Origin of the sequence: Streptomyces sp. NRRL F-6676, assembly GCF_000725625.1 — a bacterium.
GTDB lineage: Bacteria > Actinomycetota > Actinomycetes > Streptomycetales > Streptomycetaceae > Streptomyces.
This window is the reverse complement of sequence record NZ_JOHS01000007.1, coordinates 167,551-224,301: the sequence shown is the minus strand read 5'-3', so window position 1 is coordinate 224,301 and position 56,751 is coordinate 167,551. Positions and strand designations below refer to the sequence as shown.

Genomic DNA, 56,751 nt, shown 5'->3' with positions numbered 1-56,751 from the left:
CATGGGCCGCGAACGCCTCGTGGGCGGCGGCGACGATGCGCTCGTGGTTGCGCCGGGCGTCGGCGCGCAGGGGCCGTCGCGCTGCGGTGTCGGGCACGGTCACTTCCCGCCTTTGCCAAGTGGGGCACGTCTCCCGGTAGCCTAGCGGACCGGGAGTGGGGTCCCACCCCACTTATGTCCCGTGAGGGCGAGGAGATGCCATGCGTGCGGTGCGGTACGACCGGTACGGACCCCCCGAGGTATTACGGATCGTGGAGGTGCCCACGCCCCGGCCCGGACCGGGAGAGGTGCTCGTCGAGGTGCACGCCGCGTGCGTGTGCGCGGCGGAGACGTTCTTGCGCGCGGGCGGACTGCGCCGGGTCGGCCGCGCGTCCTTCCCCCGCGGCACGGGAACCGGCTTCGCCGGCCGCGTCGCGCAGGTGGGCGACGGGGTGGACGGCCGGCGGGCGGGCGACGCGGTGTGGGGGCTCATGCCGCACATGACGTTCGGGGCCGTCGCCGAGTACGTCGTCGTGCCCGAGCGGCGCCTCGCCGGCGCACCGGAGAACCTGGACCTGACGCAGGCGGCCGCGCTGCCGGTGTCGGGCACCACGGCCGTCACCGCGCTGACGGACAAGGCCGCCCTCGCCGCCGGCGAACGGCTGCTGGTGCGCGGAGCCGCCGGGGGCGTCGGCAGCGTCGCCGTCCAGCTCGGCAAGGCGCTCGGTGCCGAGGTCACCGGCCTCGCCGGGGCCCGCAACCTCGACCTGGTCAAGGAGCTCGGCGCCGACACCGTCCTTGACTACCGCACGACCCGCCCGGCGGACCTCGGCCGCTTCGACGTCGTCCTCGACGTGGTGGGTACGGACCTCGGCGCCTACCGGGCGCTGCTGACTCCGCGGGGCCGCATGGTCGCCCTCGCCTTCGACGCGGAGCACCTCATCGGCTCCATGCTCGGCCTCGTCCTGCGGGCCGCCGTCTCGCCCCGACGCCTCAAGTGCTTCAGCAACAACCCGTCCGCCGAACGGATCGCCGAACTCACGCGGCTCGTCGAGGCGGGCAGCATCCGCCCGGTCGTCGACACGGTCCTCCCGCTCGCCGACATCGCGGAGGCCCACCGCAGGCTCGAGGCGGGCGGTGTGCGCGGCAAGTACGTGATCGACCTGCGGCAGTCGTGACCGGGGCGGAGACGTGACACACGCCGAGGCGTGACCCGCCCGGGGACGTGACTCCGGCGATGTGACCGGCATCACTCGGGAGGGAAAACCTGTCGCCGCCGCCCCGCGTCTAGAAGGCGTGAGATCAGGAAGGAAGACACCGGGCGAGCTGGACGAGGAGGGGCTTGTCCGGCTCGTGGCCAGGGGTGACCGGGGCGCGTTCGAGGAGCTGTACCGGCGGACCGCGCCGTCGCTGGCGGTGCGGTTGCGCCGGCGGTGTGCGGACGAGCAGATCGTCGCCGAGGTGATGCAGGAGACGTATCTCGCGGTCTGGCGCGCGGCGGGCGCGTTCACCGGGAGCGCGGCAGGAGGCACGGCCGTCGGCTGGCTGTGGACGATCGCCGCGCGCCGCCTCGTCGACGCCTTCCGGCGCCGCGCCCATCACGCGGAGCCGCCGCCCGCCGCCGCCCCGCGCACCGCGGCGCCCGCCGCCGAGGAGGAGGCGCTCGCGGCGACCGTCGGCGGCGACGTCGGGGACGCGCTGCGGTGCCTCGCGCCGGAGCTCCGGCAGGTGTTGCAGGCCCTGGTGCTCGACGGCATGTCCGTCCGCGAGACCGCGGTCCTGCTCGGGCTGCCCGAGGGAACCGTCAAGACCCGCGCCCGCCGGGCCCGGCTCGCGATGCGGAAGGCACTGACATGAGTGGGGAACACGCGTCGGAACGGAGCATCGACGCCTACGCGCGCGGTGTCACGGACGCCCTCGCCGACGACGAGGTGTGGGCCCTGGAGGCCCATCTGGAAGGGTGCCGGGTCTGCCGCGACCGGCTGTCGGACGCCGTGGCCGCACGGTCCCCGGCCGTGACGGCACTGGTCGACACCGTGTGGTCGGGGCTCGAACCCCGGCTGGCCGCCACGCCCGTGATGCCGTACCGGCGGCGGTGGTCCGCCCTGCTGTCACGGTGGATGACACCGGTGATGGTGCCGTGGCTGGCCATGGTGGTGAGCGTGACCCTGCTCGCGCTGCTGCTCGACCGGATCGGCACCGGCACCGGCGAGGCGCCGCTCGTCCTGCTGCTGGCGCCGGTCCTGCCCGTACTCGGCGTCGCCGCGTCGTGGTCGCGCGGCCTGGACCCGGCGTACGAGCTGACGGCCTCCGTGCCGAGGGCGGGACTGCGGCTCGTGCTGCGGCGCACCGCGTCCGTGCTCGCCGTGGTCGTCCCCGCGCTGCTCGTGGGCGGAGGGGCGACGGGGGTGACGGCCGGACAGTGGCTGCTGCCCTGTCTGGCGTTCACCACGGCGACCCTGGCGCTCGGCGGCGTCATCGGCGTGACCCGTGCCGCGGTGTCCCTGGTGGCCGTGTGGGCCGCCGTGATCGCGGCGCCGACCCTGGCCGCCGGCCGTACCACCGCCGCCCTGGGGACGGACGCGCTGCCCGTGTGGGCACTGCTCCTCGCCCTCGGCACCGCAGTCGTACTCGCCCGCAGAAGCGCGTACGCCGAACTGGCGGCCCACCGATGACGACGACAGCGATCACGACCACATCGACGACGACGGCAACAAGGAGGAACCCCCGTATGACGCCCGCAGTGAGCGCGGCCGATCTCGCCCCCACGGCGTACGCCTGGCAGATCCGGGCCGCCGGACTGAAGGTCAGGGCCGGCCGGAAACGCATGGCGGTCGACGGGCTCGACCTGTCCCTCGGCACCGGCGTGCACGGTCTGCTCGGCCCCAACGGCGCGGGCAAGACCACCCTCATCCGGGCGCTGGCCACCGTGCTGCGCCCCGCCGACGGCACCCTGGAACTGCTCGGCGAGTCCGTGGGCGGCAGGGGCGAACACCGTGCGCTGCGCCGGCGGATCGGCTATCTGCCGCAGGAGTTCGGCTACTACAAGCGCTTCACGGTGCGCGAGTTCGTCGAGTACATGGCCTGGCTGAAGGAGGTCCCCAAGGCGGACATCCCCGCCGCTGTGCAGCGCGCGGTGGAGCGCGTGGGTCTCGCCGACCGCGCGGACGCCCGGATGAGGACGCTGTCCGGCGGCATGGTGCGCCGGGTCGGCATCGCCCAGGCCCTCGTCAACGACCCGGCGGTCCTGCTCCTCGACGAACCGACGGTCGGCCTGGACCCGGCGCAGCGGCTGCGGTTCCGCGAACTGCTCCAGGAACTGGGCGCCGACACGTGCGTCGTCGTCTCGACCCACCTGGTCGAGGACGTGGGTGCCGCCTGCACCCACGTGGTGCTCCTCGCGGAGGGACGGCTGGTCTTCCAGGGCACCCCGGACGGACTGGCCGCGGCCGGCGGCCCCGAACACGTGGGCGACAGCCCGCTGGAACGCGGCTACTCGGCGCTGCTGCTGGACTCCGGCCGGGGAAGGTCCGGAAAGTCCGGCCGGGAAGGAGGCTCCTGGTGAACGCCCGTGTCCTGCGCACCGAGTTGAGGCGCTCCGTCGCACCCTGGGCCGGCGCCGTCGTCCTCACGGGCGCGCTCGCGTTCCTGTACCTGATCGACGGCTCCTGGTGGCGGGGGAGCACGGCGTGGACGGCCCAGTGGACGTCGCTGGCCCTGTGGAGCCGCGCCCTCCTCTTCTACCTCTGGCCGCTCACCGTGGGCCTCGGCGCGTTGCAGGGGCTGCGCGACCACCGCGCGGGGATGCCCGAGCTGCTGACCAGCACCCCCAGGCCCGCCCGGCACCGCGCGGCCGTGCTGACCGGCGCGACGGCGCTCACCCTCGTCTGCGCCTCCGCCGTCCTCGTCCTCGTCGGCGGCGTCCAGGTGCTCGGCCACAGCGACTACACGCACCTGCGGTGGCTGCCGATCTCGCTGGTGGGTGTGCTGTTCCTCGTCGCGGGCGCCGTCCTGGGCATGGGCGTCGCACGCACCCTGCCCTCCGTCATCACGCCGCCCGCACTGGCCATGGCGGCCTTCGCGTTCACCGTCCTGATGAACGCCTCCCTGGGGCGTACGCAGACGACCACCTCGGCCGGCGTCACGGGCTCGGAGCCGAAACGGGTCTCCCTGCTGTCACCGACGGTGGACGAGGTGCACAGCGTCTTCGTCACGCTCTCCGCCGCCGTGCACGTCGGCCAGACGCTCTGGCTGCTCGGCCTCGCCGCGACCGGCTTCGCCCTGCTGGTCGCCACGACCGCGCGCACCCGGTTGCTCGCCGTGACACCCGCACTGGCGGGCGCGGTGCTCGCCCTGCTCGTCCTGCCCTCCGACCCGCACCGGATGTACGTCGTCGACACGAGTGCCGCGGCACCGGTGTGCGACGGACCGGTGTGCGTGGCCAGGGCGCACCGCACGCGGCTGGACGACCTCGCGGGCCCCGGCAAGGAGGCGCTGCGCCTGCTGCACCGCTCCCTGGGCGACCGCGCCCCGGACACCGTCCGGGAGAACACCGCCGTCCCGCCGGACGGCACCACCCCGCGGTGGTCCCGCGAGACCGTGCTGTTCGGCTTCGACGACGACCTCGTCCGCGAGGCGAAGGGCGAGGAACTCACCCGGGCCCTGATCGCGCAGGGCATGGCACCGGGGTGCACCCCCGTCGGCTGGAGCAGCGTCGGCGGAGACCTGTACGCGCAGGCGGTCGCGGTGGGGTGGGTCCTCGGGGACCTGAAACCGTTCCCCGCCGGGGAGTCGGAGAACCTGCGCCGCCAGGTCGACGCCCAGGCCCGCCCGGTGTGGAAGAAGCTCGAGGCACTGCCCCGGGCCGAACAGCTCACCCGCGTCAACGCCATGCGCACCGCCGCGCTCTCCTGCCACGGCGACGCGTTCGACGCGCTCAAGGGGGGCGGGTCCCGGTGAGATGGCTGACGCTGTACGCACGCTCGCGCCGGGTGCCGGCCTCGCTCGCCGTCCTGCTGGTGAGCGCCCTCGCGGTGTCGGCGCTCGACCAGGACCCGGCGGGGGATCCGCGACTGCCTCTGCTCGGCCTCGCCACCGGCGCGATGGCGGCCTCGGTCGGCCTCGGCGGCCAGGACCTCGCACTGGACCGGACGGCCGCGATCCGCTGGGCCCCCCGCCGGGCCGCGCATGTGCTGCTCGCCGCCGCGGCCGTCGGCGCGGTGCCGGCGGCCGGCGACCCGGCCACCACGGCGTTCGTCCTCCGCGACGCCGCGGGCCTGCTGGGACTGGCCGCCCTGGGCGCGGCACTCACGGGCGCGCAGTACGCCTGGGCCCTGCCGTTCACCTGGCTCGCCCTCACCCTCTTCGCCCCGCCCCCGGCCGGCACACCGATGCGGGCCGCCACCTGGCTGCTGCAACCCCCCGACAGCACGGCGGCCACCTGGACGGCGGCGGCCCTCACCCTCACCGGCACGACGGCCTACGCCCTCGCGGGCCCGCGCCGGTAGCCGACGGTCAGCCACCGCCGGAGCGGTGCGCCGCGGCCGCGTCCTCCAGCGCCGCAAGCCCCGCGGCGACCAGCGGATGGCCGGAGCTGCCACGCCGTACGGCGGTCAGCAGCCGCCGTACGGGAACCGGCTCGCCCACCAGGGGCACCCGGACGACCGGGTGCCGGGGCAGCGGCACGATCCGGGGCACCAGACAGACACCGAGCCCCTCCGCGACCAGCGCGGAGACCGCGTACCACTCCTTCACCCGGTGGACGACGCGCGGAGTGAAACCGGCGGCCGCACACGCGGCCGTCACCAGAGGGGATGCGCCTGCTGACCCTCGTCCGCGCCGCTGACCGGGATCGCGGTGGCGGTGCTCTCGGCCGTGGTCCCGTACTCGCTCGAACTGGCGGCGTTGCGGCGGCTGCCGGCGCGGACGGTCGGTGTGCCGGCCGGTCTCGAACCGGCGAGTGCGGGCCTCGCCGGGGTGCTCGTTCTCGACGAGAACCTGGGGGCGGTGCAGTGGGCGGGGCTGGTCTGCGTGGGCGTGGCGGGCGCGGGTGCGGTGGTCCCGCGGGGGAGGGGGCGCGGGGAGGCGGGGATCATCGGACCAGGCCGGCCAGCAGCAGGTCGAGCAGGCGCTCGGCCTGGGCGCGCTGGTGGGGGGCGCCGGTCACCAGGGTGACGCCCGCGAGGGCCATGAGGATGTCGGGGGAGGGCACGTCGTCACGGAGTACTCCCTGGGCGACGCCCGCCAGGCGGAACTCCTCGATGGCGCCGGTCAGTTGCTCGCGCGTGCGGGAGCCCAGGCGCTCGTCGTCCCGCAGGAGGGCGTTGAGGGTGTCGGCCATGCCGTGCTTGGCGACGAGGTAGTCCAGTACGCGGGACATCCAGGTCCGCAGGGCGCGGTCGGCGGGGAGTCCGGCGAGCAGGTCCGGCGCCCCGGCGGCGAGCCGGGCCGTCTCGTAGCGGTAGGTCGCGTCGACGAGCTGCTCGCGGGTCGGGAAGCGCCGGTACAGCGTGCCGATCCCGACGCCCGCGTCCTTGGCGATCGACTTCAGGGTCGCGGCGGCGCCGTCCCGGGCGAAGGCCCTCGCGGCGGCGGCCAGCAGCTTGTCCTCGTTGGCCCGTGCGTCGGCACGGACCGGCCGGCCGGATGACTCGGACATGCGGGTGTTCTCCCTCTGGGCTCTCGTTCGACACGCGGGTGCTCCCCGCTCACGGCTCTCGCTCGACGTCCGGCTTGCTATGCGGAGTCGGCTCCGCTTAGTGTGACGGCTCAAAAGCGGAGCCGACTCCGCTTGGGTGTCACGGTAGCAGCCGGCCATCTGCCACTGCCGTGCCGCCACCGCAGCCACCGGAGGGTCCACGCCATGCAGTACCGCACGCTGGGCAGTACCGGCGTCCAGGTCAGCTCGTTCTGCCTGGGCGCGATGATGTTCGGTCAGTGGGGGAACCCCGACCACGACGACGCGGCCGGCATCATCCGCACGGCGCTCGACGCGGGCGTCAACCTCGTCGACACCGCCGACGTGTACTCCGGCGGCGAGTCCGAGGTCATCGTCGGCAAGGCGATCGCCGGACGGCGCGACGACGTCGTCCTCGCCACCAAGGTGTCCAGCCCCATGGGCCCCGGCCGCAACGAGCGCGGCGCCTCACGGCGCTGGATCGTCAAGGCCTGCGAGGCGAGCCTGCGCCGCCTGGGCACCGACCACATCGACCTCTACCAGGTGCACCGGCCCGACCCCGCGACCGACCTCGACGAGACCCTGGGCGCCCTCTCCGACCTCGTCCGGGCGGGAAAGATCCGCTACGCCGGCTCCTCGACTTTCGCCCCCTCGGCGATCGTCCAGGCGCAGTGGACCGCCGAACGACGGCAGCGCGAGCGCTTCGTCTGCGAGCAGCCGCCGTACTCCCTCCTGGCCCGGGGCATCGAGGCCGACGTCCTGCCCACCTGCGAGACGTACCGGATGGGCGTGCTCACCTGGAGCCCGCTGGCCGGCGGCTGGCTCTCCGGCCGTCCGCGCCGGGACGCGGCCGGCCCGACCAGCCACCGCACCCGCACGATGCCGTTCCGCACCACCCTCTCCCACTACGACCTCGGCATCCCGGGCAACCGGGCCAAGCTCGACGCCGTCACCGCGCTCGACGGCATCGCCGCCGAGGCCGGTCTGACGCTGATCCAGCTCGCCCTCGCCTTCGTCACCACCCACCCCGCGGTCACCGCGGCGATCATCGGCCCGCGCACCGCCGAACAGCTGGACGGCCAGCTGAGCGCCGCCGACATCGTCCTGGAGCCCGCCCTGCTGGACCGCATCGACCGCGTCGTCGCACCGGGCACCGACCTCAACCCCGAGGACACCGGCTACGCGGCCGGGATCCTGGCCGACCCGCAGCGCCGCCGCCGCGCCGCCGTGCGGTGACCCCCGGCGAGCCGGCCCGCCGGCGCACCCCGCCTCATGTACGGCGGCCGTGCTCACCTACGACGCCCGCGCTCACGTGCGGCGCCCGTGCGACGGCCCCACCAGGCGGTCGCCGGAGAGCAGCGTGCCGGCCTGCTTGAGGTGCCGCAGCACGGGGGAGACCTCCATGCTCTGCAACCCGGGCAGGGAGCCGACGCGGTCCGAGGTGAACTCGAAGAGTTCGTCGAGATCCCGGCAGTGCGCCACGGCGTGGACGTTGGACGGCCCGGAGACGGCCGCGGCGAAGGCGATCCCCGGTTCCCGCGCGAGGGCGCGCCCCACCTCCTTCACCGCCGACGGATGCACCCGCAGCCACAGATTGGCCCGCGCGTGATACCCGAGGGCGGCCGCGGCGATCTCCACGTCGATGTGGACGGCCCCGCGCCGCAGCAGGGCGTCCAGGCGGCGGGAGACCCGCCCCGGCGTGGAGTCCGCCGCCGCGGCGAGGTCGACGAGACTGGCCCGGCCGTCCACCGCGAGGGCCACGCAGATCCGTTCGTCCCCGGCCGTCAGCACCACCGGCTCACGGGCGACGACGGGGACCTCGGCGAAGGGAGAGCCGTTACTGCCGAGCAGAGCCTCCTGCTCCGGCGACAGCACACCGTCCAGCGCCGCCCAGTAGTGGCCGCGTCCGCCCAGGAACTGACGGAGCATCGCGAAGGCGTTGATGTCGAGCACCGCCGCCGTGCGCGGCAGCCGCCGGCCGAGCAGCTCCTCGCGCTGCTCGCGGCTCCGTGACTGGATCGCGCAGGTGATCTCGTAACCGGCCGCGCTCAGGGCCACCCAGTTGACGTCCTCGCGCCCGGCGAGCGCCTCGGCGATCGCCGCGACACTGCCCGGCCGGCAGCGCAGCCGCACCAGCCATCTGCTCTGCCCCAGCGCCCCCGGATTGACCACCCCGGCGACCCGCAGGACACCCTCGGCGCGCAGCCGCCGGTACCGGCGGTTGACGGCACTCTCGGTGAGACCGACCGCGCCCGCGATCGCGGCGAAGGACGCCCGCGGAGCGATCTGCAATGCGCGGATGATCCGCACATCCTCGGGCTGTACGGCGAAGGATTCCGACATGGAGGCACCCGGCATGACGGGAATCCTACAGAAGTGCTCCTCCGGCTCGTTCCGGCGACGGGGACGCGCACAGACTGGCCGCATATCACCGGCTGCCGAACGAACAGGACACCTCATGCCGTCGACCACCGAGAACCCCCGGAGCCCCCGGAACCCGCAGAGCCCGGACGCGCCCACCGCACTCGTCGTCGGCGCCTCGCGCGGCCTCGGCCACGCGATCGCCGCCGAACTCCTGGAGCGGGGATGGAACGTCATCGGCACGGTCCGTGACACCACCGCCCGCACACCCCTGCACGACCTCGCCGACCGGTCCGGCGGGCGCGTCACCGTCGAACACCTCGACATCAACGAACCCGCCCACCTGCCACCCCTGCACGCACGCCTCGCCCCACGCCGTCTCGACCTGCTCCTCGTCAACGCGGGCACCACCAACAACGTGGACACCCCGATCGGCGCGGTACCGACGGCCGACTTCGTCGACATCATGGTCACCAACGCCCTCAGCCCGATGCGCGTCATCGAGGCGCTGGAGGATCTCGTGTCCGACACCGGGCTCATCGGGGCGATGTCCTCCGGGCAGGGCAGCATCACCCACAACACCAAGGGCGGCCGCGAGGTCTACCGGGGCAGCAAGGCCGCCCTCAACATGTTCATGCGCGGCTTCGCCGTCCGGCAGTCCGGGACCGACCGCGCCCTCGTCCTCATGGCACCGGGCTGGATCCGCACCGCGCTCGGCGGACCCGACGCGCCGTACACCCTCGAGGAGAGCACCCCCCTGATCGTCGACGTCCTGCTCTCCCGGCTCGGCACCCCCGGCCTGGCCTATCTGGACCGGACGGGCGCGACCGTGCCCTGGTGAGCGGCGCGGCGGCCCCCGGCGCGACAGGGCGCATCCCGGTGCCGGTCACGTCAGCAGGGTGCGTCCGACGAGGAAGACGTTCAGCGCGCTGATCTCCCGCCGCGGCGACGAGGAGCGCCTGGTCGACCTGGACGCCTCCCGGCTGTCGGTCGCCGAGCGGGTGCATGTCGACCCGCACACCGCCGCACGGAACGCCGTCGCCCTCGCGAGCGACTCCGCCGACGCACCGCCCGACCCGGAGATCCCGTCGCTGCTGCGCGAGGAACTGCTGCCCGGCCGGCCCGAGGAGTGGCTGCTGGACGCGCGGGAGCACTTCCACCAGACCCGGCTGCACGCCTAGGAGGCCGTCAGCCGCCGCCACCGTCACCAGGGCCGGATGTGCACGGCCCTGATGTACGCCATGGCGGCCGTCGAGGCGGAACCACTGCAGGAGAGCGCCCATCGCGAGATCACGGCGGTCCACCTCGCCGAGGGCAACACGACCGAAGCGCTGCGGCACTTCGAGGCGTACCGTCGCCGGCTGCGTGGCGAGCTGGGGCTGCCGCCGTCCACCGGCTACCGGAAACTGCTGTCCCCCTGCCTCGGCAGGCCCCTCGACGTCCGCGACTGACCGGCCCGCCACCGGTCACCGGCAACCGGGTGGGCATACGGTGGCGCGGCACAGGTCTGCCTCACCGCGCTCCGTCGGCCGGCCGGCCCACGGCTCCGCGCGCGGTACCGCCGGGTCCGTCGCCGTCCGCCACGAGCGCCGGGCCCCAGCCGTGGCGCACCACCGCGTACCTCTCTCCGTCCGCCGGAGGCCGTGTCCACGAGCGGGTGGTGAAGGTGTGCATCCGGCTGTGCACGAGGGCCCGACGCGGCAGCCGGACGCCGAACTCCTCGCCCACCGCCGCCAACAGCGCCTGCTCCACTGCGGAGTCCACCCCCGGCTGCGCGAAGAACCGGCCCGGCTCCAGGGCCTCCGGTATCGCGCCGCTCGTACGGATCTCCCCGCCCTCGTAGGTGAACGCGTAGTCCTCAATGCCGTCCCGCGCCACCGACAGATGGAAGAATGGCTTCCCGTGCCGCGCCCTCAGCCCGCCCCACACCACCACCGCTCGGGTCCCCTCGCTCGCCGCGCCCGCCGGGGAGACGAAACGCTGCCCGTCGAACGGGGCGGGTTCCGCGTCGAAGGCGAAGCTCCAGCCGGGGCCCGCCCTGCCGACGGCCATGACCGCCTTGTCGTCGTAGGAGGAGAACTCGGTTCTGTTGTCCCGCGCCCGGCAGGCGTCCCACAGGGTCATGGGTTCCTTCAGCGTGGCGCCCTCGTCGCCGAGGCGCCCGGGCAGGTCCTCCGGTCCGACGCCCTCGACCAGTACGAACCGGTAGGCCGTGCGCCGGCTGCCCGGGCCCGGCTCCGCGAGCCACGCCAGGCCGCCCGGGTCCGTCCCGGCCGCCGGTGACGGAGCCGCGCCCTGCTGTCCGCCTCTCGGCGTGGACAGCAGTTCCTCGCCCCGCTCCGGGGTCAGCAGGGGGCCGAGCAGCGGATCTGCCACCCACGCCAGCGGTGCCAGGTGGTCCGGTCCCAGCGGTTCCCACAGGGGCAGGGCGCGCATCAGCGTCCGCCACGCCTCGTCGGTGTCGCCCCACCGCGCCAGCTCCCGCGCCCGCTCGACCGCCTCACCGAACGGCCCGCCCGGCGTGTACCGATACGTGCCGTTCCGCACCTGCTCCAGCGTCGCGTAGGCGCGTGACACCAACTCCTCGTCGCCGCCGCGCAGGTGGTGCTTCAGCGTGGAGTCGTCCCGGTACGAGGTCGCCGCCTGCTCGCCCACCAGCGGCGGCAGCAGTTCGGGCGCGTACCTCGGATCCGTCACGAGGCCGTCGAAGTACACCATGTACGTGCGGCCCAGCAGGCGGCGTATCTGGTCGCCGAGTCCGGTGGCCCGCGGTCTGCCGTACTCCTTGGCCTCGTCGAGCGCCCGCAGGGCCGGCTCCCAGTTCCCGCGCAGTGCGTCGAGCCGGGCCTCCTCCACCGCGGCGTCGAGTTCGCGTGTCGTGTCGTTGACGAACTCCGGCTCGCCGTCCGCCCGGTGCGCCCGGTGCGCCCGGTGCGCCCGCAGACTGTGGAACTCCCGGTGCATGTCGCGCATGTACTCCCAGAAGCCCGCGTGACGTGTGGGCGGGGCGGCGCGCCAGCCGGCCCAGGTGTACACGGCCCACTCGCCGTCCTCGTCCACGTCCTCGGGGGCCATGAGCACGTAGAGCGCGTCCGAGTCGACGTCCAGTTGCAGCCCGCTCCGCCAGATGCCCGCCTCCCGCCGTTCCTGGGGAGTGGCGTCCTCCTCCAAGTACTCCTCGAAGTCGTCGGCGAGTCCGGAGTCGTTGTCGTGCCAGCGGGCCTTGGCCGTGCCCGCGAGCAGGGACACGAAGCCGCCCGCGTGCCGCCAGCCGTCGGTGACGGCGAGGAACTCCCGGTACGACGGAGGCATCCGACGGCCGAGACGCGCCTCCATGGCGGTGATCCGCTCCTCGGAGGCGGGCGGGAACCCCAGCCACCGCGCCTGCCGGGCGGCCTCCTCGTCCTCGTCCTCACTCTCGCCGTCCAGGGAATCCGCCCACTCCCCGCTCCACTTGAGCAGGAAGGGCCGCCAGTCGAAGTGCGTGGTCTCCGTCATGCCCCGGATGCTGCCACCCACCACTGACAACGCCCCGGTGGCCGCCGCGCCCGCGGGCTCTCCCGCTGCCACAGCTTCTGCCGCGTCTCTTGACACGTTGTCATGAACGCCCGGACACTCCGTGCGTGGGAGAGCGCTCTCCCAGCTTCTCCCAGTCTCTCCCGGCCTCTCCCACGCTCCCCAGCCCCCCCGCGACCCCATGACCCATCACGACCCATCACGACCTCCCTCACCCCCACCCAGGAGGTTTCCATGCCACGCAGATCCAAGGTTCTCTCCGGAACGCTGATCGCGGGCGCGCTGCTGTGCGCCACGCTCGGCGCCGGCGGCATCGCCGCGACCGCCGGAGCGGCGGCCCCCGGCACGACGGCCCCCGGCACGACGGCCCCCGCATCGCACACCGCCGCCCACTCCGGCAGCGCGGGCGACTCCGGCCACGCCATGGCCGCGTCCATGAAGTCCACCGCCTCCTCCCCGGACGACCCCGACGGCGACGGCTACATCCCGGCCGACCCGCCGGTCACCGGCGTCACCCCGTCGACGCAGAACCCGCCGCACCGCTACTTCCACGAGTTCCAGGCCAACTGCGGCGTCACCCACACCGCGCCCGACGACCCCATCGTCTTCCCGCAGCAGCCGGGCAAGTCCCACGACCACACGTTCATGGGCAACACCACCACCGACGCCTACAGTTCGACCGCCTCACTGGCCGCGGGCGGCACCACCTGCAAGGCCCCGGGCGACCTCTCCGGCTACTGGATGCCCACCCTGCTGAACGACGGGAAACCGGTGCTCCCGGTCGGCCCCCAGACGATCTACTACAAGGCCGCCGTCACCGACTACACCAGCGTCCGCCCCTTCCCCAAGGGACTGCGGTTCGTGGTCGGCAGCCCGATGCAGAGCGCCGCCGAGTTCCGCGACCACCCCGGCTTCGTCGAGGGCTGGGAGTGCGGTGACAGCTACTTCAACACCGAGTTCCCGGCGAACTGCCCGAACCGTGCCGACGTCCAGCTCAACATCCGCTTCCAGGCTCCCAGTTGCTGGGACGGCAGGTACCTCGACACACCCGACCACAAGAGCCACATGGCCTACCCGGTGGTCAAGCCCGGCACCAACGACAACATCTGCCCCGCCGACCACCCGGTGGCGCTGCCGATGATCGAGTTCAAGATGGCGTTCCCGGTCAACGGCGACATGTCGCGGGTCACGCTGGCCAGCGGCTCCGGGCACAGCTTCCACTACGACTTCTTCAACGCCTGGGACGACGCCACGCTGAAGGCGCTGGTCGACCACTGCCTCGTCGGCGGACTCCAGTGCGACGCGCGCGGCTACGACCAGACGCACCCGGAGGCGGGAGCGGCACTCGACGAGAACTACCGGCTCCCGTAACCACGCCCCCGAGAAGGACACCGTGACCCCACCACGCACCCGTACCCGCCGCCTCCTCGCCCCCCTCACCGTGGGCGCCCTCCTGGCCGGCGCCCTGGCGGCACTCCCCGCGACCGCGGCGCACGCCGCCGGCAGCGTCGTCAAGGTGACCGGCTCCCAGGGACACTGGCAGCTCACCGTCGACGGCAGCCCCTACCAGGTCAAGGGCCTCACCTGGGGCCCGGCCGTCGCCGACGCCGAGAAGTACCTGCCCGATCTGCGGTCCATGGGCGTCAACACCATCCGCACCTGGGGCACCGACGCCTCCAGCAAGCCCCTGTTCGACGCCGCCGCCGCGCACGGCATCAAGGTCGTCGCCGGGTTCTGGCTCCAGCCCGGCGGCGGCCCCGGCTCCGGCGGCTGTGTCGACTACCTCAACGACACCACGTACAAGAACCAGGTGCTCGACGAGTTCCTCCAGTGGGTGCGGACCTACAAGGACAACCCCGGCGTCCTCATGTGGGACGTCGGCAACGAGTCCGTGCTCGGCCTTCAGAACTGCTACAGCGGCGCCGAACTGGAGCGCCAGCGCGACGCCTACACCACCCTCGTCAACGACATCACCAAGAAGATCCACGCCGTCGACCCCGACCACCCGGTCACCTCCACCGACGCCTGGGTCGGCGCCTGGCCGTACTACAAGAAGAACGCGCCCGACCTCGACCTGTACGCCGTCAACTCCTACAACGGTGTCTGCGATGTGAAGGCCGCGTGGGAGCAAGGGGGTTACACCAAGCCCTACATCGTCACCGAGACCGGTCCGGCGGGGGAGTGGGAGGTGCCCGACGACGCCAACGGCGTCCCGCAGGAGCCGGGCGACCAGGCCAAGGCCGACGGCTACACCAAGGCATGGGGCTGCGTCACCGGACACCAGGGCGTCGCGCTCGGCGCCACCATGTTCCACTACGGCACCGAGTACGACTTCGGCGGCATCTGGTTCAACCTGCTGCCCGCCGGCCAGAAACGGCTGTCGTACTACGCGGTGAAGCGGGCCTACGGCCAGGACACCTCGCACGACAACACCCCGCCCGTCATCGGCGACCTGTCCGTCGAGGGCGGCGCGGGCGCGGTGCCGGCCGGACGCGCGGTGACCCTGGACGTCCGGGCGAGCGATCCCGACGGCGACCCGCTCACCTACGAGGTCCTCGACAACAGCAACTACCTGGACGGCGGCAAGCAGTTGAACTCCCTGCCGTTCACCAGCCCGGGCGCGGGACGGCTCACCTTCACCGCGCCCGACCGGCCCGGCGTCTGGAAGGTGTACGTCAAGGCGACCGACGGACACGGCAACGTCGGCGTCGAGACCCGCTCGATCCGGGTCGTCCCGCCCGAGGTCGGGGGCACCAACCTGGCGCTGCGCAGGCCCGCCACCGCCTCCTCCTTCCAGCCGAGCTACGGCGACTGCCCCTGCACGGCCGCCGACGCGGTCGACGGCGACCCCGCCACCCGGTGGGCCAGCGACTGGAGCGACCCGCAGTGGCTCCAGGTCGACCTCGGCACCCGTACCTCGTTCCGGCACGTACAACTGGTGTGGGAGTCCTCCTACGCCAAGGCGTACACCGTCCAGACCTCCGACGACGGGCAGTCGTGGCGGACCGTGCGCACGGTGACGGACGGCAACGGCGGCGTCGACGACTTCGACGTCACCGGCACCGGCCGCTACGTCCGCGTCAACGGCACGGCACGCGGCACCGGTTACGGCTACTCGCTGTACGAGTTCGGCGTCTACGCCTGAGAGGCGGGCCGGGGAGCGCTCTGTGCCAAGTGATCGTCACGCGGTTAAGGTGCGTGACATGAGCAGGAGGGCTCCCACGCTGGAGGATGTCGCCCGGGAGGCAGGGGTCTCCCGGGCGACCGTCTCCCGGGTCGTCAACGGCATCCGCAATGTGGACCCCGCGATCCAGGACGTGGTGCGCCGGGCCATCGCCCGCACCGGCTACGCCCCCAACCGAGCGGCCCGTTCGCTGGTGACGCGGCGCGCCGAGACCGTCGCCCTGGTGGTGTCCGGGGCGGGCGAGCCCCCGGAGGACACCCAGGAGGCGTTCGCCGCCCGCGTGTTCACCGATCCCTTCTTCGGCCGGGTGGTGGCCGGCGTCGTCGGCTATCTGCGGCCGCACTCGATGTACCCGGTGCTGATGTTCGCCGACTCGCCGCAGGACCGGCACGAGGTCCTGACCTATCTGCGGCAGGGCCGCGCCGACGGGGCACTCGTCGTCTCCACCCACGCCGACGATCCGCTGCCCGCGCTCCTGGCCGAACAGGCCCTGCCCGCCGTCCTGTTCGCGCGGCCGGCGCGCCAGGTGCCGCTCAGCCACGTGGACCTGGACCACCGCGCCGGCGGCCGGCTCGCCGCCGCACATCTGCTGGCGCGCGGCTGCCGGCGGCCGGCCACCGTGTCCGGACCGCTGGACGTCGGCGCGAGCCGGGAACGCCTCGCCGGTTTCCGCGAGGCACTCGCCGACGCGGGACACGGAACGGTCCCCGTCGCGGAGGGCGGCTTCACGCACGACAGCGGCGTCGCCGCCATGGCGCGGCTGCTCGCCGAGGTGCCCGAGGTGGACGGTGTCTTCGCGGCCAACGACCTGATGGCGCAGGGCGCCTGCGAGGTGCTGCGCGAGCACGGCAGGCGGGTGCCCGAGGAGGTCGCCGTGGTCGGGTTCGACGACTCCGCCGTGGCCAGGACGTCCCGCCCCGCGCTGACCACGGTCCGGCAGCCCGTGGAGGACATGGCGGCCCGGATGGCCCGCCTCCTCGACGAGCACGTACGCGGCGAGCGCACCGAACCGGCGTCGGTGGTCTTCGCCCCGGAGCTGGTCGTGCGCGACTCCGCGTGAGGACGCGCGGCCGAAGTGGGGCCGCGCTCAGGCGTCCTGCGGATACCAGCGCAGCTCCACCGTGTTGCCGTCCGGGTCCTCGACGTAGAGCGAGAGGGCCGTGCCCCGGGCGCCGAAGCGTTCGCCGGGCCCGTCCAGCACGGTGAAGACCCCCGAGTCGACGACCTCCTGCCAGTCGAGCGGCTCGACCACCAGACAGAGATGGTCGACGTTGGACGGGCCCTTCGGCTGCCCGGCGGGCGCCTCGACGAGGTCGATGATGCTGGTCGCGCTGATCCGCACGGAGGGGAACGGCGCCCGGCCGGCCCGCCACTCCTCCACCCGGACCGGGCTCAGGCCCAGCGGGCCGGTGTAGAAGGCGAGTGAGCGCTCGATGTCGGCGACGTTCAGGACGAGGTGGTCGAAGGCGATCACACGCATGGAAGTCTCCCGGGTGAGAGTGGGACGCCGGAACGGTGACGGCGGAAGTGTGCCGCCGTGGTTCAGCATGGCCGCGCGGCCGTCCATCGGTCCAACACATGCTTGTCATCCGATCCATCGTGTTCCACGATCAGTCGCATGGACCTCCAGCAGATGCGCTACGTCGTGGCGGTCGCCGAGACCGGCGGCTTCACCCGCGCCGCCGAGCGGTGTCACGTCGTGCAGTCCGCACTCAGCCACCAAGTGGCCAAGCTGGAGCGGGAGCTGGGCGCCCGGCTGTTCGAGCGGACCAGCCGCCGGGTGCGGCTCACCCCCGCCGGTGCGGCCTTCCTGCCGGCCGCCCGGCAGGCCCTGGAGGCGGCCGGGCGGGCCCGTGCGGAGGTGGCGGCGGCCACCGGCGAGATACGCGGCACGCTCACCCTCGGCTCCATCCCCACCGTCGCGGCCGTCGACCTCCCGGCGGTGCTCCGTGACTACCGCCTGCGCTGTCCGCACGTCCGGATCAGCCTGCGCACGGGCTCCAGCGAGCGGTTCGTCGAGCAGGTGCGCGAGGGGACGCTCGACGCGGCGCTGCTCGGCGTGCCGTCGGGATTCCGGCCGCAGGGCGTGCGGAACCGGGAGCTCGCCCAGGGCCGGCATGTCGCCGTGGTCGCCCCCGGTCACCCGCTGGCGGCGGAGGACGAGCTGGACCTGCGCCGCCTCGCTGACGAGGTGTTCGTGGACTTCGCGGACGGCAGCGCCGCGCGCGCCCAGTCGGACCGGGCCTTCGCGGCGGCGGGGCTGCGGCGCGAGGTCGCCTTCGAGGTGTCCGGCGTCGAACTGATGGTCCGCATGGTCCGCCACGGCCTCGGCATCGCCCTGCTGCCCGAGCCGTTCACCGCCGAACTGCACGGGGTGCGGTGCGTCGCGCTCACCGACGGCCCGGTCCGCGTCGAACATCTCATCTGGAGCCGCCTGCCGCCGTCACCCGCCGCCGCCGCGTTCCTCGCCCTGCTGGACACCGGGGCACCGTCCGCGCCGCACTGACCGCTCCACCCGCCCACCGCACACCAGCACCCGACCGGAAGGCACGCTCCCGCATGTCCGTCATCCACCGCACCACCCTCAGCCCCACCAAGCTGGAACTGCTCACCTCCTGGCTGCCCTCCCGGCCTTGGTACCAAGGGGGCGCCCCGGAGCCGGAGCCGGCGAAGGCCGGCGGCTTCCGGCTGGACGATCCGGAGGGCGAGGTCGGCATCGAGTTCATGGTGGTCACCGACACCGCCGGTGCGCGTCCCGTCCCCTACCTCGTACCGCTCACCTACCGCGGCGCCCCGCTCGACGGCGTGGAGCACGCGCTCATCGGCACCGCCGAACACGGAGTCCTCGGACGGCGCTGGGTCTACGACGGCTGCCACGACCCCGTATGGGTCCGCCAGTTGACGGCGCTGCTCGAAGGGCGGGCGCGACCGCAGATGCAGAGCGTCAGCGACACCGCCGACCCGGACGTACTCGTCTCCCCCGCCGAGGGGCCCCTCCCCACCGGCTTCACGGTCACCGACGAACCGGAGCGGACCGTACTGACCGCGCCGCAGGGCACGACGCTGCACCTGCACCGGGTACTGCGGCCCACCCCGGCCGAGTCGCCCTCCGCGTTCCCGGAGGCGGCCGGTCACGTCACCGCGAGCTGGCAGCCGCCGTCCGGCGGCTCCGTGCGAGGGGTGTTCGCCGCGCTGTACGGCAGCCCCTCGGCGTAGCCGTCGTCGTCACCGCGCCCGAGCCGTCCCGTCCAGCGTCCGCCGGGCCGCCGCCACGAGGGCCGGATCGGTGACGAAGTGGGTGTCCTCGTCGGCGGAGGTTCCGGCGGCGCCGAGCGGTGTCCAGCCGCCCGCGCGGCGGGGCTCGGCGCGCCTCTTGGCCGACAGATGCACCGCCGCGGCCCCCGCGCCGACCAGCGCGGGGATGTCGTCGACGCGTACGCCGCCGCCCGCCATGACCTGGAGCCCGGGGGCCGCGGCGACCATCCCGGTCAGCGTGGCCAGCCCTTCGGCCGCGGTGGCCGCACCCCCCGAGCTGAGCACCCGGGTGACGCCGAGCGGGAGCAGCAGTGCGGCGGTGGCGACCGGGTCGGCGGACTGGTCGACCGCCCGGTGCAGGGTGACGTCGACGGAGCTTCCCCGGTCGTGGGCGGCGTCCGCGAGGCGGGCGACGGCGTCGGTGTCGAGGGTGCCCTCGGCGGTGAGCGCGCCGACGACCACTCCGGCGGCGCCGGACGCGACGACGGAGCGGACCTCGGCGACCATGAGGGCGATCTCCTCCGCGTCGTACACGAAGTCGCCGGGGCGGCACCGCACCAGGGCCTGCACCGGTGGTCCGACGGCCGCGGCCGCCTCCACCGTGGCCGCCGACGGGGTCAGGCCGCCCAGTTCGAGCCCGGTGCACAGTTCGACCCGGTCGGCGCCGTGCGCACGGGCGGTCCGGGCTCCGGCCGGGGAGGTGACGGCGATCTCCAGGGACACGGGCGCGGTCCCGGCGGCGCGGGGAACACCTGCCGGAGCTCCGAGCGGGGCGCCGGTCACTCGTCCTCCCCGGTGAGCGGCAGGTCGGAGGCCGGGATGATCCGCGCCGTCAGGTCCGGGTCGGGCATGTCGCGGTCGAAGGGGAACAGGGGGCGGCGGACGCGGTGGTGGCCGAGCCGCAGCAGATCCTGGTCGACGCCGCCGGGGGTGAGCGCCATCTTCCAGCCCACGGCCATGGCGAACAGTTCCGGCTCCAGATAGCCGATCTTGACGATGACGAGGTCGGCGGAGCGGGGGTCGAGGTCCAGGTCGGTGAAGTCGTGCTCGTGGTGGTACGGCTTGCGCAGCCGGGTGAGGGTCGCGTACACGCTGCCGACCCGGATCACGACCTCCGTCCCGGCGTCCCGGTCGCCGTGCCGGATCGCGTGCACCACGCCGGTGAGGGTGACGGGCCCGGCGTGCCGGTCGTCCACCTCCGCCCCGGCGGTGACGGTGACCGTGGCACCCACCCCGGCGGCGACGGCGGCGTCCACGGCGGCGGGGCCCGGCACCGAGGCGTAGAGCACCGTCGGACCGTCGTCCTTCCGGAACTCGGGGCGCCGAAGGAGCCGGGTCAGCCCCCAGGTGACGTCGCCGGCGCCGCCCGCGGTCGGATTGTCGCCGGTGTCGCTGATGAAGTACGGCCGGTCCGGCGAGTCCAGGGCCTCGTCGAGAAGGGCGTCGAACGTGCCGGTGGGGGCGACGAAGCCGAAGTCGTGGCGGGCGTCCCAGAAGCCGCGCGCGAGGCGTTCGGCGCCGGCCGCCACGGCGTCCCGGTCGCTTCCGGTGACGACGACGGCCGCGCGGTTGCGGGGCTCGTCGGCCCAGGCGTACCCCACCCAGATCGCCGCGTCGAGGACGCCGTCCAGGGCCTCGACCTCGTCGACCGCCGCGTACACGCTCCGCGCCGGCTCGATGCGGGTGGAGGTCTGCTCCCCGGCCAGCAGCACCGGCACCGGCACCCACGCCTTGACCGGCCGGGGACCGCCGGAGGCGATCAGGCCGACCAGGTTGCGGACAGCGCGCTCCTTGGTCTCCATGTGGTCCTCGTGCGGGGCCTTCCGGTAACACGTGATCAGGTCGCTGCGGTGGACCAGTGCGCGGGAGACGTTGCCGTGCAGGTCCATGGAGGTGGAGACCAGGACGTCGGGGCCCACGGTGGCGCGGACGCGCTCCAGCAGGACGGCCTCGGCGTCGTCCACGCCCTCCACCGTCATCGCGCCGTGGATGTCGTACCAGAGGCCGTCGAGCCGGGGGAGCGCGGCCAGGCGGTCGATGAGCTCGTCGGTGAGCGCGGTCCAGGCGGCGGCGGTGACCGTGCCGCCCGGCAGCGACTTGCCCACCAGCGCCCCGTGCCAGTCGGCCGCCTCGCGCAGCTCCTCGCCCGGGGCGAGGAAGGGGTAGCGGTCGAATATCCCGTCGCCGCGCGAGGGGTGGAAGGCGGCGGCCTCGGTGCGGGCCGGGGAGAAGGTGGACGACTCGATGCCGAGCCCGGCGACGGCGATCACGGGGCGGGCGGAGGTGACGGGGGCGGGGGCGGCGGGGGTTTCCGACATGGTTCTCCGTACGGGGTGTGGGTGGCTCAGGGGGTGCGGGGCGCGAGACGGTCGGGCCGCCCGGCGCCGGAACCGCCGGCGCCGAAGCCGCGCAGGGCGTCGGCCATCGCGCGCTGGAGCGCGAACTGTCCGGCGCCGACGACACCGGCGTCCGCGCCGAGGCGGGCGCGTTCGATGGTGAGGTGCTCGGTGACCAGCGGATGGCAGCTCTCGTAGAGCCGGCTGCGGACGGCGGCGACGAAGGGTTCCAGGGTGGAGAGGATGCCGCCCAGGTAGACGGCGTCCGGGTTGAAGAAATTGACGTTGGCGGCGAGCACCTGCCCGAGGTGTTCCCCCGCCCGGCGCACCGCGCGGGTCGCCTCGGGGTCGGCGTCGGCGGCGAGCCGCACCACGTCCTCCGGGCTGTCGACGTCGGCGCCGCGCTCGCGCAGGATGCGCACCAGCGCGGCCCCGGAGGCCACCGTCTCCAGGCAGCCGGTCTTGCCGCACGAGCAGGGGATGTCGGCGGCGCCGTCGATGCGGATGTGGGTGATGTCGCCGGCGGCACCGGTGGCACCCCGGTAGAGGTGGCCGTCGACGATGACACCGGCGCCGATCGCCGAGCCGATCTTCACCATGATCGACTGGCGGTGCTCGGCGGGCCGCACGGTGTGCTCGCCCATCGCCATGCAGTTGGCGTCGTTCTCCACGGCGGTCGCCACGCCGAAGCGGTCCCGCAGCCAGTCGGCGACGGGGAAGCGGTTCCAGCCCGGCATCCGGGACGGCAGCATGACGGTCTGGGACCGGGCGTCGACCGGTCCCGGCAGCGAGAGCCCGACACCGCACAGCCGGTCGAGGCCCTGCTCCTCCGCCAGCGCCTGAAGGGTGTCCGCGAGCCGCGGCAGCGCCTCCTCGGGGCCGTCGGCGATGACGAACGGCACGGTGGTGACCCGGTCGAGGCGTCCCCCGGGCAGCACCGCGCCGATCCGGGCGTGCCGGCCGCCGAGGTCGGCGGCGACCGCGAACTCGTCGGTTCCGCCGAGGCGCAGCACCTTGCGCGGACGCCCGCCGGTGGACGAGTGGGTGCCCTCCTCCGCGATCAGCCCGCGCTCCACCAACTGCCCCACGGTGAGGGAGATGGTCGAGGGGGCCGCGCCGAGCAGGGCGGCGAGTTCCGCGCGTGAGGAGGCCTGGCCCGAGGCCACCAGCTCCAGGACCCGGGCGGCGAGCGGGGAATTCCCCTTCACGGACTTCCCCTTCACGGGCCGGCGGTTCCGCGCACTTATTTCAGTCATGGACGAAGTAACTTCCGCAACGGTGGGTGTGGCGAAGACAGTACGCCCGCGAGACGCGGACGGGAACCGTCTTCCGGGCAGCGAAACGAGGGTGCGTAGCGGACGAAAGCCCAGCAGAACCGGGTATTTCGCCGCCGGGCGCGGACCCGGCGGAGTTCCGCCGAGCCCGCAGAAACTTAGTTTTTACCGATCCTTGTTTGTTCGTTCGGCATGTGGGACGTTGACTGTCGTGCATGCAGCGCCGGTCCCCGCGGCGCCCGCCCCGGCCGTCGCCGGGGCCCCTCACGGGTCCTTCCACTTCGAGGAGAGTCATGTTCCCTGCTCGCACGGCGACCGGCCGCCGCTGGGCCCTGGTCGCGGGTGCCGCCGTCATCTCCGGCGCTCTGCTCACCGGTTGTTCCGGGGGCGGCGACTCGTCGTCCGGCGGACACTCGGCGGACAGCATCAACTACGCGCTCCCGGCCAACTTCACGCCGAACTGGATCCTGCCGATCGGCACGGCCGCGCACCTCAACACCAACAACTCCTCCATATCCCAGGTCCTCTGGGAGCCGCTCATCGCCTACGACGGCTCCACCGGTGAGGTCGGCTGGAACAAGGACAACTCCCTCGCCACGGCGGCGCGGTTCGCCAAGGACAACCGAAGCGTGACGATCACCCTCGGCAGCCGGCACTGGAGCGACGGCAAGCCGGTCACCTCGCGCGACGTGGAGTTCTGGTTCAACCTGGTCAAGGCGAACAAGGCCGACTGGGCAAGCTACAGCCCGGGCAAGGCACCGGACAACTGGACCTCATTCAAGACCGTCGACGACACGCACTTCACCCTCACCTTCGACAAGGCGTACAACCAACAGTGGATGCTCGCCAACGAGTTGAGCATGATCCGCCCCATGCCGCAGCACGTCTGGGACAGGACGAGCGACTCCGCCACCGTCTCCGACCAGGACCGCACCGCGGCCGGCGCCAAGAAGGTGTGGGCCTACCTCAACAAGGCCGCCAAGAACATCTCCGGCTACGCGAGCGACCCGCTCTGGAAGACGGTCAGCGGCCCGTACACCCTCACCTCCTTCTCCACCGCGGGCAAGGTCCGGCTCACCGCCAACGCCAAGTACGACGGCGGCGGCAAGGCCCACATCAAGACCGTCAACCTCCTGCCGTTCACCACGACCGACGCCGAGGCCAACGCGCTGCGGGCCGGCACGGTCGACTACGGCTACATCAACGCCACCGACCTCGGCCAGGAGGCCTCCTTCAAGGCCCGGGGCTACGGCATCAAGCCGTGGGCGGGCTGGGCGATCACCTACATGCCCTACAACTTCAACAACCCCGCCATGGGCGCCGTCTTCAAGCAGCTCTACGCCCGCCAGGCGATCCAGATGTCGGTGGACCAGAAGAGCCTGTCCAAGGTCATCTTCAACGGCACGGCCGTGCCCACCTTCGGCCCGATCCCGCAAGGGCAGACCTCCGACTTCGTCTCCCCGGTGCAGAAGAACAACCCGTACCCCTTCGACACCGCCAAGGCCAAGCAGTTGCTGACCTCGCACGGCTGGACCGAGCAGGGCGGCACCATGGTGTGCACGGACCCGGGCAGCGGCGACGACCAGTGCGGCGAGGGCGTCGACAAGGGCACCACGTTCCGTATGCAGGTGCTCTCGCAGTCCGGCTCGGCCGTCACCGACAACATGATGAGCGCCTTGCAGTCCTCCTTCGCGAAGACCGGCATCAAGTTCTCCATCAAGACCGCCCCGGTCAACTCCGTGCTCTCGCAGTCCGGCCAGTGCAAGCCCGGCGACTCCGGCTGCAAGTGGCAGCTGTCCTTCTTCGGCACCGCCGGCAGCTGGTACTTCCCGGCCTACCCGAGCGGCGACTCGCTCTTCCAGACCGGCGGCGGCTCCAACTTCGGCAGCTACTCCAACCCCGCGGTGGACAAGCTGATCAGCCGGACCACCACCTCCGAATCCACCGAGGCCGTCCAGGAGTACAGCGCCGCACTGGCCAAGGACCTCCCGGTGATCTGGCTCCCGGAACCCGACTACCAGGTCTCCGTGGTCAAGGACGGCCTCGGCGGCTTCGCCCAGGACTCCCTCGCCAACTTCCACCCCGCCATGTGGAAGTGGACCGGCAAGTGAGCCCGGCCGGTGACCCCGCGCACCCCTGAGCCGAAGCGACCGGAAACCACATGAGCACTTCCACGTTCCTCGTCAGACGCGTCCTCCAGGCACTCGCCGTCGTCGTCATCGTGACGATCGTCGTCTTCGCCCTGCTGCACGCCCTGCCCGGCGGCCCCGCCCGCGGCATCCTCGGACCCCAGGCCACCGCCCAGCAGATCGCCCGCTTCAACCACGAACAGGGCCTCGACAAGCCACTGCCCGTCCAGTACCTCTACTACCTCGATCAGCTGGTGCACGGGGACCTCGGCACCTCGTACACCCTCAACGCGCCGGTCTCCCAGCTCATTGAGGAGCGGCTGCCCAAGACCCTCGTCCTCACCGTGCTGTCCGCCGTCATCGGGCTGCTCCTCGCGATCCCGCTCGGCATGTGGCAGGCCGTGCGGCGCAACCGGCCGGTGGACTACGTCATCACCACGCTGAGCTTCATCGCCTACTCCACGCCCGTCTACTTCCTCGGACTGATCCTCGTCCTGGTGTTCAGTCAGGTACTGCCCTGGTTCCCCTCCCAGGCACCCCAGGGCGACTCCCTCGCCGATGTGTTCTCCGACCCGCGGGCACTCGTCCTGCCGGTGGTCGCCGGCGCCGCCTCCATGATCGCGGTGTTCAGCCGCTACATGCGCGCCGCCACCCTGGAGAACCTCTCCGAGGACTACGTCAGGACCGCGCGGGCCGGCGGCGCCCGCTCCCGCGCCATCCTCCGCAAGCATGTCTTCCGCAACTCCCTGACCCCGGTGGTCGCCATGCTCGGCTACTACGTGCCCGTCCTCTTCGGCGGCGCGCTGGTGGTGGAGCAACTCTTCAACTACCCAGGGATGGGGCTGCTGTTCTGGTCCGCCGCGCAGGCCTCCGACTACCCGGTCCTGCTCGGCTGCGTCCTCGTCATCGCGATCGCCACCGTGGTCGGCACCCTGCTCGCCGACATCGTCCAGCGGATCATCGACCCCCGAGTGAAGGCAGGCAGGGCATGAGCGCCATCCTCCAGCCGGCCGAACTGCCCGGCGCGACCGAGACCCCGGCCGAGGCCGCCTCCGGCGTCCGGCTCGCCGTCCGGCGCTTCCTGCGCAACCGGCTCGCCGTCGCCGGGCTGTGCATCGTCGTCCTCTTCGTCCTGTTCTGCTTCGTGGGCCCGCTGCTGTACTCCACGGACCAGACCCACACCGCGCTCCGACAGGTCAACCTCTCACCCAGCGGCGCGCACTGGCTCGGCACCGACGCCGTCGGCCACGACGAACTGGGCCGGCTCATGTACGGCGGCAAGGTCTCCCTCGTGGTCGGCCTCGCCGCCGGCATCCTGGCCACCGTCATCGGCACCCTGTGGGGCGCCGCCGCGGGGTACGCGGGCGGATGGATCGACGCGGTCATGATGCGGATCGTGGACGCCGGCATCGCCATCCCCGCCCTGTTCATCCTGCTCGTCGTCTCCGCGATCACCACACCCGGCCTGCCGGGGATGATCCTCATCCTCGGCCTGGTGTCGTGGCTCGTGCCCTCCCGGCTCATCCGGGCCGAGACCCTGAGCCTGAAGAACCGCGACTACGTCCTCACCCTGCGCGCCATCGGCGGCACGCACGCCCGCGCCATCCTGCGGCACATCCTGCCCAACTCCGTCTCCACCATCGTCGTCGCCACCACCTTCCAGATCGCCGACGCCATCCTCCTCGTCGCCTACGTCTCCTACCTCGGCCTCGGCGTGCAGCCGCCGGCCACCGACTGGGGCGGAATGCTCTCGGCGGGGCTCAACGCCGCCTACTCCGGCTACTGGTGGCTCATCCTGCCGCCGGGCCTGGCCATCATCCTGGTGGTGTGGGCGTTCAACGCGATCGGGGACGGGCTCCGTGACGCATTCGACGTGAGGGGACGAGGATGACCGCCGCCCACCGCAACGGCGCCGCCGCGGCCGCCGAGCCGATACTCGAACTCGACGACCTCGGCGTCGTCTTCACCACCGAGTCCGGGCAGGTGCCCGCCGTGCGCGGCGTGTCCCTGCGGGTCCGGCCCGGCGAGACCCTCGCCCTGGTCGGCGAATCGGGCTCGGGCAAGTCCACGGTCGCGCTCGCCGCGATGGGGCTGCTGTCCGGCAACGCCCGCGCCACCGGCCGGGCCGCCGTCGCGGGTACCGATGTCGTCGGCGCGGACGAGGCCGGGCTCGCCCGGCTGCGCGGCCGGACCGTCTCCATGGTGTTCCAGGAGCCGGCCACCGCGCTCGATCCGCTCACCCGGATCGGCAGACAGATCACCGAGGTGATCCGCAACCACCACGACGTCTCCGCGCGGGACGCCGCCGCCCGCGCCGTCGACCTGCTGCGCCGGGTCGGCATCCCCGAGCCGGAACGGCGCGCGGCCGCCTACCCCTTCCAGCTGTCCGGCGGCCAGCGCCAGCGGGTCGTCATCGCCATGGCCATCGCCAACGACCCCGCCCTGCTGATCGCCGACGAGCCGACCACCGCGCTCGACGTCACCGTGCAGGCCGAGATCCTCGACCTGCTCCGCCGTCTCGCCGCCGAGACCGGCACGGGGGTGCTGCTCGTCACGCACAACATGGGCGTCGTCGCGGACTTCGCGGACCGGGTCGCCGTGATGTACCACGGCAAGATAGTCGAGACCGGCTCGGTGGAGGACGTCCTCCTCCGCCCCACCCACGACTACACCCGCCGTCTGCTCGCGGCGGTCCCGAGACTGTCGGTCGCACCGGCCGGTGACCGGGGCGCGGCGGGCGAGGCCCGCACGACCGCCGGTCCGGGCCCGGACGCCGAGCCGCCCGCGGGTGCGGTGCCGGGTCCGGGTGCCGGGCGGGGCCCGGAGGGCGCGGGCGGTCCGGCCGGCGGCGGGCGCCGGAGCACCGACGCGCACCTCGCGGGCGCCGCGGCGCCCGCGACCGGTGACGTGCGTCAGGACGTGCGTCAAGGCGTGCGTCAAAAGGAGGAGCCCGCCCGGTCGGCCGGCGAGTCCGCGGGCCCGGGAGCCGGGGCCGCGCACTCCCGGGACGGCGCCGCGGCTGCGGGCGGCGCGGCGCTGCGCGCGGGCGGCGGCCCCGGGAAACCGGCCGGCGGCCCCGACGGCAGGCCCGTGGCCGAGGGCGGCCGGGCCGGGAGGCCGGCCGCCGTCGCACCGGACGGCGCGCCCGTCGTCGAACTGGACGGCGTCTCCGTCGTGTTCGGCCGGGGCAGGCGTGCCGTGCGCGCGCTGGACGGGGTGTCGTTCGTCGTGCGGCCCGGGGAGACCCTGGGGCTGGTGGGGGAGTCGGGGTCCGGGAAGTCCACCGCGGCGCGGGTCGCGCTCGGGCTGATCACCCCGAGTTCCGGAACCGTCTCCCTGTTCGGTGCCGACCTCGCCCGCAGCCGCGCCCGCGCCCGGCGGGAACTGCGTGCCGGGATCGGCGTGGTGCTCCAGGACCCCGTCGCCTCGCTCGACGCGCGGATGACCGTCGGCGAGTGCGTCGCCGAGCCGTTGCGCGTGCACCGTCGTGAGCTGTCCGGGCGGGAGCGGCGAACCCGGGTCGAGGACGTGCTCGAACGGGTCCGGCTGCCGCGCGCACTCGCCCGCCGCGCCCCCGGCGAGCTGTCCGGCGGGCAGCGCCAGCGGGTCAGCCTGGCCCGCGCCCTCGTGCTCGAACCCCGGCTGCTCGTCGCCGACGAACCCACCAGCGCGCTCGACGTGAGCGTCCAGGAGTCCGTCCTGGAGGTCGTCACCGAACTCCAGGACGACCTCGGCTTCGCCTGCCTGTTCGTCTCCCACGACCTCGCCGTCGTCCAGCACTTCGCCCGCCGGGTCGCCGTCATGCGGGCCGGGCGGATCGAGGAGCAGGGTGCCACCGGCGAGACGCTGCTCCACCCGGAGACCGACTACACCCGACGGCTGCTGGCCGCCGCCCCGGTCCCCGACCCGGTGGTCCAGCGCGCCCGCAGAGCCGAACGCCTGGCCGCCCTCGCGGCCGGACGTACGGAGGGCGGGGCGTGAGCGACCGCATCCTGTACGCCGGTGTGGACATCGGCGGCACCACGACCCAGGTCGTCCTCTGCGACGAGACGCTCACGGTCCTGGACCGGGCCGAGACCACCACGCCGGCCGCCCACGGCGGCCGGGCGATGATCGACGCCGCGCTCGGCGCGCTGGCCCCGCTGCTGCGGAGCACGCCCGGCCGGCTGGCCGGAACCGGCGTCGGCGCGGCCGGTCTTGTGGACTCCGCCGAGGGCCGCATCCTGGTCGCCAGCGACTCCTTCCGCGACTGGTCCGGCTTCCCGGTCACCGCCGCGGTCGCGGACGCCCTCGGCGTTCCGGCGTACCTCGACAACGACGTCAACGCCTTCCTGCGCGGCGAGGCGTCCTCGGGCGCGGTCCGGGGCGAACCGGACGTCCTCGGTATCACCCTCGGTACGGGGGTGGGCGGCGCCCTGTGGACGGGCGGCCGTCTGTTCACCGGGCCGCACGGCGCGGCCGGCGAGATCGGGCACATCCCCGGCTTCGGCGAGCTGCCCTGCACCTGCGGGGGCCGCGGCCACCTGGAGACCCTGGCCTCCGGCCGCTCGCTCACCGCCCGGTACGCCGACCGCACCGGTCGTACGCTCACCGCGCACGAGGTCGCGGACGCGGCCGGCCGCGGTGACGAGGACGCCCGCGCGGTGTACGACGCCGCCGGTGCCGGGCTCGCCCGGGCGGTCGTCATGACCGCCGGGCTGGTGGACATCACCACGGTGGTGATCGGCGGCGGCGTCAGCCGTGCCTGGCACCTGCTGGAACCGGTGATCCGCGCACGGCTCGCCGAGGAACCCCCGGTCAGCGGCCACCCGATCCGCCTGGTCCGCTCCGGCCTCGGTCCCGACGCGGTACCGGTCGGCGCGGCGGCACTGGCCCGCCGGGGGGCGGCCGCGGAACGCCGCCGCCGTCCGATGCCGGCACCCGCGCCCCGTCAGGTGCGTGGGGAACCGCGCGAGCAATCACGACGTGCCGGCACGTAATGGCCTCGCGGCGGCGGGGCGCGCCCTGTAGAGGGCGCGGGGCCGTGGCCACACGGCTCCGCCGCCGGGGCCCGCGCACACCGCGTGCGCGGGTCCCGGCGTCACCCGCCGGTCACGCCCCCGGCACCGTGTCCTCGAACGCCGTCCCCGCCGCCCGGTACGCGGCGACCTTCGCCGCCACCTGCGCCGGCGTCAGCACCTGGTCCTTCACATGCAGGACGTAGTCGATCTTCTCGTCGTACGCCCGCGCACTCGTGCTCGACTGCCCGCCGAAGTCGATCAGCCACTGGTTGAAGTTGATCGACATGGGCCGCTCGGGCAGGTACTGCGCGTCATGCGTGCCGAACAGCTGCCCGTCGATGTAGTACCGGATGACGCTGTTGTCGATGGTGAGCACAAGGTCGTGCCAGCCGTCGTAGCTCTGCCGGCCCTCCGTGTGCTGGTTCACCGCCTGCCACGGGTCCGGGTTGTAGGTCTCCCAGGACGTCGTGTACAGGATGTTCGACGACTCGCCCCAGCCGCCGTTGGGCAGGTACTCGAAGTCGTACTCCGAGTAGTCGTCGGCCATGGGCGCCTTGAGGTCGTTGATGGTGAAGAACGTCTGGACGAGGTGGTCCCCGTCCGGCCCGCTCTTCGGGGCGTCGCTGAAGCGCACCCGCGCCGCGTACGTACCGTTCTTGAACTTCAGCGCCTTGGTGAGGACCTCGGTCTGCTCGGTGTTCCCGCCCGAACCCGCCGTGGACGTCTCCAGGTTCATCACGGAGTTGCCGCCCGAGGAGGAGAACGTGACGTTCTCCGGGGCCCACGTCGCCCCCGGGATGCCGGGGCCGCCGGAGTTGGAGCGCACGCTCCAGCCGTTGGCCGAGATCTTCGGGTCGTTGTACGCCGAGTAGTTGAAGTCGTCGAACAGCGCCGTCCCCGCGGAGGGGTTCCCCGGGTTTCCCGGGTCACCGGGGTCGCCAGGATCGCCCGGGTCACCGGGGTCGTTGCCCTCGGGCGCCGTCCCCCACACCGTCGCGCCGCCGACCTGGGCGGTGACCTTCGACCAGTTCGCGTACGACGTCTGGCCCGCGCCGAAGGAGTAGTCGTCGCTCTGGTTGAGCGGCTGCCAGTCGGAACGGTAGAACCGCAGTTGCAGATCGCCGGAGTCGGCGCCCGGGGCGAGCGTGCCCGCGCCGGAGGTGAAGCCGATCTCCAGATACCGGTCGGCGTCGGCGGTGGGATGGGCGAGCGTGCCGAACGTGCCGGTGACGTTGCCGCAGCCCTTGACCGCCCACGAGCACGCGAAGCGGTAACCCGCCGACGCCGAGTCGGCCTTGAAGTAGTAGCGCACCTTGACCGCGCTCAGGGACACCGCCGCGTCCCCGGTGTTGCGCACCTTCAGCCACGGCTCCGCCTGGTCGGAACCCGTGGAGCCGGTGTGGTACTGCACGCTCACCCCGCTGGTGGCCGCGCCGGCGCTCGGGGGGAGCGCGACGAGGCCCACGGCGCCGAGCACGGCGGCGACGGCACAGGTGAGGGATCTGCCGGGGGTCGTCCTTCTCATGACTGTTCCTTTCCGGAACTGTGGGGGTCGGGGAGAGAGGGATGGAGCGGCCCGTGGCGCACACCGAGCGCGGCGAGCCGCGGGGCGTGCGCCGTGAGGCGGTGGTGGAAGTGGGGCCAGGACGCGGCGCCGTACCAGGCCCGGTCGGCGAACGCGCACAGGCGGGGGAAGGCGAGGTGGTCGAGGTGTTCCGGGGCGGACACGAACTCCGTCCACAACGCGGCCTGCACGCCGATGAGTTCGCCGGTCGTGCCGGTGCTCTCCGGCACCGCGTGCTCGTGGACCGCGCGCAGGTCGACGACGGCGCCGGGCTGCGCCGGCGGTTCGGCGGAGGAGCCGGTCTGGGCGTAGTCCAGGTAGGCGGCACGGTGCTGGGCGCTGATCACCGCGTGCCCGCGTTTGAGGGCGATGCGGGTGTGCTCGGGTTCGCGCCAGGTCATCACCGTGAACTCCGGGGGCAGCCCCTCGCCGGTCTCCGCCCAGGCGATCGGGGTGCGGCCCCGCTCCAGCAGATGCGTGCCGACGCGGCGCAGGAACCAGCCGTGCAGCGCCTCCGTGTCCGCCAGTCCCTCGGCCGCGGCCCGCGCCCTGGCCACCGGGCTCGCCGCCCACTCGGTCGTCGGGCACTCGTCGCCGCCGAGGTGGACGTAGGGGGAGGGAAAGATGTCGAGGACCTCGTCGAGGACGGTGCGGGCGAAGTCGAACACCGGCTCGTGGACGCCGAGGACGGTGTCGCACACTCCCCACTCCGTCCACACGTCCACCCGCCGGCCCGGCACCGCGCCCAGCTCGGGCAGGGCGGCGATCGCGGCCCGGGAGTGCCCCGGCATCTCGATCTCCGGTACGACGGTGACCCCGCGCGCGGCGGCGTGGGCGACGAGGCCGGTCAGCTCCTCGCGGGTGTACGCGCCTTCGTGCGGCACCCCGTCGAAGACCGTGGACCCGGCGGGCCCCACCATCGACTCGGCGCGCCGCCCGCCCACCTCGGTGAGCCGGGGGTACGCCGCCACCGGCATCCGCCAGCCCTGGTCGTCGGTGAGATGCAGCTGGAGCACGTTGAGTTTGTGCAGGGCGAGCAGGTCGACGTACCGGCGCAGCAGTGACACCGGCTGGAAGTGCCGGGCCACGTCGAGCATGAACCCGCGCCAGGGGTGCCGGGGCACGTCGGTGATCTCCACGCAGGGCAGCCGCCGGGCGGCACCCGGCGAGGGGCGCCCGGACAGGGCCTCCACCGGAAGCAGCTGGCGCAGCGTCTGGATGCCGCGCAGCAGCCCGGTGACCTGGCCGGCCCGCAGAAGTACGGCGTCGGGAGCGACGGTGAGGCCGTACCCTTCCGCGCCGAGCCCCGTGAGCTGCGGGTCGAGCGCCAGGACGAAGGGGCCGTCGGGGGAGGGCGGGAAGGTGAGACCGGTGGGCGGGCCGACGAGGGTGCGCAGCAGCGCGGCGGCGGGCTCGGCGCCCGGCGAGATCCGCAGCGACGTGTCCCGGCGCAGGGTGAAGAAGCCGGGCCGGTGGGCGAGTTGGGTGGGCTGGGGGATCAGTACGCGTCGGGATGCGGGCACTGCTGTCCTCCGGAGGGGACGAAAGTGGGGGCGGGGTGTGGCGGCGGATCAGCCCTTGACCGCGCCGGCCGCGAAGCCGGACGTGACATGCCGTTGCAGCAGCAGGAACACCACCAGGGCGGGCAGCGAGAACAGGGTGGAGGCGGCCATGGTGGCGCCCCAGTCGGTGCCGAAGACGTTGTGGAACGAGGACAGCCACACCGGGAGCGTGCGGTGGTCCTGCTGCTTGATGATCAGGAAGTTGGCGTAGGCGAACTCGTTCCACGCCGTGATGTAGCCGAACAGGGAGGTGGCCATCAGCCCGGGCGCGAGCAGCGGGAGGGCCACGTGCCGGAACGCCGACAGCCGTGTGCAGCCGTCGAGTTGGGCGGACTCCTCCAGCTCGGGCGGGATCGTGGACAGGAAGCCGCGCAGGACGACGATGGTGAACGGCAGGGTCATCATGAAGTAGACCAGCGTCAGGGTGGGCAGCCGGTCGAGCATGTCGGTGTCCCGCGCGATGATGTACACGGGGATGATGAGTGACTCCCACGGCGCCATCTGGGCGACGAACACCGCCAGCATGAACTGCCGCCGGCCCCGCCAGCGCATCCGTGCCACGGCGAAGGAGGCGCCGAGTGCCACGAGCAGCGCGAGCAGCACCGTGCCCAGCGTCACCAGCAGACTGTTGCGCCAGAACAGGCCGAAGCCGTCCGCGTCGACCGCCCGCCGGAAGTGGTCCAGCGTCCAGGTGCGGGGGACCAGCCGGGGGTGGGCGGACTGGATGTCACGGTTGGGGGTGAACGCGGTGGTGATCATCCAGTAGACCGGGAAGAGGCACACCACCACCGTCACGGTCGCGGCCACGTGCAGCGGCAGACGGCGAAGTGCCCGCTGGTTGCTCACAGTTCGGCCTCCTGACGGAACATCTGCCGGAAGTAGAGGACCAGCACGCCCGACATCAGCAGCACCGTGAGCATGGACGCCGCCGAGCCGAGGTCGTAGCGCTGCTGGCTGAGCGCCGTCTGCACGGCGTACACCGGCAGGATCGTGGTGGCGTCGCCGGGGCCGCCCCGGGTCATCACCCAGATCTGCGCGAACGCCTTGAACGTCCAGATGACTTCGAGCGAGAGCACCAGCATGAACAGGGGCCGCACGATCGGCAGGGTCACCGAGCGGAAGATACGGGCACCGGAGGCGCCGTCCAGCCGCGCCGCCTCGTACAGGTCCGAGGGCACGGTGGTGAGCGCCGAGTACAGGGTGATCGCCGCGAACGGCACCGACTGCCACACCACGAGCGCCACCAGGATCGCGAACGCCGCGGGGCCGTGGGCGAGCCACGGATAGTCCTTGAACGAGGTGAACCCGAGCCCGGTCAGGGCATGGTTGACGATGCCGAACCGTGAGTGGAACAGCCACTGGAACACCGTCGTCGCCGCGACCACGGGCATCGCCCAGGCCAGCACCAGCGCGCTGAGCACCGCCGTGCGCCAGCGGCGGCCCAGGCGCTCGATCATCAGCGCCACCAGCGTGGACAGCACCATGATGAGGACGACGTTGACCGCCATGAACAGGAACGTCCGGCGCACGACCGTCCAGAACCGCGGATCGGTCAGCAGGGTGCGGTAGTTGGCGAGCCCGACGAAGTGCGCGTCGCCGAGGATGAGCTGACGGAGGCCGAAGTCCTGGAAGGAGATCAGCACCGCGCGGGCCAGCGGATAGACGAGCAGGTACAGCATGCCGAGGACGGCGGGCGCGATCAGCAGATACGGCCAGACGCCGGCCATGGTGGTGCGGCGGGCGGGGCCCGGCGGGCGGGGCGGCGGCACGAGGGGGCGGTGGCGCACGGTCCGCTCACGGACGACCGACATGAGCGCACTCCTTTCACCGGGCGGCCGGCGGTCGGCGGCCGGGGGTCGTGGGCGGGCGGCTCAGGTGCCGGACTTCATGGCCCGGGTGACGGCGTCGGACGCCTTCTTCGCCTCGCGGGCGGGGTCCCCTCCGGTGAGGACCGCCGTCATGTAGTCCTTGATCGGGTTCTTGGCCTCGACGGCGGCCCAGCCCGGTGTGTTGGGCGTGGCGTGCCCCTGGGCCGCGCCGACGGCCATCGCGGAGGCACCCGGGTCACCGGCGACCGCCGCGGTCAGCGTCGTCTTGTTCGGCACATAGCTCATCGCGGCCGCGAGCTTCTTCTGCCAGGCGTCGCCGGTGAGTTCCTTGACGAACGTGTAGGCGGCGTCGTGGTGCTGCGAGACCACCGGGATCACCAGGTCGGAGCCGCCGGTGAAGACCGCGCCCGGGGTGTCGGCCGTCTTCCCCGGAATGGGGAAGAAGCCCAGCTTGCCCTTGAGGGCGGGAGCGTTCTGGGTGACGACGTTGGCGCCGCCCGGGGTGCTGATGATCTGGGCGACCTGCTCCTTGGCCATCACCTCGGCCTGCGGCGGGTTCGCCTCGTCGGAGTCCTTGGGGCCCTTGCCGAGCGCCTGGAGCTTCTCGTAGAAGGCCATCGCGCGCAGCGCCTCCGGCGTGTCCAGGGTGCCGTGCCAGCTGCCGCCGGACTCGGTGGCGAGGTCGCCGCCCTCGTCCCAGACGAAGCCGGAGAGGGTGTACCAGTTCTGTCCGGGCAGGTAGATGCCCTGCCGGCCGCCCTTGTCCAGCTTCTTCGTCGCGTCGATCCACTGCGCGCGCGTCCTGATCTTCGAGGCGTCGACGCCGGCCTTCGCGAACAGGTCCTTGCGGTAGATGACGACGCGGTTGGCCGCGTAGTAGGGGATGCCGTACTGCTTGCCCTCGTAGGCGCCGGGTTCGGCGAGGCCCTTGAGCCAGGAGGCGCCGCCGAGGTCGGAGACCTTGTCGCTGAGGTCCAGCAGACCGCCGCTCGCCGCGAACTGGGCCACCTGGGTGTTGCCGGTCTCGATGACGTCGGGGGCGTCGTTGCTGGCCAGCGCGGCGGTGACCTTCTCCCCGATGCCGTCCCACTCCTGGATCTGCACCCGGACGTCGATGTCGGGATGGGCCTTCTCGAAGCCCTTCTCGAACTCCTTCTGGAACGCGGCGGACACGCTGTCGCGCATCAGCCACACGTCGATGGTGGTCCGCCCGCCGTCCCCGGAACCCCCGTCGGAGCCGGACGAGCTACAGGCACTGATTCCGACGGCCGCGACGAGCGACAGGCCGGCGAGCAAGCGGTGCTTCACGGGTCACCTCTGGGAGTCGCGCCTGGAGTCGTATCTGACCAGTTGGCGAACTGGTCAGATGACCTCTGCTGGTGGAGAAAGGTGGCATAGACCAATGCGGCCGTCAACCCTCGACGAACAGCGAATAGTTGTGGATCTCGGGCGGCCCGTGGTCAACTGGTCAGGCAACTGGTCGTACGGACGTCGTGCGTACGTCGTGCGGGGACGACGTACGGACGGCGTACGGACGTCGTACGGAACGGGGGAGTGACGTGAACGCCGACGCGGACAACGATGCGCCGGGACCGGTGCTCAAGCGCGAGCTGGTGCGCGACCACATCCTGGAGCTGATCGAGTCCCAGCGCCCCGGCGACCCGATCCCCTCCGAGCGCACCCTGTGCGCCCGCCTCGGGGTGTCCCGGCCCACGCTGCGCGCCGCCGTCGACGAACTCGTCGCCGCCGGGCTTCTCGTCCGCGAACACGGACGGGGCATGTTCGTCGCACCGGAGAAGATCACCCAGGAGCTGGTCTCCCAGGAACAGACGATGACCGTGCCCCAGGCCGACGGCGCCTGGACGAGCCGGCTGCTGGAGTTCACCACCATCCGGGCGGGCGCCCGCATCGGCCACCGGCTGCGCCTCTCACCCGCGGCGAAAATCGTGTACGTGGCCCGGCTCCGCCTCGTCGACGGGGAGCCGATGGCCATCGAGCACCTGCACATCCGCGCCGATCTCGTGCCCGGGCTCACCCCGCAGGAACTGGAGAGCGGCGACCTCTACGAGCACCTGCGCCGGCATCACGACGTTCACGTCCGCGAAGCCGTGCAGGGCATCGAGCCGACCGTCGTCACCCGTGCCGAGGCCGAGCTGCTCGACGTGCCGGAGCTGTCCCCCGCGCTGCTCTTCGAACGGCTCACGTCGGACGTGCGGGGGCGCCCCGTGGAGTACGTCCACTCGCTCTACCGCGGCGACCGCTACCGCATCGTCTCCCGCCTCACCCTCGGCCCCACCGCCGCGACGACGGCCGGGCCGGCGCCCGGCCACCGTCTGGGCCACCACCCCGGTATCCCGCCCGGCGACTTCGCCCACGGGGACACGGTGGCCTCCTCCACGCGGGGAGACGTCCAGCAGGCGCCCTGAAACGCGGGCCCTTCGCGCGGGTCCCGCGTGGGCATTCGTTCGGCGGGGACCATACTGGAGGAGTACCCCGGGTTCTGAACAGAACGGTTCCATGGCCAAGAACAACAGCTCCGAGACGCTCGTCCCCGCCACCGTGTGGCTGGCCCGCGGCCGCCACCCCGGGCACGAGCCCGAGCAGGACGTCCGCCGCAACCTGATCGCCCTCAAGGCGGCCGGGGTGCTCGACGACTTCCTCGACCTCGACCCCGTCGAGGCGGCCCGCTCCACCGTCCTGCACCCCCGGGAGGCCGCCGCCGACCCCGGCCCGTCGGCCCGCCGCCTCTTCGAGGCCCGCTGGCGCGTCGCCGACGACGTCACCGTCCGCGCGCAGCTCACCACGTACGACCCCGAGAGCCGCCGCAAGGACGGCGAGGGCGTCACCTGGGTGCTGGCCGCCGAGGCCGAGCGCGCCTGGAACCCGCACTGGCCCTCGCCCGCCACCATGTTCTGGCCCGACAGCGACCAGGTCCCCTGGGACCACGACACCGTGCCGGACGTCCGACTGCGCACGGTCAACCACCTGCCCAAGGACGGCGACGCGCTGCGCCACCGGCTGCGGGACTGCGTGCGCGGGAGCTGGTTCGTCCACGTCGTGGTGCACGAGGCCATGACGCCGGACGCGCGGGGACAGCGGCCGCTCTCCGTCTTCCTGCCGCCGAGCCTGCGGCACCGCGTCGTCGAGCACCGGGCCACCCCGGAGCAGGCACAGATCGCCGACTTCGAGATGAAGCGCGAGCTGAACGTGCGCATGCCGCGCGGCGGCGCCGTCGTCCTGCCCGCGGAGCCGCGAAGCCCCGAGTACGACGCCGAGCGGTTCACCGTGCACAGCGTCTTCCTGGACGGCTCCGAACCCACCGACCTGCTGCGCACCCTCACGGAGTTCGCCGCGCTGCCCCGGCCGCTGCCCGAGGACGCCGAACGGGCCCTGGCCCGGCTGCGCCAGGGCTGGCACCTGCTGACCCGGGACGAGGAACTGGTCCACGCCCAGGCCATGGTCGTCAAGTACGCCGAGGCGCTCGACGCCATGACGAAGTCCTGCGACCTCTACAAGGAGGCGGCCGAGGCGGCACAGGCCGCCCTGGCCGACTTCACCGGCGGCGGCACGCCCAAGCCGCCCGCGACCGGGACGGCCAAGGCGGACCGCTCACCGCTGGACACCCTCACCAAGACGTTCGGCCGCTTCCGCCTCCCGAAGAAGTAGCGCCCCCGCCCCGGCCGTCGTGCGACGTGCGATCAGGCGTAGTGCCGGTACACCGCCTGGGCCACGCACGCCGGCTTGGGGCTGCCCTCGACCTCGACGGTGAAGGTCAGCACCATCTGCACCCCGTTGCCCTTGACCTCCTCGACGGAGTCGACGGCACCGTGCAGCCGGATGCGCGCGCCGACCGGCACCGGACTCGGGAAACGGACCTTCTCCAGGCCGTAGTTGACGCTCATGGACGTGCCCTCGATCTCGAGGAGATCACCGAACAGGGGGATGATCAGGGAGAGCGTGAGGTATCCGTGGGCGATGGGACCGCCGAAGGGGCCCTCCTTCGCCCGCTCCGGGTCGGTGTGGATCCACTGGTGGTCGCCGGTGGCGTCGGCGAAGGTGTTGACGCGCTCCTGGGTGATCTCCAGCCAGTCGGTACGGCCGAGGTCGCGGCCGGCGAGGGCGAGGAGGCCGTCGAGGCCCTTGGCGGTGGTGGCGGACATGGTGTGCTGCCTTTCGTCGCAGGAAGGGGAGGGAGTCGCAGGAAGGGGAGGGATTGGTCAGGGCCGGTCGGCCGGGCCGGGCGCGTAGGCCTTCCGCACGGCCGATTTGACGATCTTCCCCGAGGCCGTCCGCGGCAGCGCGTCCACGAACGCCACGGTCCTCGGGATCTTGTACTTGGCGAGCCGGCCGCGCAGCCGGTCCAGGATCTCGGAGCCGTCGGCCGCCGCGTCGGCGCCGGGCTCCAGGACGACGACCGCGTGGCCCACCTCGCCCCAGACGGGGTCCGGCACGCCGATCACCGCGCACTCGCGGACGGCGGGGTGACCGAGCAGCGCGTCCTCCACCTCGGCCGGGTACACGTTCTCGCCGCCGGAGACGAACATGTCCTTGACCCGGTCGACGATGTAGGCGTACCCGTCCTCGTCGGTCCGCGCCACGTCACCGGTGCGCAGCCAGCCGTCCTCGGTGAAGGCCGCCGCGGTGTCCTCGGGACGGCCCCAGTAGCCGGACATGACGTTCGGCCCCTGGACGAGGACCTCGCCCTTCTCCCCGGGCCCGGCGGGGCCGCCGTCGGCCGCCCGTACCCGGGCGTCGGTGAAGAAGTGCGGCACACCGGCGGACCCGGCCTTGGCGGAGGCCTGCTCCCGGTCCAGGAAGAGCACGCCGGGCGAGGCCTCCGTCATGCCGTACCCCTGGCTGAAGGCCAGCCCGCGCGCGAGGTACGTCGCGATGGTGCGCGCGGGCACCGGCGCCCCGCCGCAGCTCACCGAGCGCAGGCTGGACAGGTCCGTCTCCCGCCAGCGCGGGTGCGCGGCCATGGCGTCGTACATCGTGGGCACGCCGAACATGTACGTCACCCGGTGAGCGGCGACGGCCTCCAGGACGCGCCCGGCGTCGAAGGCCTCGTGGAGCACCACCCGGCCGCCCTTGAGGAGGGTCGGCAGACACGTCATGTTGAGCCCGGCGGTGTGGAAGAGCGGGGCGACGACGAGGGTGACCTCGTCGCCGGTCAGATCGGTGTCCACCAGGACGTTGACGCTGTTCCAGGTGATGTTGGCGTGCGAGAGCACCGCCCCCTTGGGCCGGCCGGTCGTCCCCGAGGTGTACATGATCATGCAGGGGTCGTCCGGGGCGACGGGTTCGTCCAGGGGGTCCGTGCGCCCGCCGGTCAGCAGTTCCTCGTAGCCGAGGGCGTCGTCGTCCCCGCCCGTGCCGAGGGTGATGCGGCGGAGGGCGGGGGTGTCCGCGCAGGCCGCGGCGGCCGTCCCGGCCTGTTCGGCGGCGTGCACCAGCACGGTGCTGCCGGAGTCCGACAGGTTGTACGTCAGCTCCGGTGCGGCCAGCCGGGTGTTGAGCGGGACGAAGACCGCGCCGAGCGCGCCGGTCGCGAAGAGCGTCTCCAGGAAGGCCGGGTGGTTGGGGCCCAGGTAGGCGACGCGGTCGCCGCGGGCGACGCCGAGCGCGCGCAGGGCGTGTGCCAGGCGAAGCACCCGTGCGTACAGGTCGCGGTAGGTGAGGTGGGTGTCCCCGTGGACGATCGCCGTGCGCTGTGGTGTCTTGCGGGCCCGGCGCGCCGGCCAGGAACCGATCCCTTGGTTCAACACGGCGTCTCCCTCACTCCTCGCGCAGGCCGAGCAGACGGGCGGCGTTGTCCTTGAGGATCCTGGGCCGCACCTCGGGCTTGATGTCGAGCTTCTCGAAGTCGGCGAGCCAGCGGTCGGGGGTGATGACCGGATAGTCGGACCCGAACAGCACCTTGTCCTTGAGCAGCGAGTTGGCGTACCGCACCAGCTGCGGCGGGAAGTACTTCGGCGACCAGCCGGAGAGGTCGATGTACACGTACGGCTTGTGCGTGGCGACCGCCAGCGCCTCGTCCTGCCAGGGGAACGACGGGTGCGCCAGGATGATCCGCAGCTCGGGGAAGTCCACGGCGACGTCGTCGACGAGCATCGGGTTGGAGTACTTCAGCCGGATGCCGCCGCCCCCGGGCACCCCGGCGCCGATGCCGGTCTGCCCGGTGTGGAACAGCGCGGGCACGCCGAGCTCCTCGATCGCCTCGTAGAGCGGGTAGGCCATCCGGTCGTCGGGGGAGAAGCCCTGGATGCTCGGGTGGAACTTGAAGCCGCGCACCCCGTGCTCCTGAACCAGCCGGCGCGCCTCGCGGACGCCCGCCCGGCCCTTGTGCGGGTCGACGCTGGCGAAGGGGATGAGCACGTCGGGGTGGGCGGCGCAGTTCTCGGCGACCTCCTCGTTGGAGATCCGGGGGTGGCCGGTGGCGTGCTCGGCGTCCACGGTGAAGACGACGGCCGCCATGCGGCGTTCGCGGTAGTACCCGGCCATCTCGTCGATGGTCGGCTGCCGGTGGCCGTGCGCCTTGAAGTACTCCTCGGAGGCGCCGAACAGTTCGGGGCTGAGCGCCCCGTGGCCGGACCGGGAGATCTCGGCGTGGGTGTGGACGTCGATGGCGGTCAGGGCGTCGACGTCGAGGACCGGGTCGCTCATGTCATGCCTCCGGGGCCTTGGGGGCCGGGATGCCGTACGTCTCGGGCTCGGCACCGACACCGTCGTACCACCCCTCGGCGAGGGCGTCCGCGCTCCAGCCGCCGTCGGCGAAGGCGACGGTCTTCTCGGCGGGGTGGGACCACAGGGCCAGGCGGTCGCCGCCGATGCCGATGGCCTGGCCGGTGATGTCCTTGGCCGCGTCGGAGGCGAGGAAGGTGATCAGGCCCGCCACGTCCTCGACGGTGCCCAGGCCCTCGTCCTTGCGCAGCCAGTCCGGCAGGGGTGCGCCCGTGCGCTCGGCCTCTTCGAGGACCGGGGCGAAGGCCGGGATGGTCTTGGTCATCTCCGTGGCGGCGACCGGGACGACCGCGTTGACGGTGACGCCGGCCCTGGCCAGCTCCAGCGCCCAGGTGCGGGCCATCGCCACGATCCCGGCCTTGGCGGCGGCGTAGTTGGTCTGGCCGAAGTTGCCGCGCTGGCCGGCGGGGGAGGAGATCAGGATCAGCCGGCCCCCGGTGCCCTGCTCGCGCATCCGTACCGCCGCCGCGCGGGCACAGGTGAAGGTGCCGCGCAGATGGACCCTGACGACGGCGTCGAAGTCGTCGTCCGTCATCTTCCACAGCACCCGGTCGCGCAGGATGCCGGCGTTGGTGACGAGGACGTCCAGGCTGCCGAACTCCCGTACGGCCGTCTCCGTCAGCCGCTCGGCGGCCTCGCTGTCGCCCACGGCGGCCACGACGCCGACCGCCCGGCCGCCCTCCGCGGTGAGGGAGGCGACGGCGGCGTCGACCGCGGCAGCGTCCACGTCGTTGACGACGACACAGGCGCCGGCCGCGGCCAGGGCCCGGGCGTAGGCGAGCCCCAGCCCGCGCCCGCTCCCGGTGACGACGGCGGCCTTTCCGTGCAGATCCATGGCGCTCTCTCTCCCTGATCGACAGGATTCCTGTTGGTTCGCTCAGTGTTCTCGTTCAACAGGATTCCTGTCAATGGCTTAGGGTGGGCGTCTCGACGTGGTCAGGGAACGAGGCAGGTGACTGCCGGGGGAGGCGCGGCATGACGGAGACGAGCCGGTCCGCGGTGGCGGACGGCGTGGAGGCGAGCCCCTCGCTGCTCTATCTGCTCAAGCGGACGGAACTCGTCGTGCGGGCTCGGCTGGAGGAGCTGCTCAAGCCCGCCGGGGTGACCGCGCTGCAATACACGGCGCTGACCGTGCTGGAGCGGCGCGACGGGGTGTCCGCCGCGCAGCTCGCCCGGGACTCGTTCGTCACGGCACAGTCCATGGCCGACATGGTCCGTGCGCTGGAGAGCCGGGGGCTGGTCCGGCGCGAGCCGAACCCCGGCAACCGGCGCGAGAAGGTCATCCTGCTCGCGGAGGCGGGGCGCCGGCTGCTGGAGCGGTACGCCGGAGAGGCCCGCCTGCTGGAGGAACGCATGGTCGGCGAGCTGGAGCCCGCCGACGTCGAGCGCTTCCGCGACTACCTCAAGAGCGCCCACCGGTCGCTGTCCTGAGGCGGCCGGCGGGCGGGACGCGCGACGGGCGGCATCCGGGCGAGCTGGGGCGCGGAGGACCCGGGGCGCGGAGGACCCGGGGCGCGAAAAACCCGGGGCGCGGAGGACCCGGGGCGCGAAAAACCCGGGGCGCGGAGGACCCGGGGCGCGAAAACGACTACCGCTTCGCCCGTGACACCTCGTCCAGCCTGCGGGCCCGCGCGGCCTGCTCGAACGGCGTGTCGCCGTGCGCCTTGCGGTCGCCCAGGGAGGCGTACAGCTCCGCTATGGCGGCGGTGTCGTGGTGGGTGGCCAGTTCCGCCAGTTCGGGCGAGACCGTGGCGAGGATCTGCCGGAACCGGAGCTCGGCGAGCGGGCCCAGGCGGTCGTAGATCTGCACGAAGACCCGCTGGGCGCGCGGGCGGTCCCAGCCGGGCGGCAGCAGCGCGGCCGGGAGGTCCGGATCGGTCTCCGGGAACCGCCGCCAGGCGACCCGCAGTTCGGTGCGGGTGCGCAGCGCCTGCGCCGGGCTGATGAGACCGGCGTCGAGGCTGCTCAGCACGGGCTCGTAGCGCTCGGCGAACTCCCGGTACTCGCGGGCCAGTTCCGTCAGGTCGAAGGCGGAGGCGAGAGAGCCCTGCGGGGTGCCGCCCGGCACCTGGGTGCAGCGCAGCACGGTCGCCGTCCTGATGCCGAGCTCGCGCAGCAGCTCCTGGGCGTCCCCGCCGAGATCGCGCGGTGACACCCACACCCCGTCGTAGAGCGCGGCGAACCCCAGCAGACGCAGCCGGGAACGGAGCGCGGTGCGTACACCGCGGTCCTGTTCGGGGACGGAGAACGTGACGACCGTCCACTGTCCGTCCCACTCGGGGGCGACGGTGCCGAACGTCAGCATGCGGTGCGTACGCTCGACGATCACCTCCGAGGTACGGGCGGGGATGCCGTACGCCGTGGTGCGTCCGCTGCGTGAGGTGTCCAGCAGTCCGCGGGCCACGAGGCGGCGCATCGCCGCCCGGGCGCCGTCCGAGGTGACATCGAAGTCGGCAAGCAGTCTGACCAGCGCGGTCGCCGGAATGTGCTCGTCGCGCCAGTACCAGAAATCGCCCAGCAGGGAGGTCAGCAGGAGCTGGGGTTCCGCCCCGCTCCGGTCCCGGGGCAGCTCGGCCTTCGACGGGTCCTTGCCCATGACACCTCGGATTCTCGCGCACCATTCGGGTCGGTCGAAAGTATCGCACGACCCTTGCCATAGGTGACACCTCGTGCGACGCTCGGCAGCGATACCGACAATGGTGCGGATCTCATTTCATGCAAGGGAATGCCTTCATGCGCAACTCCTCATCCCACCGCCGGTGGCGAACACCTGCCACACTCACCACCGCGCTGCTCTCCGCCCTCGCCCTCGCCGGCTGCGGCTCCTCCGGGGAGGAGGCAAGCTCCTCACCGTCCGCCGCCAAGGTTCCGGCGCTGCACGACGCACTGCCGAAGACCGTGAAGGACTCGGGCGTCCTGCGCTTCGCGGGCGACTCGCACCCGCCCTTCCGGTCGGTCGGCGCGGACGGCACGGTCACCGGCATCGACCGCGACCTGCAAAAGGCCCTCGGGCAGGTGCTCGGAGTGCGCACCGAGGTGACGATCGTCAGCAACCTGCCCGCGGCGCTGCAAGGGATGCTCAGCGGGCGCTACCAGGCGTTCAACGGACCGGTGGAGGCGACGGCCGAGCGCGAGCGCCAGTTCGACAGCATCACCTGGATGACCAGCCGCACCTCCTACGTCCTGCCCAAGGGCTCCAAGGGCGAGGTCTCCTCGGCGGCCGGGCTGTGCGGCAAGAAGGTCGCCGTGGTCAAGTCGAGCATCGTCGAGGGCCAGTTGAAGAAGCTGTCCGCCTACTGCACCGCCCACGGCAAGGACCCCGCGCGGTCGATCGGCCTCGACGACACCAACGCCACCCTGCTGGCCACCAAGTCGGGCCGCGCCGACGCCGCCGGCATGACCCAGGCCGCCGCCATCGACGTCACCAAGTCCCAGTCGGACACGTACGTCTACGTCACGCAGAACGAGGCGCAGGGCGCCACCGTCGACAACCTCGCCCTGCTCGTCCCCAAGGACAGCGGCCTCGGCCCGGTGGTCCAGAAGGCCTTCCAGAAGCTCTTCGACAGCGGTGAGTACCGCCGGGTCATGGACCACTGGGGGCTGACGGACGTCATGGTCGACAAGCCCGTCCTGAACATCGCCGCCGAAGAGGGCTGAGCCGTGTCCGGATCCCTCTCCCTGAAGGAAACCGACGTCGGCCCCGGCACCGACGACGTCGCCCACGCGGCGCGGCGGGTGCGGCCCTGGCGGATCGTGGCCGGTGTCGTCCTGGCCGTCGTGGCCGCGCTGCTCCTCCGCTTCCTGTTCACCAATCCGCGGCTGGAATGGGACGTGGTCGCGGACAACCTCTTCGACCCCAGCGTGCTCTCCGGCCTCGGTACCTCGGTGTGGCTGGCCGTCGCCGCCACCGCCATCGGCTCCGTCGTCGGCGCGGCCCTGGCGGCGGCCCAGCTCTCGGACTTCGCGCCGGTCCGCTGGGCGGCCGCCCTCTACATCGGCGTGTTCCGCGGCATCCCGCCCCTGGTGCAGCTCATCTTCTGGTTCAACCTCGCCTACCTCCTGCCGCGCATCTCGATCGGCATCCCCTTCGGCCCCGCGTTCGCCTCCTGGAACGCCAACGACGTCATCACCCCCGTCACGGCGGCCGTGGTCGGCCTGTCACTGGTGGAGTCGGCGTACCTGGCGGAGATCATCCGCAGCGGACTGCTCAGCGTCGAACAGGGCCAGCGCGACGCCGCCCGCGCGATGGGGTTCACTCCGGCCCAGACGTTCTTCCGGGTCGTGCTGCCGCAGGCGATGCGCGTCATCATCCCGCCCAGCGGCAGCCAGTTCATCAGCGTCCTCAAGGGAACCGCGCTGGTCTCGGTGATCGCCATGGCCGATCTGCTGCACTCGGTGCAGGTCATCTACAACCGCACCTACCAGATCGTCCCCCTGCTCCTCGTGGCCTGCCTCTGGTACCTCGTCGTGGTCACCCTGTTCACCGTCGGACAGCGCCGGCTGGAGCGCCACTTCTCCCGCGGCCACGCGACGGGCGGTCACACCCCGGCCGCCCGGGGCCGCCGTCCGAAGAACGGAGCGTCCGCATGACCGGTGAGCCCGCCCTGCGCGTGCGGGGCGTCCGCAAGACCTTCGGGGACCACGTCGCCCTGGACGGCGTCACCCTGGACGTCGCCGACGGTGAGGTCGTCACCGTCATCGGCCCCTCCGGCTCGGGGAAGTCGACACTGATCCGGTGCGTGCAGCAGCTCGAGACCATCGACGCCGGCGCCATCTACCTCGACGACGAACTGCTCGGCCACGAACGGCACCGCGGCACCCTGCGGCCGCTCGGCGCCCGCCGCGTCGCCGCCCAGCGCAGCCGCATGAGCATGGTCTTCCAGCAGTTCCACCTCATCCCGCACTTCACCGTTCTGCGCAACATCACCGAGGCCCCCGTACGCGTCCACGGCCGCACCCGGCAGGACGCCGAGGCCGAGGCGCACGAACTGCTGAAGCGGGTCGGTCTCGCCGACCGCGCGCACCACTACCCGCGCCAGCTCTCCGGCGGCCAGCAGCAGCGGGTGGCGATCGCGCGCGCCGTCGCCGCCCGCCCCCGCGTCATGCTCTTCGACGAGCCCACCAGCGCCCTCGACCCCGAACTGGTCGACGAGGTCCTCGCCGTCATGCGCGGCCTCGCCGCCGACGGCATGACCATGGTCGTCGTCACCCACGAGATCGCCTTCGCCAAGGAGGTCGCCGACCGCTGCGTCTTCATGGAGGCCGGCCGGATCGTGGAGAGCGGGCCGCCCGAGGACATGCTCACCACCCCGCGCACCGCACGCCTGCGAGCCTTCCTCGCCCGGCACCGCGACAGCCTCACACCCCCACAGGAGCACCTCACGTGATCACCGTTGCCTCGGTCGGCGACCTCATCCTCGACGAACCCGACCCGGCCTCCTTCCTCGCCCCCGCGGCACCCCTGCTCACCTCCGCCGACGTCACCGTCGGACACGTGGAGGTGCCGCACTCGACCACCACCGTCCAGCAGAGCACCGACGTACCCGCGCCCCCGGCCGACCCGGCCGCCCTGACCGCACTGGCCGACGCCGGCTTCGACGTCGTCACCCTGGCCGGCAACCATGTCTACGACGCCGGTGACGTGGGCGTCGCCGACACCGTCGCCCACGCCCGCCGGGCCGGCCTGGTGCCCGTCGGCGCGGGCGCCACGCTCGACGAGGCCCGCGCCCCCGCCGTCGTCGAACGCGGCGGACTGCGCATCGGTGTGCTGTCCTACAACTGCGTGGGCCCGCGCGAGTCCTGGGCCACCTCCCGCAAGGCCGGCTGCGCCTACGTCCACGTCCTCACCCACTACGAACTCGACCACGCGAGCCCCGGCGGACCGCCGAGGACCTACACCTTCGCCGACCCCGACAGCCTGGCCGCCCTCCAGGCGGACGTGGCACACCTGCGCGAGCGGGCCGACGTCGTCCTCGTCGGACTGCACAAGGGCGTCGGACACACCCCGGCCGCGGTCGCCATGTACGAGGGGCCGGTGGCGCGCGCCGCCATCGACGCCGGTGCCGACGCCGTGTTCGGCCATCACGCCCACATCATGCGCGGCATCGAGGTCCACCGCGGCCGGCCGATCTTCCACGGGCTCGGCAACTTCGTCACCGTCACCCGCGCCCTCACCCCCGACGCGAGCAGCCGCTCCAGCGCCGAACTGACCGCATGGGCCCGGCGCCGCAAGGAGCTCTACGGCTTCGCACCCGACCCGGACATGCCCGCCTACCCCTTCCACCCCGAGAGCCGCAACACCGCCGTCGCCCTCTGCCGCTTCGACGGCGAGGGCGGCATCGAGGCGGGCTTCGAACCCTGCTGGATCGACGACCTGGGGCGCCCCGTGCCCTGCGGCGACACCGCACAGGGCCGCCGCGTCACCGACTACATCGAGGGCATCACCCGCACCGCGGGCCTCAACGGCCGGCTCGTCCGCGAGGACGGCCGCGTACTGATCCAGCTGCACACCGAGAGGGCATCATGAGCGACCAGCCACTGGCCGGGCGGACCGTCATCGACCTGACCACCGCACTGGCCGGCCCCTACGCGACCCTGCTGCTGGCCGGCCTGGGCGCCACCGTCATCAAGGTGGAGAACCCGGCCACCGGAGGTGACTCCTCCCGCAACAACGCCCCCTACGTGGGCGGCGACGGACTGTCCATGGCCCGGCAGGCACCTGACGACATGTCGGTCTCCATGCTCTCCCGCGGCCGCAACAAACTCAGCGTCACCCTCAACCTCAAGGACCCGCGCGCCCACCGCGTCTTCGCCGACCTGGTGCGCGACGCCGACATCCTGGTGGAGAACTACAGCCCCGGCGTCACCGGCCGGCTCGGCATCGACTACGACGCCGTCCGCACGCTCAACCCGCGGCTCGTCTACACCTCCATCAGCGGCTTCGGCAGCCAGGGCGGACCCGGCTCCGGCAAGGCGATGGACTCCATCATCCAGGCGCTGTCCGGCGTCATGCTCACCGCGGGCGAACCCGACGAGGGCCCCGTCCGCTTCGGACTGCCCGTCGGGGACATGCTCGCCCCGCTGTTCGCGGTCATCGGCACCCTGTCGGCCCTGATGCAGGCCGACCAGACCGGGCACGGCCAGCACGTGGACGTCTCCATGCTCGGGGCGCTCACCTCCATGGTGGCCTGCGAACCCTTCGACGCCTTCGCGCAAGTGGGCATGGAGCAGCGCACCGGCGCCATGGTGCCCCGCCTCGCCCCCTTCGGCATCCTGCCCACCGCCGACGGCCACCTGGCGCTGTCCGCGCCCACCGACGCCTTCGCGCACGGCGTCCTGCGGGCGATAGGCCGCCCCGACCTCGTCGACGACGGCCGCTTCCACAGCCGCGACCAGCGGGTCCGCCACGCCGACGAGATCCACGCCCTCATCCGGGAGTGGACCCGGGTGCGCCCCACCGCCGAGATCCTCGACGCGTTCACCGCGGAAGGCGTCCCCGCCGCCGAGGTGCGCGACCCCCGGGAAGCCGTACGGGACCCCCTGGTGCGCCAGCGCGAGGAGGTCGTCCCCGTGACCCACCCCAAGCACGGCGTCGTGCCCGGCCTCACCACCACCGGCGTCCCCATCCGGTTCTCCGCCGCCCGTGTGGCCCTCGACCAGCCCGCCCCCGGGCTCGGCGAGCACAACGACGCGGTCTACCGCGAGCGGCTCGGCTACAGCGCCGACGACGTCGCCCGACTGGCCGCCGAGTCGGTGATCTGACCCGCCGCACCCGGACCAACGTCCTTGCACCACCTGGAGGAACACCCATGTCCGCTGCCCTCGCGCAGCTCCTCTCCCACGGCACCGGCCCCGGCCGGACCGCCGGCGCCGGGGGGACCCGGGGCCCCGCCCCGGTGATCGGGTACGTCGGCGCCGACGTACCCGTGGAGTACCTCACCGCCGCCGGACTGCACCCCCTGCGCCTGTCCGGCGACCCCGGAGCACCCCACACGGCCGGCGACCGCTACCTGGGCACCGGCCTCGACCCGGCGGCCCGCTCGGTCCTCACCCGCCTCCTCGACCAGGACTACGGACCGCTCGACGGCCTCCTCGTCTCCCGGGACTGCGAGGCCTCCCTGCGCCTGTTCTACGCACTGCGCGAACTGCGCCGCGTAGAGCCCGCCTCGGCCCTGCCGCCGGTGCACCTGGTCGACGTCCTGCATCTGCCGCACCGGACCACCACCCGTTACGTGCGGGCCAAGTTCGCCCAGGTGCGCGCCACCGTCGGGACCTGGGCCGGCCGGACCATCGACGACGCGGCGCTCGCCGACGCCATCACCGCCCACGACCGGCTCCGCGCACTGCTCACACGTGTCGCGCTGCTGCGCCGGCGGCGGCCGGCCCGGCTCACCGGCACCGAAATGCTCACCGTGGTGGCCGCGACGACGGCACTACCCGTCGGCCGCGCCACCGCCCTCCTCGAACAACTCCTCGAAGAAGCGGGCGAGTTGCCCGAGCACGAGGGGCTGCGGGTGTTCCTCACCGGCAGCCCGCACGACACACCCCACGTCTATGCCGCGCTGGAGGACAAGGGCCTCCTGATCGTCGGTGAGGACCACGACTGGGGCGACCTGCTCCACCGGCGTCCGACCGGCGCACCGACCGAGGCGGCGCTCGCCGAGCGGTACCAGTACAACGGCCCCACCGCCCCGCGCGCCTCGATCCGGGCCAGGGCCGCACACACCGGCCGGGCCGCACGGGACTGCGGCGCCGAGGCCCTGGTGAGTTACGCCCGGCGGCACGACGACGCCCCGCGCTGGGACTACGCCGCACAGGAGGCGGCCACCGGCCTGCCGTCCGTCCTGCTCGGCCGGCAGCCCTACGGCGCACTCGACGACGCGGCGGCCGGGGCACTGACCGCACTGCGCCCCCACGCGGAGGTGACCCGGTGAACGCCCGGCTGAACTCGGCGTCGGCCGCCACCGCCCACCAGCGGCAGTGGTTCGCCGACCTCCGCGCGGACCTGGCCGACGGCGGCGACTTCGCCCTCGTCAACGCCGATGCCCCGCAGGAGATCTTCCGCACCATGGGCATCCCGTACGTCGTCAACCAGTGGTGGTCCTCGATCGTCACCGCCAAGCGCCGCGCCCAGGACTACCTGGAACTGCTGCGCGCCCGCGGGCTCCCCGACGACAGCGAGCAGTACAGCGCCATCCCCCTGGCCTCTGCCTTCGACCCCGACCCGGCGAACGCGCCCTGGGGCGGGCTGCCCCGGCCCACCGTTGTGCTCGCGGAGACCACGGGCGACGCCTCCCGCAAGATCTTCGACCTCTGGGGCGACCAGCCCGGCGTCTCCTTCTACCCGCTGGAGAGCGCCGCCGAGAACGACGTCCCCACCCGCTGGTGGGAACTGATGCCGCGCGACTGGGAACGGGCCGTCGGCAGCGACCGCCTGGACCTGATGACCGGCGAACTCGAGGGCCTCATACGGTTCCTGGAGCAGACCACCGGCCGGGTCTTCTCCGAGACCCGCTTCGCCGAGGTCATGGAGCTGGTCAACGAGCAGCAGGAGTGGAACCGCCGCACCCGCGACCTGATCGCCCGTGCCCGCCCCTGCCCGCTGCCCGTCAACGACTCCATCCCCAGCGTGATGATCCCGCAGTGGCACCGGGGCACCACCTGGGCGCGCGACGCCGCCCGCGCCTTCCACGACGAGGTGGCCGAACGGGTCGCCACCGGAACGGCCGTCTGCCCCGACGAGCGGCTGCGCCTGATGTGGATCGGCCGCGGGCTCTGGTTCGACCTCGACTTCTACCGGCGCTTCGAGGAGAGCCACGGCGCGGTGTTCGTCTGGTCGATGTACCTCGCGATCGCCGCCGACGGCTACCTCCGCTACGGCGACGACCCGCTGCGCGCCCTGGCCGCCCGCTTCGCCGCCTTCCCCGACCAGCTCTACACGCCGCCCTGGTCGGCGGAGTGGTACGTCAAGGAGGCACGCCACCACGGCGTCGACGGCGTCGTGCACCTGGTGTCGGAGGACGCGCGGGGCAGCTACTTCACGACCCGCGCGCTCGAGGCCGCCGGCATCCCGGTCCTCGAACTGCACGCCGACAACGTCGACGCGCGCGCCGCCGACGCGGACGGCCTCACCCGCACCGTCGGCGACTGGCTCGGCACGCTCACTCCGTCGGACCGGGCGGCCGCCGGCCGGTGAGGGTGCGGCGGGCCACCGCCACCAGCTCGGCCGCCGGGCCCACCAGGCGCCGCCCGGTGGGCCAGACCGCGCGCAGATCGCGCGTGAGGTCCACGCCCGTGACCTCGACACCGACCAGCAGCCCCTCGTCGAGGTCACGGCGGACGGCCAGTTCGCTCAGCACCGCCGGTCCTGAGCCCGCGATCACCGTGCCGCGCACGGCCGTCGTCGAGCCGAGCTCCACCAGGGCCCGGGCCCGCTCGCAGCCGGCCAGATGCAGGGCGCGGTCGAGGGTCTGGCGGGTGCCGGAACCGCTCTCCCGCAGCACCAGCGGCGTACGGGACAGCTCCCGCGCGGTGAGCGGTTCCCGGCGCCGGGCCCACGGGTGACCGGGGTCGACCACGACGACGAGCCGGTCCTCGGCCACCTGCCTGGTCGACATCACCCGGGACAGCCGGGGCCCCTCGATGAACCCGACGTCGGCCTCGCCCGACTCGACCAGCTCGGGCACGCGCGCGCTGTTGGTCACTTGCAGTCCGATGTACAGCTCCGGACGGCGGGCGCGCAGCTCGCTGATCCAGCCGGGCAGCAGATACTCGGCGATCGTGAGACTCGCCGCGACCCGCAGTTCGGCCTCCCGCCGGTCGCGCAGTTTCCCGGCCCCGGCGAGGAGGTCGTCCAGCTCGTCCAGCACCCGACGGGCGTGCCCGGCGACGACCTGGCCGGCCAGCGTCAGCCGTGAGCCGCGCCGGGTGCGGTCCACCAGCACCAGGCCGAGCCCGCGCTCCAGCGTGGTCAGCCGGCGGCTGGCGGACGGCTGCGAGATCCGCAGCCGCTCGGCCGCCCGGCCCAGGCTCTCCAGCTCGGCCACGAGCACCAGGAGCCGCAGCGACTCCAGATCGGGGGTGCGCAGGGGGAGGGGAGCGCTACGGGGGTCCGCCGGCACGGAGGCGTCTGTCACAGCGCCAGCGTATGTGCCGGTCATACGCCCGCGCTATGACCTCCTCACCGACCGGGGGCTACAGGGCGGGCGCGGGGCCGCGCAAGGTGGTGATCATGAAAGACGCCAGCGTTTTCCGGCCGAGGAGGACCCGCCCCCCACATGCCCCCGTCGTGCGAGGACGCGGCGCGGCTCCCGCCGCCTCGCCGTTCCGCGGTGCCGCCGACCGGCTGCCCGGGCTCGCGCTCGCCGCCGGGATCGCCGTCGTCGCGACCGTGCTGGGCCGGCTCGTGCCCGTCGTCGGCGGGCCGGTCGGCGGGATCGTGCTCGGGGTGCTGGTGGCGGTCGCGGTGCGCCCGGGGGACCGGACGCGGCCGGGCATCGCCTTCGCCGGGCGCGGGGTGCTCCAGGCGGCGGTGGTGGTCCTCGGCGCGCAGCTCTCCCTCGGCCAGGTGCTGCGGGTCGGGGCCGGCTCGCTGCCGGTGATGCTCGTGACCCTCGCGGTCTGCCTGGCGGCGGCCTACGGCATCGGGCGCCGACTCGGTGTCGTACGGGACCTGCGCACCCTGATCGGCGTGGGCACCGGGGTGTGCGGGGCCTCCGCGATCGCGGCGGTGACACCGGTGATCGGGGCGGCCGGGGCGGAGGTGGCCTACGCCGTCTCCACGATCTTCGTCTTCAACATCGCGGCCGTGCTGGTCTTCCCCGTCCTCGGGCATGCGCTGGGGATGGGGCAGCACGCCTTCGGCCTCTTCGCCGGGACCGCCGTCAACGACATGTCGTCGGTGGTCGCCGCCGCCACGACGTACGGCGGCCCGGCGGCCGACTACGCGGTGGTGGTCAAACTGGCCCGCACACTGATGATCATCCCGATCTGCCTCGGTCTGGCGGCGCTGGCCCGCCGCCGGGCAGAAGCGGCAGAAGGCGCCGCGAGTGCGGGCGCCGATGCGGCCGGGGGCACGGAGGCGGGTGCGAGTGCCGGACGGAGAGGACCCGTCGCCGTGCGGGTCGGCCGACTGGTGCCGTGGTTCCTCGTCGGGTTCCTCGCCCTGGCGGCCCTCAACACCGCGGGGCTCGTCCCCTCCGCCGCCCACGGGCCGCTCGGCACGGTCGCCGGATTCCTGATCACGGTCGCCCTCTCCGCGATCGGACTCTCCACCGACCCCGCCGCGCTGCGCCGGACCGGCCCCGCGCCCCTGCTGCTCGGCGGCTGTCTGTGGCTGGTGGTGTCGGCCACCAGCCTGGCCGTCCAGTTCCTGACCGGGTATCTGTGAGCCGGGCCCGTACGACCTGCGCGGGCCGGCGCGAGCCCGGCCCGTACCACCGGCGCGGACCGGCGCGGGAGCGGGACCCTCCGGCCGAACGGTCCCGGGTGTTTCGACGCCGGCGGCACGCGGGCCCCTCCACCGCCTGCGCGCCGTCACCGAGTCGCGCATGGGCCGGGGGCGGGGGAGAGCGAGGTTCGGTCCGCCGATGCCGGGCACCACCGGCGGCTCCGGCGGGTACCCGCGCCGGCCGCTGAAGACCTCCTCGGCGTACGGCGTCACGCTTGATCGCTCCCTGTCGACGCCAGGAGCGCCGGGCCCATGCGTGAAGCGACGGTCCCGCACATCTGGTATGCGTAGGCGGCATGGACTTCTCCAGTACGGCGCTGCGGGTGCTGCGCCAGGTCGCCGAGTCCGGGAGCTTCACCGCTGCCGCCGCCCGGCTCGGCTACACCCAGTCGGCGGTCTCCCGGCAGGCCGCGGCGCTCGAACGCGGCGCGGGTGCGGTGCTCTTCGAACGGCACTTCGACGGGGTGCGGCTCACCCCGGCCGGGCTGACCCTGCTGCGGCACGCCCGCACGATCCTGGCCTGCCTCGACGAGGCCGAACAGGATCTCACGGGCTCCACCGGGCGGACGGAACCGGTGCGGCTGGGGATCTTCCCCAGCGGGGGCGCCATGCTCCTGCCCGTCGCGCTCACCCGGCTCACCGGGACCGATCCGCACATCGCCGTGACGACACGTGAGGGCACCACGCCGAGCCTGATCCGGGCCCTGCGGGCCGGCTCGCTCGACCTCGCCGTGCTGACCTCCCGCCCGCCGCACCGGCCCTCGGACGGGGAGAGCCCCGCGCTGCACCTCGAACGGATCGAGGACACGGAGCTGTGCGTGGCCGCCCCGACCACCGGCGCGTTCGCCGGCCGCACCTCCGTGCACGCGGAGGAACTCCTCGACGCCCCCTGGATCGCCACGCCGTCCTCCGGCGCCGAACCCCTGCTCGGCGTCTGGCCCGGCCTGCCCGGACGCCCACGCGTCGTCCACAGCGCCCGCGACTGGCTGACCAAGCTCCGCCTGGTCGCCGCGGGCTTCGGCGTGACGACGGTCCCGCGCCGGATGTCGGCGGCGCTGCCGCCCGGCGTGACCCTGCTCCGCGTCGACGGCGCACCCCCCGAACTCCGCCGCGTCCTGGCCGCCCGCCTCCCGGGCCCACCGACTCCGGCGATCACCAGGGTCGTCCAGGCCCTCACCACGGCCTGACCCCGCACCGGAGACAGGCCCCGCCGCCGGGCCCTGCCCCGCCCCGCTCGGCGGCGTTCCCTGTCGCCGGGGGCGTGGCCCCCACGCCCTCCCGGGGGTCCAGGGGGCAGAGCCCCCTCGGGGGTGGAGCCCTCTCGGGGGTGGAGCCCACGCCTTCCGTCGGCGTATGGCCGCTCCGGCGCCGCGCGGTAAGGTTGCCCCGCGCGGTGAGGACCGGGCCCGCACGGGGCCCGCCACCGCCGTTCCGGGGCCGACGCCGTTCCCGGCGAACCGTTCCTAGTCTGGGAGACACGCGTGCGCGAGCCGATGACGCCCGCCGCCGACGCCTGCCCGCCGTGACGTACCGGCCCTGACAGCGGCCGGGTCGTGCGGACAGCGGTCCGCCCCCCTCGCCCCGCCTCACCGCCCCGAAGACTTCCGGCCCGCGCACGCGGGCCGACCGCGGCCCGCCGTCCGGCCCGCCGTGTCCGTCCCCCGCGTCCCGTCGCCGCGGCGCGCCCGAGCACAGACAGGTACCGCCCCTTGCCCACTTCCGCGCCCTCCTCCCGCCCCGTCCCGCCGGGCTGCCGCGCCGTCCCGGCCGGCCGGTCTGGCTGTCGCCGGCCGTGTTCCGCACCGAGGCCCTGGCCGGCCTGGTGGTCGGCCTGGCCCTGATCCCGGAGGCGATCTCCTTCTCCGTGATCGCCGGCGTCGACCCCAAGGTCGGCCTGTTCGCCGCCTGCACCATGGCCATGGTGATCGCCTTCGTCGGCGGCCGGCCCGCCATGATCTCCGCCGCCACCGGCGCCGTCGCCCTGGTCATCGCCCCCGTAGCCCGCCAGTACGGTCTCGGCTACCTGGTCGCCACCGTCGTCCTCGCCGGCGTCTTCCAGATCGCGCTCGGCGCGCTGGGCGTGGCCAAGCTGATGCGGTTCGTCCCGCGCAGCGTGATGGTCGGCTTCGTCAACGCCCTCGGCATCCTGCTGTTCACCGCCCAGATCCCCAACCTGCGCGACGTGCCCTGGCCGGTCTACCCGCTCGTCGTCGCCGGCCTGGTGCTGATGGTGCTGTTCCCGAGGGTGACCAAGGCGGTGCCCGCGCCGCTGGTGTCGATCGTCGTCCTGACCGTCATCACCGTCGCCGCCGGGATCGCCGTGCCGACCGTGGGCGACAAGGGCACGCTGCCCTCGTCGCTGCCCGTGCCCGGCATCCCCGACGTGCCGTTCACCACCCACACCCTCACCGTCATCGCCCCCTACGCCTTCGCGATGGCCCTCGTGGGCATCATGGAGTCGATGATGACCGCGAAGCTGGTCGACGACCTCACCGACACCCGGTCCGACAAGACGCGCGAGGCGGTCGGCCAGGGCATCGCCAACATCGTCACCGGCCTCTTCGGCGGCATGGGCGGCTGCGGCATGATCGGCCAGACGATGATCAACGTGAAGAACGGTGCCCGCACCCGGCTGTCGACCTTCCTGGCCGGGTTCTTCCTGCTCGTCCTGTGCATCGTGCTGGGCCCCGTGGTCTCCCGGATCCCGATGGCCGCCCTGGTCGCCGTCATGGTCCTGGTCTCCGTCGGCACCTTCGACTGGCACTCGGTCAAGCCGGCCACGCTCAAGCGGATGCCGGTCGGCGAGAGTGCCGTCATGGTCGTGACGGTCATCGTCGTCGTGGCGACGGGCAACCTGTCCATCGGTGTCGTCGTCGGCTCGCTGACCGCCATGATGG

The 56,751-nt window shown here is 73.1% G+C and carries 53 protein-coding genes and 1 pseudogene (2 of these 54 cut by a window edge); 34 read left to right on the top strand and 20 right to left on the bottom strand.

Annotated elements, in window-relative coordinates; all coding sequences use genetic code 11:
• Positions 1-97, bottom strand: the 5' portion of a protein-coding gene (locus IO29_RS06375) for a TetR/AcrR family transcriptional regulator (RefSeq protein ID WP_030382001.1). Its footprint begins 494 nt before the window's first position; the window shows 97 of its 591 coding nt (coding positions 1-97); its start codon is at positions 95-97; its stop codon lies off the left edge, out of view.
• Positions 98-200: 103 nt separating this feature from the next.
• Here IO29_RS06375 and IO29_RS06370 point away from each other — a divergent pair, with 103 nt between their 5' ends.
• The 6 genes from IO29_RS06370 (at position 201) to IO29_RS06345 (ending at position 5,486) form a co-directional block, all read left to right on the top strand.
• Positions 201-1,157, top strand: a complete 957-nt coding sequence (locus tag IO29_RS06370; RefSeq protein WP_030382000.1) for an NAD(P)-dependent alcohol dehydrogenase — start codon at positions 201-203, stop codon at positions 1,155-1,157.
• A gap of 118 nt (positions 1,158-1,275) precedes the next feature.
• On the top strand, positions 1,276-1,836 hold the full coding sequence (locus IO29_RS06365) for an RNA polymerase sigma factor (RefSeq protein ID WP_030381999.1): 561 nt from the start codon (positions 1,276-1,278) through the stop codon (positions 1,834-1,836).
• Positions 1,833-2,654, top strand: coding sequence for a zf-HC2 domain-containing protein (locus IO29_RS06360; RefSeq protein ID WP_030381998.1), 822 nt, complete (start codon positions 1,833-1,835; stop codon positions 2,652-2,654). Before IO29_RS06365 ends, IO29_RS06360 begins: the two co-directional genes overlap by 4 nt.
• A gap of 56 nt (positions 2,655-2,710) precedes the next feature.
• Complete coding sequence (locus tag IO29_RS06355; RefSeq protein WP_030381997.1) at positions 2,711-3,544, top strand: ABC transporter ATP-binding protein; 834 nt, start codon at positions 2,711-2,713, stop codon at positions 3,542-3,544.
• Complete coding sequence (locus IO29_RS06350) at positions 3,541-4,938, top strand: hypothetical protein (protein ID WP_030381996.1); 1,398 nt, start codon at positions 3,541-3,543, stop codon at positions 4,936-4,938. Before IO29_RS06355 ends, IO29_RS06350 begins: the two co-directional genes overlap by 4 nt.
• Positions 4,935-5,486 carry a hypothetical protein gene (locus IO29_RS06345; protein WP_030381995.1) on the top strand — a complete coding sequence of 184 codons (552 nt, stop codon included), beginning with the start codon at positions 4,935-4,937 and terminating at the stop codon, positions 5,484-5,486. Before IO29_RS06350 ends, IO29_RS06345 begins: the two co-directional genes overlap by 4 nt.
• A 7-nt stretch (positions 5,487-5,493) precedes the next feature.
• Here the strand turns inward: IO29_RS06345 and IO29_RS06340 are convergent, their stop codons facing one another.
• Positions 5,494-5,784, bottom strand: coding sequence for a LysR substrate-binding domain-containing protein (locus IO29_RS06340; RefSeq protein ID WP_030381994.1), 291 nt, complete (start codon positions 5,782-5,784; stop codon positions 5,494-5,496).
• Between the two features lie 51 nt (positions 5,785-5,835).
• Between IO29_RS06340 and IO29_RS36355 the strand changes: the two genes are divergently transcribed.
• Positions 5,836-6,153: an EamA family transporter gene (locus tag IO29_RS36355; RefSeq protein ID WP_324608204.1), complete on the top strand. Its 318-nt coding sequence runs from the start codon at positions 5,836-5,838 to the stop codon at positions 6,151-6,153.
• On the opposite strand, the gene IO29_RS06330 is transcribed toward IO29_RS36355, so the two are convergent.
• Entirely contained in the window at positions 6,071-6,637 is a 567-nt protein-coding gene (locus IO29_RS06330) for a TetR/AcrR family transcriptional regulator (RefSeq protein WP_030377576.1), read from the bottom strand. The genes IO29_RS36355 and IO29_RS06330 overlap by 83 nt on opposite strands.
• 204 nt (positions 6,638-6,841) lie before the next feature.
• Here IO29_RS06330 and IO29_RS06325 point away from each other — a divergent pair, with 204 nt between their 5' ends.
• Positions 6,842-7,891, top strand: a complete 1,050-nt coding sequence (locus IO29_RS06325; RefSeq protein ID WP_030377577.1) for an aldo/keto reductase — start codon at positions 6,842-6,844, stop codon at positions 7,889-7,891.
• Between the two features lie 72 nt (positions 7,892-7,963).
• Here IO29_RS06325 and IO29_RS06320 read toward each other — a convergent pair whose 3' ends face one another.
• Positions 7,964-9,013, bottom strand: coding sequence for an Lrp/AsnC family transcriptional regulator (locus tag IO29_RS06320; protein WP_030377578.1), 1,050 nt, complete (start codon positions 9,011-9,013; stop codon positions 7,964-7,966).
• Between the two features lie 100 nt (positions 9,014-9,113).
• Between IO29_RS06320 and IO29_RS06315 the strand changes: the two genes are divergently transcribed.
• The 3 genes and pseudogenes from IO29_RS06315 to IO29_RS35490 form a co-directional block, all read left to right on the top strand.
• On the top strand, positions 9,114-9,857 hold the full coding sequence (locus IO29_RS06315; protein ID WP_051707281.1) for an SDR family NAD(P)-dependent oxidoreductase: 744 nt from the start codon (positions 9,114-9,116) through the stop codon (positions 9,855-9,857).
• A gap of 58 nt (positions 9,858-9,915) precedes the next feature.
• Positions 9,916-10,197, top strand: coding sequence for a hypothetical protein (locus tag IO29_RS37635; protein WP_051707283.1), 282 nt, complete (start codon positions 9,916-9,918; stop codon positions 10,195-10,197).
• A gap of 30 nt (positions 10,198-10,227) precedes the next feature.
• Positions 10,228-10,467: pseudogene (locus IO29_RS35490) on the top strand (AfsR/SARP family transcriptional regulator); the annotation flags it as partial.
• 61 nt (positions 10,468-10,528) lie between these two features.
• Here the strand turns inward: IO29_RS35490 and IO29_RS06305 are convergent.
• Positions 10,529-12,514 (bottom strand): SMI1/KNR4 family protein, encoded by a 1,986-nt coding sequence (locus tag IO29_RS06305; RefSeq protein WP_030377580.1) that lies wholly within the window; start codon positions 12,512-12,514, stop codon positions 10,529-10,531.
• A 252-nt stretch (positions 12,515-12,766) separates the two neighbouring features.
• On the opposite strand from IO29_RS06305, the gene IO29_RS06300 reads away from it, so the two are divergent.
• From IO29_RS06300 to IO29_RS06290, 3 genes are read left to right on the top strand one after another with little or no spacing between them, the layout of a single operon-like run.
• Positions 12,767-13,903 carry a DUF1996 domain-containing protein gene (locus IO29_RS06300; protein ID WP_030377581.1) on the top strand — a complete coding sequence of 379 codons (1,137 nt, stop codon included), beginning with the start codon at positions 12,767-12,769 and terminating at the stop codon, positions 13,901-13,903.
• Positions 13,904-13,925: 22 nt separating this feature from the next.
• Positions 13,926-15,677, top strand: coding sequence for a discoidin domain-containing protein (locus tag IO29_RS06295; protein WP_030377582.1), 1,752 nt, complete (start codon positions 13,926-13,928; stop codon positions 15,675-15,677).
• Positions 15,678-15,735: 58 nt separating this feature from the next.
• Entirely contained in the window at positions 15,736-16,776 is a 1,041-nt protein-coding gene (locus IO29_RS06290) for a LacI family DNA-binding transcriptional regulator (protein WP_030377583.1), read from the top strand.
• A 27-nt stretch (positions 16,777-16,803) separates the two neighbouring features.
• On the opposite strand, the gene IO29_RS06285 is transcribed toward IO29_RS06290, so the two are convergent.
• On the bottom strand, positions 16,804-17,196 hold the full coding sequence (locus tag IO29_RS06285) for a VOC family protein (RefSeq protein ID WP_030377584.1): 393 nt from the start codon (positions 17,194-17,196) through the stop codon (positions 16,804-16,806).
• 138 nt (positions 17,197-17,334) lie between these two features.
• Here IO29_RS06285 and IO29_RS06280 point away from each other — a divergent pair, with 138 nt between their 5' ends.
• Both IO29_RS06280 and IO29_RS06275 read left to right on the top strand, forming a co-directional pair.
• Positions 17,335-18,222, top strand: a complete 888-nt coding sequence (locus tag IO29_RS06280; protein WP_030377585.1) for a LysR family transcriptional regulator — start codon at positions 17,335-17,337, stop codon at positions 18,220-18,222.
• A gap of 53 nt (positions 18,223-18,275) precedes the next feature.
• Positions 18,276-18,932: a maltokinase N-terminal cap-like domain-containing protein gene (locus tag IO29_RS06275; RefSeq protein WP_030377586.1), complete on the top strand. Its 657-nt coding sequence runs from the start codon at positions 18,276-18,278 to the stop codon at positions 18,930-18,932.
• Between the two features lie 9 nt (positions 18,933-18,941).
• On the opposite strand, the gene IO29_RS06270 is transcribed toward IO29_RS06275, so the two are convergent.
• From IO29_RS06270 to IO29_RS06260, 3 genes are read right to left on the bottom strand one after another with little or no spacing between them, the layout of a single operon-like run.
• The gene (locus IO29_RS06270; protein ID WP_030377587.1) at positions 18,942-19,694 is read right to left on the bottom strand and encodes a copper homeostasis protein CutC; all 753 of its coding nucleotides are present in this window, start codon (positions 19,692-19,694) and stop codon (positions 18,942-18,944) included.
• Positions 19,695-19,750: 56 nt separating this feature from the next.
• A complete protein-coding gene (locus IO29_RS06265; protein WP_030377588.1) occupies positions 19,751-21,289 on the bottom strand; it encodes a M81 family metallopeptidase in 1,539 nt (512 codons plus the stop codon).
• Between the two features lie 26 nt (positions 21,290-21,315).
• The gene (locus tag IO29_RS06260; RefSeq protein WP_234307377.1) at positions 21,316-22,563 is read right to left on the bottom strand and encodes an ROK family protein; all 1,248 of its coding nucleotides are present in this window, start codon (positions 22,561-22,563) and stop codon (positions 21,316-21,318) included.
• 311 nt (positions 22,564-22,874) lie between these two features.
• Between IO29_RS06260 and IO29_RS06255 the strand changes: the two genes are divergently transcribed.
• The 5 genes from IO29_RS06255 to IO29_RS06235 are packed head-to-tail and all read left to right on the top strand — an operon-like array spanning position 22,875 to position 29,689.
• Positions 22,875-24,692, top strand: coding sequence for a peptide ABC transporter substrate-binding protein (locus IO29_RS06255; protein ID WP_030377590.1), 1,818 nt, complete (start codon positions 22,875-22,877; stop codon positions 24,690-24,692).
• A gap of 50 nt (positions 24,693-24,742) precedes the next feature.
• Positions 24,743-25,702: an ABC transporter permease gene (locus IO29_RS06250; RefSeq protein ID WP_030377591.1), complete on the top strand. Its 960-nt coding sequence runs from the start codon at positions 24,743-24,745 to the stop codon at positions 25,700-25,702.
• Entirely contained in the window at positions 25,699-26,601 is a 903-nt protein-coding gene (locus IO29_RS06245; RefSeq protein WP_030377592.1) for an ABC transporter permease, read from the top strand. The genes IO29_RS06250 and IO29_RS06245 overlap by 4 nt, the downstream gene beginning before the upstream one ends.
• Positions 26,598-28,691 carry a dipeptide ABC transporter ATP-binding protein gene (locus IO29_RS39305; protein ID WP_051707288.1) on the top strand — a complete coding sequence of 698 codons (2,094 nt, stop codon included), beginning with the start codon at positions 26,598-26,600 and terminating at the stop codon, positions 28,689-28,691. Before IO29_RS06245 ends, IO29_RS39305 begins: the two co-directional genes overlap by 4 nt.
• On the top strand, positions 28,688-29,689 hold the full coding sequence (locus IO29_RS06235; protein WP_234307378.1) for an ROK family protein: 1,002 nt from the start codon (positions 28,688-28,690) through the stop codon (positions 29,687-29,689). The genes IO29_RS39305 and IO29_RS06235 overlap by 4 nt, the downstream gene beginning before the upstream one ends.
• 112 nt (positions 29,690-29,801) lie before the next feature.
• On the opposite strand, the gene IO29_RS06230 is transcribed toward IO29_RS06235, so the two are convergent.
• Genes IO29_RS06230 through IO29_RS06210 form a run of 5 tightly spaced genes read right to left on the bottom strand, consistent with a single transcriptional unit; the run spans position 29,802 to position 35,973 of the window.
• The gene (locus IO29_RS06230; RefSeq protein ID WP_030377595.1) at positions 29,802-31,235 is read right to left on the bottom strand and encodes a cellulose binding domain-containing protein; all 1,434 of its coding nucleotides are present in this window, start codon (positions 31,233-31,235) and stop codon (positions 29,802-29,804) included.
• On the bottom strand, positions 31,232-32,797 hold the full coding sequence (locus IO29_RS06225) for a beta-N-acetylhexosaminidase (RefSeq protein ID WP_030377596.1): 1,566 nt from the start codon (positions 32,795-32,797) through the stop codon (positions 31,232-31,234). Before IO29_RS06225 ends, IO29_RS06230 begins: the two co-directional genes overlap by 4 nt.
• A gap of 48 nt (positions 32,798-32,845) precedes the next feature.
• Positions 32,846-33,682 (bottom strand): carbohydrate ABC transporter permease, encoded by an 837-nt coding sequence (locus tag IO29_RS06220; protein WP_030377597.1) that lies wholly within the window; start codon positions 33,680-33,682, stop codon positions 32,846-32,848.
• The gene (locus tag IO29_RS06215; protein ID WP_030377598.1) at positions 33,679-34,647 is read right to left on the bottom strand and encodes a carbohydrate ABC transporter permease; all 969 of its coding nucleotides are present in this window, start codon (positions 34,645-34,647) and stop codon (positions 33,679-33,681) included. The genes IO29_RS06220 and IO29_RS06215 overlap by 4 nt, the downstream gene beginning before the upstream one ends.
• A gap of 60 nt (positions 34,648-34,707) precedes the next feature.
• Positions 34,708-35,973 (bottom strand): extracellular solute-binding protein, encoded by a 1,266-nt coding sequence (locus IO29_RS06210; protein WP_030377599.1) that lies wholly within the window; start codon positions 35,971-35,973, stop codon positions 34,708-34,710.
• A 251-nt stretch (positions 35,974-36,224) separates the two neighbouring features.
• Here IO29_RS06210 and IO29_RS06205 point away from each other — a divergent pair, with 251 nt between their 5' ends.
• Positions 36,225-37,091, top strand: a complete 867-nt coding sequence (locus IO29_RS06205; protein ID WP_030377600.1) for a GntR family transcriptional regulator — start codon at positions 36,225-36,227, stop codon at positions 37,089-37,091.
• A 91-nt stretch (positions 37,092-37,182) separates the two neighbouring features.
• The gene (locus IO29_RS06200; protein WP_030377601.1) at positions 37,183-38,331 is read left to right on the top strand and encodes a hypothetical protein; all 1,149 of its coding nucleotides are present in this window, start codon (positions 37,183-37,185) and stop codon (positions 38,329-38,331) included.
• A 32-nt stretch (positions 38,332-38,363) separates the two neighbouring features.
• Here IO29_RS06200 and IO29_RS06195 read toward each other — a convergent pair whose 3' ends face one another.
• From IO29_RS06195 to IO29_RS06180, 4 genes are read right to left on the bottom strand one after another with little or no spacing between them, the layout of a single operon-like run.
• Positions 38,364-38,825, bottom strand: a complete 462-nt coding sequence (locus IO29_RS06195; protein ID WP_030377602.1) for a MaoC family dehydratase — start codon at positions 38,823-38,825, stop codon at positions 38,364-38,366.
• 57 nt (positions 38,826-38,882) lie between these two features.
• The gene (locus IO29_RS06190; protein ID WP_030377603.1) at positions 38,883-40,430 is read right to left on the bottom strand and encodes an acyl-CoA synthetase; all 1,548 of its coding nucleotides are present in this window, start codon (positions 40,428-40,430) and stop codon (positions 38,883-38,885) included.
• Between the two features lie 10 nt (positions 40,431-40,440).
• Complete coding sequence (locus tag IO29_RS06185; RefSeq protein ID WP_030377604.1) at positions 40,441-41,328, bottom strand: amidohydrolase family protein; 888 nt, start codon at positions 41,326-41,328, stop codon at positions 40,441-40,443.
• Between the two features lies 1 nt (position 41,329).
• Positions 41,330-42,241, bottom strand: coding sequence for an SDR family oxidoreductase (locus tag IO29_RS06180; RefSeq protein WP_030377605.1), 912 nt, complete (start codon positions 42,239-42,241; stop codon positions 41,330-41,332).
• A 140-nt stretch (positions 42,242-42,381) separates the two neighbouring features.
• Between IO29_RS06180 and IO29_RS06175 the strand changes: the two genes are divergently transcribed.
• Positions 42,382-42,837 (top strand): MarR family winged helix-turn-helix transcriptional regulator, encoded by a 456-nt coding sequence (locus IO29_RS06175; RefSeq protein WP_030377606.1) that lies wholly within the window; start codon positions 42,382-42,384, stop codon positions 42,835-42,837.
• A 157-nt stretch (positions 42,838-42,994) separates the two neighbouring features.
• On the opposite strand, the gene IO29_RS06170 is transcribed toward IO29_RS06175, so the two are convergent.
• Entirely contained in the window at positions 42,995-44,002 is a 1,008-nt protein-coding gene (locus IO29_RS06170; protein ID WP_030377607.1) for a PaaX family transcriptional regulator, read from the bottom strand.
• A gap of 137 nt (positions 44,003-44,139) precedes the next feature.
• On the opposite strand from IO29_RS06170, the gene IO29_RS06165 reads away from it, so the two are divergent.
• From IO29_RS06165 to IO29_RS06135, 7 genes are read left to right on the top strand one after another with little or no spacing between them, the layout of a single operon-like run.
• Complete coding sequence (locus IO29_RS06165) at positions 44,140-45,063, top strand: transporter substrate-binding domain-containing protein (RefSeq protein WP_030377608.1); 924 nt, start codon at positions 44,140-44,142, stop codon at positions 45,061-45,063.
• A gap of 3 nt (positions 45,064-45,066) precedes the next feature.
• Entirely contained in the window at positions 45,067-45,996 is a 930-nt protein-coding gene (locus IO29_RS06160; RefSeq protein WP_199806831.1) for an amino acid ABC transporter permease, read from the top strand.
• Positions 45,993-46,793 carry an amino acid ABC transporter ATP-binding protein gene (locus IO29_RS06155; protein ID WP_030377610.1) on the top strand — a complete coding sequence of 267 codons (801 nt, stop codon included), beginning with the start codon at positions 45,993-45,995 and terminating at the stop codon, positions 46,791-46,793. Before IO29_RS06160 ends, IO29_RS06155 begins: the two co-directional genes overlap by 4 nt.
• Positions 46,790-47,932, top strand: a complete 1,143-nt coding sequence (locus tag IO29_RS06150) for a CapA family protein (RefSeq protein WP_033224605.1) — start codon at positions 46,790-46,792, stop codon at positions 47,930-47,932. Before IO29_RS06155 ends, IO29_RS06150 begins: the two co-directional genes overlap by 4 nt.
• Positions 47,929-49,167, top strand: coding sequence for a CaiB/BaiF CoA transferase family protein (locus IO29_RS06145; RefSeq protein ID WP_030377612.1), 1,239 nt, complete (start codon positions 47,929-47,931; stop codon positions 49,165-49,167). The genes IO29_RS06150 and IO29_RS06145 overlap by 4 nt, the downstream gene beginning before the upstream one ends.
• 47 nt (positions 49,168-49,214) lie before the next feature.
• Positions 49,215-50,339 (top strand): 2-hydroxyacyl-CoA dehydratase family protein, encoded by a 1,125-nt coding sequence (locus tag IO29_RS06140; protein WP_051707290.1) that lies wholly within the window; start codon positions 49,215-49,217, stop codon positions 50,337-50,339.
• Positions 50,336-51,601 carry a 2-hydroxyacyl-CoA dehydratase family protein gene (locus IO29_RS06135; RefSeq protein WP_051707293.1) on the top strand — a complete coding sequence of 422 codons (1,266 nt, stop codon included), beginning with the start codon at positions 50,336-50,338 and terminating at the stop codon, positions 51,599-51,601. The genes IO29_RS06140 and IO29_RS06135 overlap by 4 nt, the downstream gene beginning before the upstream one ends.
• On the opposite strand, the gene IO29_RS06130 is transcribed toward IO29_RS06135, so the two are convergent.
• Positions 51,567-52,565 (bottom strand): LysR substrate-binding domain-containing protein, encoded by a 999-nt coding sequence (locus tag IO29_RS06130; RefSeq protein WP_420705339.1) that lies wholly within the window; start codon positions 52,563-52,565, stop codon positions 51,567-51,569. The two genes, IO29_RS06135 and IO29_RS06130, sit on opposite strands and share 35 nt — an antisense overlap.
• 128 nt (positions 52,566-52,693) lie before the next feature.
• Here IO29_RS06130 and IO29_RS06125 point away from each other — a divergent pair, with 128 nt between their 5' ends.
• The 3 genes from IO29_RS06125 to IO29_RS06115 form a co-directional block, all read left to right on the top strand.
• The gene (locus IO29_RS06125; protein ID WP_234307379.1) at positions 52,694-53,794 is read left to right on the top strand and encodes a YeiH family protein; all 1,101 of its coding nucleotides are present in this window, start codon (positions 52,694-52,696) and stop codon (positions 53,792-53,794) included.
• Between the two features lie 356 nt (positions 53,795-54,150).
• Positions 54,151-55,041, top strand: coding sequence for a LysR family transcriptional regulator (locus tag IO29_RS06120; protein ID WP_030377617.1), 891 nt, complete (start codon positions 54,151-54,153; stop codon positions 55,039-55,041).
• A 563-nt stretch (positions 55,042-55,604) separates the two neighbouring features.
• Positions 55,605-56,751, top strand: partial view of a SulP family inorganic anion transporter gene (locus IO29_RS06115; RefSeq protein ID WP_030377618.1) — the 5' portion only. 326 nt of this gene lie beyond the right edge of the window; the window shows 1,147 of its 1,473 coding nt (coding positions 1-1,147); the start codon lies at positions 55,605-55,607; its stop codon lies off the right edge, out of view.

Coding starts and splice junctions, on each gene's coding strand:
- IO29_RS06370 (WP_030382000.1), top strand. CDS start 201: ATGCGTGCGGTGCGGTACGACCGGTACGGACCCCCCGAGGTATTACGG.
- IO29_RS06360 (WP_030381998.1), top strand. CDS start 1,833: ATGAGTGGGGAACACGCGTCGGAACGGAGCATCGACGCCTACGCGCGC.
- IO29_RS06355 (WP_030381997.1), top strand. CDS start 2,711: ATGACGCCCGCAGTGAGCGCGGCCGATCTCGCCCCCACGGCGTACGCC.
- IO29_RS06330 (WP_030377576.1), bottom strand. CDS start 6,637: ATGTCCGAGTCATCCGGCCGGCCGGTCCGTGCCGACGCACGGGCCAAC.
- IO29_RS06325 (WP_030377577.1), top strand. CDS start 6,842: ATGCAGTACCGCACGCTGGGCAGTACCGGCGTCCAGGTCAGCTCGTTC.
- IO29_RS06320 (WP_030377578.1), bottom strand. CDS start 9,013: ATGCCGGGTGCCTCCATGTCGGAATCCTTCGCCGTACAGCCCGAGGAT.
- IO29_RS06315 (WP_051707281.1), top strand. CDS start 9,114: ATGCCGTCGACCACCGAGAACCCCCGGAGCCCCCGGAACCCGCAGAGC.
- IO29_RS06305 (WP_030377580.1), bottom strand. CDS start 12,514: ATGACGGAGACCACGCACTTCGACTGGCGGCCCTTCCTGCTCAAGTGG.
- IO29_RS06300 (WP_030377581.1), top strand. CDS start 12,767: ATGCCACGCAGATCCAAGGTTCTCTCCGGAACGCTGATCGCGGGCGCG.
- IO29_RS06290 (WP_030377583.1), top strand. CDS start 15,736: ATGAGCAGGAGGGCTCCCACGCTGGAGGATGTCGCCCGGGAGGCAGGG.
- IO29_RS06285 (WP_030377584.1), bottom strand. CDS start 17,196: ATGCGTGTGATCGCCTTCGACCACCTCGTCCTGAACGTCGCCGACATC.
- IO29_RS06280 (WP_030377585.1), top strand. CDS start 17,335: ATGGACCTCCAGCAGATGCGCTACGTCGTGGCGGTCGCCGAGACCGGC.
- IO29_RS06275 (WP_030377586.1), top strand. CDS start 18,276: ATGTCCGTCATCCACCGCACCACCCTCAGCCCCACCAAGCTGGAACTG.
- IO29_RS06265 (WP_030377588.1), bottom strand. CDS start 21,289: ATGTCGGAAACCCCCGCCGCCCCCGCCCCCGTCACCTCCGCCCGCCCC.
- IO29_RS06260 (WP_234307377.1), bottom strand. CDS start 22,563: ATGACTGAAATAAGTGCGCGGAACCGCCGGCCCGTGAAGGGGAAGTCC.
- IO29_RS06255 (WP_030377590.1), top strand. CDS start 22,875: ATGTTCCCTGCTCGCACGGCGACCGGCCGCCGCTGGGCCCTGGTCGCG.
- IO29_RS06250 (WP_030377591.1), top strand. CDS start 24,743: ATGAGCACTTCCACGTTCCTCGTCAGACGCGTCCTCCAGGCACTCGCC.
- IO29_RS06245 (WP_030377592.1), top strand. CDS start 25,699: ATGAGCGCCATCCTCCAGCCGGCCGAACTGCCCGGCGCGACCGAGACC.
- IO29_RS39305 (WP_051707288.1), top strand. CDS start 26,598: ATGACCGCCGCCCACCGCAACGGCGCCGCCGCGGCCGCCGAGCCGATA.
- IO29_RS06230 (WP_030377595.1), bottom strand. CDS start 31,235: ATGAGAAGGACGACCCCCGGCAGATCCCTCACCTGTGCCGTCGCCGCC.
- IO29_RS06215 (WP_030377598.1), bottom strand. CDS start 34,647: ATGTCGGTCGTCCGTGAGCGGACCGTGCGCCACCGCCCCCTCGTGCCG.
- IO29_RS06200 (WP_030377601.1), top strand. CDS start 37,183: ATGGCCAAGAACAACAGCTCCGAGACGCTCGTCCCCGCCACCGTGTGG.
- IO29_RS06195 (WP_030377602.1), bottom strand. CDS start 38,825: ATGTCCGCCACCACCGCCAAGGGCCTCGACGGCCTCCTCGCCCTCGCC.
- IO29_RS06185 (WP_030377604.1), bottom strand. CDS start 41,328: ATGAGCGACCCGGTCCTCGACGTCGACGCCCTGACCGCCATCGACGTC.
- IO29_RS06180 (WP_030377605.1), bottom strand. CDS start 42,241: ATGGATCTGCACGGAAAGGCCGCCGTCGTCACCGGGAGCGGGCGCGGG.
- IO29_RS06175 (WP_030377606.1), top strand. CDS start 42,382: ATGACGGAGACGAGCCGGTCCGCGGTGGCGGACGGCGTGGAGGCGAGC.
- IO29_RS06170 (WP_030377607.1), bottom strand. CDS start 44,002: ATGGGCAAGGACCCGTCGAAGGCCGAGCTGCCCCGGGACCGGAGCGGG.
- IO29_RS06165 (WP_030377608.1), top strand. CDS start 44,140: ATGCGCAACTCCTCATCCCACCGCCGGTGGCGAACACCTGCCACACTC.
- IO29_RS06155 (WP_030377610.1), top strand. CDS start 45,993: ATGACCGGTGAGCCCGCCCTGCGCGTGCGGGGCGTCCGCAAGACCTTC.
- IO29_RS06145 (WP_030377612.1), top strand. CDS start 47,929: ATGAGCGACCAGCCACTGGCCGGGCGGACCGTCATCGACCTGACCACC.
- IO29_RS06140 (WP_051707290.1), top strand. CDS start 49,215: ATGTCCGCTGCCCTCGCGCAGCTCCTCTCCCACGGCACCGGCCCCGGC.
- IO29_RS06130 (WP_420705339.1), bottom strand. CDS start 52,565: ATGACCGGCACATACGCTGGCGCTGTGACAGACGCCTCCGTGCCGGCG.
- IO29_RS06120 (WP_030377617.1), top strand. CDS start 54,151: ATGGACTTCTCCAGTACGGCGCTGCGGGTGCTGCGCCAGGTCGCCGAG.